The 57,671-nt window shown below is 53.3% G+C and carries 62 protein-coding genes, 1 riboswitch and 1 other annotated feature (2 of these 64 running past the window's edge); of the genes, 9 read left to right on the forward strand and 53 right to left on the reverse strand.

Features of this window, described 5'->3' with window-relative positions; genetic code table 11:
- The 44 genes from J2Z70_RS04865 to J2Z70_RS05080 form a co-directional block, all read right to left on the reverse strand.
- Nucleotides 1–529, reverse strand: the 5' portion of a protein-coding gene (locus J2Z70_RS04865) for a histidine phosphatase family protein (RefSeq protein ID WP_036727275.1). 59 nt of this gene lie to the left of the window's left edge; only the first 529 of its 588 coding nucleotides appear in the window; its start codon is at nt 527–529; its stop codon lies off the left edge, out of view.
- A gap of 150 nt (nt 530–679) precedes the next feature.
- A complete protein-coding gene (locus tag J2Z70_RS04870) occupies nt 680–1,123 on the reverse strand; it encodes an anti-sigma factor (protein ID WP_245367978.1) in 444 nt (147 codons plus the stop codon).
- A gap of 152 nt (nt 1,124–1,275) precedes the next feature.
- Entirely contained in the window at nt 1,276–1,863 is a 588-nt protein-coding gene (locus J2Z70_RS04875; RefSeq protein ID WP_036727278.1) for an RNA polymerase sigma factor, read from the reverse strand.
- Between the two features lie 851 nt (nt 1,864–2,714).
- Entirely contained in the window at nt 2,715–3,809 is a 1,095-nt protein-coding gene (locus J2Z70_RS04880) for a prephenate dehydrogenase (protein ID WP_209869972.1), read from the reverse strand.
- A gap of 58 nt (nt 3,810–3,867) precedes the next feature.
- Nucleotides 3,868–4,965, reverse strand: a complete 1,098-nt coding sequence (gene hisC / locus J2Z70_RS04885) for a histidinol-phosphate transaminase (RefSeq protein ID WP_209869975.1) — start codon at nt 4,963–4,965, stop codon at nt 3,868–3,870.
- A 23-nt stretch (nt 4,966–4,988) separates the two neighbouring features.
- Nucleotides 4,989–5,813 (reverse strand): tryptophan synthase subunit alpha, encoded by an 825-nt coding sequence (gene trpA, locus J2Z70_RS04890; RefSeq protein ID WP_209869978.1) that lies wholly within the window; start codon nt 5,811–5,813, stop codon nt 4,989–4,991.
- Nucleotides 5,810–7,009, reverse strand: a complete 1,200-nt coding sequence (gene trpB, locus J2Z70_RS04895) for a tryptophan synthase subunit beta (protein ID WP_209869981.1) — start codon at nt 7,007–7,009, stop codon at nt 5,810–5,812. The genes trpA and trpB overlap by 4 nt, the downstream gene beginning before the upstream one ends.
- Nucleotides 7,006–7,686, reverse strand: a complete 681-nt coding sequence (locus tag J2Z70_RS04900; protein WP_209869984.1) for a phosphoribosylanthranilate isomerase — start codon at nt 7,684–7,686, stop codon at nt 7,006–7,008. The genes trpB and J2Z70_RS04900 overlap by 4 nt, the downstream gene beginning before the upstream one ends.
- Complete coding sequence (trpC, locus tag J2Z70_RS04905) at nt 7,679–8,509, reverse strand: indole-3-glycerol phosphate synthase TrpC (protein ID WP_209869987.1); 831 nt, start codon at nt 8,507–8,509, stop codon at nt 7,679–7,681. The genes J2Z70_RS04900 and trpC overlap by 8 nt, the downstream gene beginning before the upstream one ends.
- A complete protein-coding gene (gene trpD, locus J2Z70_RS04910; protein ID WP_209869990.1) occupies nt 8,499–9,539 on the reverse strand; it encodes an anthranilate phosphoribosyltransferase in 1,041 nt (346 codons plus the stop codon). The genes trpC and trpD overlap by 11 nt, the downstream gene beginning before the upstream one ends.
- Before the next feature lie 78 nt (nt 9,540–9,617).
- A complete protein-coding gene (trpE, locus tag J2Z70_RS04915) occupies nt 9,618–11,171 on the reverse strand; it encodes an anthranilate synthase component I (RefSeq protein ID WP_209869994.1) in 1,554 nt (517 codons plus the stop codon).
- Between the two features lie 354 nt (nt 11,172–11,525).
- On the reverse strand, nt 11,526–11,897 hold the full coding sequence (gene aroH, locus J2Z70_RS04920) for a chorismate mutase (RefSeq protein WP_076079179.1): 372 nt from the start codon (nt 11,895–11,897) through the stop codon (nt 11,526–11,528).
- On the reverse strand, nt 11,891–12,994 hold the full coding sequence (aroB, locus tag J2Z70_RS04925; protein ID WP_209869997.1) for a 3-dehydroquinate synthase: 1,104 nt from the start codon (nt 12,992–12,994) through the stop codon (nt 11,891–11,893). The genes aroH and aroB overlap by 7 nt, the downstream gene beginning before the upstream one ends.
- 1 nt (nt 12,995) lies before the next feature.
- On the reverse strand, nt 12,996–14,165 hold the full coding sequence (gene aroC, locus J2Z70_RS04930; RefSeq protein WP_036727299.1) for a chorismate synthase: 1,170 nt from the start codon (nt 14,163–14,165) through the stop codon (nt 12,996–12,998).
- 183 nt (nt 14,166–14,348) lie between these two features.
- Nucleotides 14,349–14,525, reverse strand: coding sequence for a hypothetical protein (locus J2Z70_RS04935; RefSeq protein WP_179090429.1), 177 nt, complete (start codon nt 14,523–14,525; stop codon nt 14,349–14,351).
- Between the two features lie 108 nt (nt 14,526–14,633).
- Nucleotides 14,634–15,437 carry a CheR family methyltransferase gene (locus J2Z70_RS04940; protein ID WP_036727302.1) on the reverse strand — a complete coding sequence of 268 codons (804 nt, stop codon included), beginning with the start codon at nt 15,435–15,437 and terminating at the stop codon, nt 14,634–14,636.
- Between the two features lie 28 nt (nt 15,438–15,465).
- A complete protein-coding gene (ndk, locus tag J2Z70_RS04945) occupies nt 15,466–15,909 on the reverse strand; it encodes a nucleoside-diphosphate kinase (protein ID WP_036727303.1) in 444 nt (147 codons plus the stop codon).
- A gap of 111 nt (nt 15,910–16,020) precedes the next feature.
- Nucleotides 16,021–16,989: a polyprenyl synthetase family protein gene (locus J2Z70_RS04950; protein ID WP_076079176.1), complete on the reverse strand. Its 969-nt coding sequence runs from the start codon at nt 16,987–16,989 to the stop codon at nt 16,021–16,023.
- Nucleotides 16,986–17,846, reverse strand: coding sequence for a menaquinone biosynthetic enzyme MqnA/MqnD family protein (locus tag J2Z70_RS04955; protein ID WP_209870000.1), 861 nt, complete (start codon nt 17,844–17,846; stop codon nt 16,986–16,988). The genes J2Z70_RS04950 and J2Z70_RS04955 overlap by 4 nt, the downstream gene beginning before the upstream one ends.
- The gene (locus J2Z70_RS04960) at nt 17,843–18,394 is read right to left on the reverse strand and encodes a UbiX family flavin prenyltransferase (RefSeq protein ID WP_425355098.1); all 552 of its coding nucleotides are present in this window, start codon (nt 18,392–18,394) and stop codon (nt 17,843–17,845) included. Before J2Z70_RS04960 ends, J2Z70_RS04955 begins: the two co-directional genes overlap by 4 nt.
- A 53-nt stretch (nt 18,395–18,447) precedes the next feature.
- The gene (locus J2Z70_RS04965) at nt 18,448–19,323 is read right to left on the reverse strand and encodes a UbiA-like polyprenyltransferase (RefSeq protein WP_036727311.1); all 876 of its coding nucleotides are present in this window, start codon (nt 19,321–19,323) and stop codon (nt 18,448–18,450) included.
- Nucleotides 19,316–20,068, reverse strand: coding sequence for a demethylmenaquinone methyltransferase (locus J2Z70_RS04970; protein ID WP_209870003.1), 753 nt, complete (start codon nt 20,066–20,068; stop codon nt 19,316–19,318). The genes J2Z70_RS04965 and J2Z70_RS04970 overlap by 8 nt, the downstream gene beginning before the upstream one ends.
- 3 nt (nt 20,069–20,071) lie before the next feature.
- Entirely contained in the window at nt 20,072–20,941 is an 870-nt protein-coding gene (locus J2Z70_RS04975; protein WP_209870006.1) for a heptaprenyl diphosphate synthase component 1, read from the reverse strand.
- Nucleotides 20,942–21,055: 114 nt separating this feature from the next.
- Complete coding sequence (locus tag J2Z70_RS04980; protein WP_209870010.1) at nt 21,056–21,595, reverse strand: hypothetical protein; 540 nt, start codon at nt 21,593–21,595, stop codon at nt 21,056–21,058.
- A 107-nt stretch (nt 21,596–21,702) separates the two neighbouring features.
- Complete coding sequence (mtrB, locus tag J2Z70_RS04985) at nt 21,703–21,951, reverse strand: trp RNA-binding attenuation protein MtrB (RefSeq protein WP_051478165.1); 249 nt, start codon at nt 21,949–21,951, stop codon at nt 21,703–21,705.
- A gap of 104 nt (nt 21,952–22,055) precedes the next feature.
- Nucleotides 22,056–22,328: an HU family DNA-binding protein gene (locus tag J2Z70_RS04990; RefSeq protein WP_019909963.1), complete on the reverse strand. Its 273-nt coding sequence runs from the start codon at nt 22,326–22,328 to the stop codon at nt 22,056–22,058.
- 354 nt (nt 22,329–22,682) lie between these two features.
- Complete coding sequence (gene spoIVA, locus J2Z70_RS04995; RefSeq protein ID WP_036727319.1) at nt 22,683–24,161, reverse strand: stage IV sporulation protein A; 1,479 nt, start codon at nt 24,159–24,161, stop codon at nt 22,683–22,685.
- A 442-nt stretch (nt 24,162–24,603) separates the two neighbouring features.
- On the reverse strand, nt 24,604–25,353 hold the full coding sequence (locus J2Z70_RS05000) for a DUF3939 domain-containing protein (RefSeq protein ID WP_209870227.1): 750 nt from the start codon (nt 25,351–25,353) through the stop codon (nt 24,604–24,606).
- Nucleotides 25,354–25,415: 62 nt separating this feature from the next.
- Entirely contained in the window at nt 25,416–25,784 is a 369-nt protein-coding gene (locus tag J2Z70_RS05005; RefSeq protein ID WP_036727321.1) for a 2Fe-2S iron-sulfur cluster-binding protein, read from the reverse strand.
- Between the two features lie 27 nt (nt 25,785–25,811).
- Nucleotides 25,812–26,432 (reverse strand): hypothetical protein, encoded by a 621-nt coding sequence (locus tag J2Z70_RS05010; protein ID WP_209870013.1) that lies wholly within the window; start codon nt 26,430–26,432, stop codon nt 25,812–25,814.
- 80 nt (nt 26,433–26,512) lie between these two features.
- A complete protein-coding gene (locus tag J2Z70_RS05015; protein WP_209870016.1) occupies nt 26,513–26,692 on the reverse strand; it encodes a DUF2768 family protein in 180 nt (59 codons plus the stop codon).
- A 199-nt stretch (nt 26,693–26,891) separates the two neighbouring features.
- Complete coding sequence (locus tag J2Z70_RS05020) at nt 26,892–27,167, reverse strand: stage VI sporulation protein F (RefSeq protein ID WP_036698146.1); 276 nt, start codon at nt 27,165–27,167, stop codon at nt 26,892–26,894.
- Between the two features lie 67 nt (nt 27,168–27,234).
- Nucleotides 27,235–28,275, reverse strand: a complete 1,041-nt coding sequence (locus J2Z70_RS05025; protein ID WP_036727323.1) for an NAD(P)H-dependent glycerol-3-phosphate dehydrogenase — start codon at nt 28,273–28,275, stop codon at nt 27,235–27,237.
- Nucleotides 28,268–28,885, reverse strand: a complete 618-nt coding sequence (gene plsY / locus J2Z70_RS05030; RefSeq protein ID WP_036727324.1) for a glycerol-3-phosphate 1-O-acyltransferase PlsY — start codon at nt 28,883–28,885, stop codon at nt 28,268–28,270. The genes J2Z70_RS05025 and plsY overlap by 8 nt, the downstream gene beginning before the upstream one ends.
- Nucleotides 28,886–28,897: 12 nt before the next feature.
- The gene (der, locus tag J2Z70_RS05035; protein WP_209870020.1) at nt 28,898–30,223 is read right to left on the reverse strand and encodes a ribosome biogenesis GTPase Der; all 1,326 of its coding nucleotides are present in this window, start codon (nt 30,221–30,223) and stop codon (nt 28,898–28,900) included.
- Between the two features lie 175 nt (nt 30,224–30,398).
- Nucleotides 30,399–31,727, reverse strand: a complete 1,329-nt coding sequence (rpsA, locus tag J2Z70_RS05040) for a 30S ribosomal protein S1 (protein WP_076079166.1) — start codon at nt 31,725–31,727, stop codon at nt 30,399–30,401.
- A gap of 174 nt (nt 31,728–31,901) precedes the next feature.
- Complete coding sequence (locus J2Z70_RS05045; protein ID WP_036727329.1) at nt 31,902–32,489, reverse strand: lysophospholipid acyltransferase family protein; 588 nt, start codon at nt 32,487–32,489, stop codon at nt 31,902–31,904.
- A complete protein-coding gene (gene cmk / locus J2Z70_RS05050) occupies nt 32,486–33,196 on the reverse strand; it encodes a (d)CMP kinase (protein ID WP_036727330.1) in 711 nt (236 codons plus the stop codon). Before cmk ends, J2Z70_RS05045 begins: the two co-directional genes overlap by 4 nt.
- Before the next feature lie 211 nt (nt 33,197–33,407).
- On the reverse strand, nt 33,408–34,061 hold the full coding sequence (locus tag J2Z70_RS05055; RefSeq protein ID WP_209870023.1) for a flagellar brake protein: 654 nt from the start codon (nt 34,059–34,061) through the stop codon (nt 33,408–33,410).
- 212 nt (nt 34,062–34,273) lie between these two features.
- Nucleotides 34,274–35,632, reverse strand: a complete 1,359-nt coding sequence (gene ypeB / locus J2Z70_RS05060) for a germination protein YpeB (protein WP_036727334.1) — start codon at nt 35,630–35,632, stop codon at nt 34,274–34,276.
- 87 nt (nt 35,633–35,719) lie between these two features.
- Nucleotides 35,720–35,866 (reverse strand): hypothetical protein, encoded by a 147-nt coding sequence (locus tag J2Z70_RS05065; RefSeq protein WP_179090427.1) that lies wholly within the window; start codon nt 35,864–35,866, stop codon nt 35,720–35,722.
- A gap of 78 nt (nt 35,867–35,944) precedes the next feature.
- Nucleotides 35,945–36,640, reverse strand: coding sequence for a glutamic-type intramembrane protease PrsW (prsW, locus tag J2Z70_RS05070; protein WP_036727336.1), 696 nt, complete (start codon nt 36,638–36,640; stop codon nt 35,945–35,947).
- A 75-nt stretch (nt 36,641–36,715) separates the two neighbouring features.
- Nucleotides 36,716–37,330, reverse strand: coding sequence for a genetic competence negative regulator (locus tag J2Z70_RS05075; protein WP_036698160.1), 615 nt, complete (start codon nt 37,328–37,330; stop codon nt 36,716–36,718).
- Nucleotides 37,331–37,561: 231 nt separating this feature from the next.
- On the reverse strand, nt 37,562–37,948 hold the full coding sequence (locus J2Z70_RS05080) for a hypothetical protein (RefSeq protein ID WP_209870244.1): 387 nt from the start codon (nt 37,946–37,948) through the stop codon (nt 37,562–37,564).
- Nucleotides 37,949–38,042: 94 nt separating this feature from the next.
- Between J2Z70_RS05080 and J2Z70_RS05085 the strand changes: the two genes are divergently transcribed.
- Nucleotides 38,043–38,915 carry a polysaccharide deacetylase family protein gene (locus J2Z70_RS05085; RefSeq protein WP_425355097.1) on the forward strand — a complete coding sequence of 291 codons (873 nt, stop codon included), beginning with the start codon at nt 38,043–38,045 and terminating at the stop codon, nt 38,913–38,915.
- Between the two features lie 62 nt (nt 38,916–38,977).
- Here J2Z70_RS05085 and J2Z70_RS05090 read toward each other — a convergent pair whose 3' ends face one another.
- The 3 genes from J2Z70_RS05090 to J2Z70_RS05100 are packed head-to-tail and all read right to left on the reverse strand — an operon-like array spanning nt 38,978 to nt 40,808.
- Nucleotides 38,978–39,790: a metallophosphoesterase gene (locus tag J2Z70_RS05090; RefSeq protein ID WP_209870028.1), complete on the reverse strand. Its 813-nt coding sequence runs from the start codon at nt 39,788–39,790 to the stop codon at nt 38,978–38,980.
- A 50-nt stretch (nt 39,791–39,840) separates the two neighbouring features.
- Nucleotides 39,841–40,218, reverse strand: coding sequence for a hypothetical protein (locus tag J2Z70_RS05095; RefSeq protein ID WP_209870031.1), 378 nt, complete (start codon nt 40,216–40,218; stop codon nt 39,841–39,843).
- Nucleotides 40,215–40,808 carry a CPBP family intramembrane glutamic endopeptidase gene (locus J2Z70_RS05100; RefSeq protein ID WP_036698166.1) on the reverse strand — a complete coding sequence of 198 codons (594 nt, stop codon included), beginning with the start codon at nt 40,806–40,808 and terminating at the stop codon, nt 40,215–40,217. The genes J2Z70_RS05095 and J2Z70_RS05100 overlap by 4 nt, the downstream gene beginning before the upstream one ends.
- A 67-nt stretch (nt 40,809–40,875) precedes the next feature.
- Between J2Z70_RS05100 and J2Z70_RS05105 the strand changes: the two genes are divergently transcribed.
- On the forward strand, nt 40,876–41,781 hold the full coding sequence (locus J2Z70_RS05105; protein WP_036727342.1) for a hypothetical protein: 906 nt from the start codon (nt 40,876–40,878) through the stop codon (nt 41,779–41,781).
- 113 nt (nt 41,782–41,894) lie between these two features.
- Nucleotides 41,895–42,122: a binding site (T-box leader), on the forward strand.
- 210 nt (nt 42,123–42,332) lie between these two features.
- Nucleotides 42,333–43,925 (forward strand): phosphoglycerate dehydrogenase, encoded by a 1,593-nt coding sequence (serA, locus tag J2Z70_RS05110; RefSeq protein WP_036727344.1) that lies wholly within the window; start codon nt 42,333–42,335, stop codon nt 43,923–43,925.
- 81 nt (nt 43,926–44,006) lie between these two features.
- Here the strand turns inward: serA and J2Z70_RS05115 are convergent, their stop codons facing one another.
- Nucleotides 44,007–44,849 (reverse strand): SDR family NAD(P)-dependent oxidoreductase, encoded by an 843-nt coding sequence (locus tag J2Z70_RS05115; protein ID WP_209870034.1) that lies wholly within the window; start codon nt 44,847–44,849, stop codon nt 44,007–44,009.
- Nucleotides 44,850–44,983: 134 nt separating this feature from the next.
- Here J2Z70_RS05115 and J2Z70_RS05120 point away from each other — a divergent pair, with 134 nt between their 5' ends.
- The 6 genes from J2Z70_RS05120 to J2Z70_RS05145 all read left to right on the forward strand — a co-directional run bounded on the left by J2Z70_RS05120 (nt 44,984) and on the right by J2Z70_RS05145 (nt 51,685).
- On the forward strand, nt 44,984–45,937 hold the full coding sequence (locus J2Z70_RS05120) for a helix-turn-helix transcriptional regulator (protein ID WP_209870038.1): 954 nt from the start codon (nt 44,984–44,986) through the stop codon (nt 45,935–45,937).
- A gap of 73 nt (nt 45,938–46,010) precedes the next feature.
- Complete coding sequence (locus tag J2Z70_RS05125; protein WP_209870041.1) at nt 46,011–47,261, forward strand: methyl-accepting chemotaxis protein; 1,251 nt, start codon at nt 46,011–46,013, stop codon at nt 47,259–47,261.
- A gap of 501 nt (nt 47,262–47,762) precedes the next feature.
- Nucleotides 47,763–47,859: riboswitch (cyclic di-GMP riboswitch) on the forward strand.
- Between the two features lie 146 nt (nt 47,860–48,005).
- A complete protein-coding gene (locus tag J2Z70_RS05130) occupies nt 48,006–49,619 on the forward strand; it encodes a thiamine pyrophosphate-binding protein (RefSeq protein WP_245367980.1) in 1,614 nt (537 codons plus the stop codon).
- Nucleotides 49,620–49,669: 50 nt separating this feature from the next.
- Complete coding sequence (locus J2Z70_RS05135) at nt 49,670–50,050, forward strand: carboxymuconolactone decarboxylase family protein (protein ID WP_051478169.1); 381 nt, start codon at nt 49,670–49,672, stop codon at nt 50,048–50,050.
- A 152-nt stretch (nt 50,051–50,202) separates the two neighbouring features.
- Entirely contained in the window at nt 50,203–50,553 is a 351-nt protein-coding gene (locus tag J2Z70_RS05140) for a hypothetical protein (RefSeq protein ID WP_036727352.1), read from the forward strand.
- Nucleotides 50,554–50,692: 139 nt separating this feature from the next.
- Entirely contained in the window at nt 50,693–51,685 is a 993-nt protein-coding gene (locus J2Z70_RS05145) for a 3-oxoacyl-[acyl-carrier-protein] synthase III C-terminal domain-containing protein (protein WP_209870047.1), read from the forward strand.
- 92 nt (nt 51,686–51,777) lie between these two features.
- On the opposite strand, the gene glpK is transcribed toward J2Z70_RS05145, so the two are convergent.
- From glpK to resB, 5 genes are all read right to left on the reverse strand, one after another.
- Nucleotides 51,778–53,283, reverse strand: a complete 1,506-nt coding sequence (glpK, locus tag J2Z70_RS05150) for a glycerol kinase GlpK (RefSeq protein ID WP_209870050.1) — start codon at nt 53,281–53,283, stop codon at nt 51,778–51,780.
- A gap of 121 nt (nt 53,284–53,404) precedes the next feature.
- On the reverse strand, nt 53,405–54,844 hold the full coding sequence (locus J2Z70_RS05155) for a HAMP domain-containing sensor histidine kinase (protein WP_036727358.1): 1,440 nt from the start codon (nt 54,842–54,844) through the stop codon (nt 53,405–53,407).
- On the reverse strand, nt 54,845–55,561 hold the full coding sequence (locus tag J2Z70_RS05160; RefSeq protein WP_036727360.1) for a response regulator transcription factor: 717 nt from the start codon (nt 55,559–55,561) through the stop codon (nt 54,845–54,847).
- A 78-nt stretch (nt 55,562–55,639) separates the two neighbouring features.
- Nucleotides 55,640–56,902, reverse strand: a complete 1,263-nt coding sequence (gene ccsA, locus J2Z70_RS05165; protein ID WP_209870053.1) for a cytochrome c biogenesis protein CcsA — start codon at nt 56,900–56,902, stop codon at nt 55,640–55,642.
- A protein-coding gene (resB, locus tag J2Z70_RS05170; protein WP_245367981.1) for a cytochrome c biogenesis protein ResB crosses the window boundary here: on the reverse strand, nt 56,899–57,671 show its 3' end. The gene runs 916 nt beyond the window's last position; the window shows 773 of its 1,689 coding nt (coding positions 917–1,689); the start codon falls outside the window, past its right edge; the stop codon is at nt 56,899–56,901. The genes ccsA and resB overlap by 4 nt, the downstream gene beginning before the upstream one ends.

Consider the following 57,671-nt stretch of genomic DNA (forward strand, 5'->3'; position numbering starts at 1 on the left):
GCTCGTTCTTCTCCAGAATCGTGAGTGAGAGATTGCCGAGCCGTTCCGAATATTTGTCTTTGTAGAGTGCGGTGTAGAGCTGTGCAAGGAATCCTCCATGGGAGATGACCAGGACATTCTTACCCGGGAACCGGGCCGTCATATCCTCCAGGAACGCAAGCCCCCGGACCTGAAGTGCCTCATCGCTCTCCTGTCCCAGAGACAGCAGCTTCCAATCCTTGCCCCACTTGGCTTCACGGGCTTCGGCTGTCATGCCCTCCACCTGGCCGTAGGCACGCTCACGGATACGGTCATCCGGCTCAAGTAAAGGAATGCCCAGCTTGGCCGCTACGATCTTGCCGGTCTCTGCTGCACGGGACAGACTGCTGGTAATACAATAGTCCCAGTGATAAGGCTCCTGCAGCAGCCGGTCACCCAGCATCTCAGCCTGCCGCCTGCCTTCATCATTCAGCGGAATATCACTTTGTCCCTGAATTTTACCTACTGCATTCCAATCCGTCAGCCCATGGCGTATTAAGCCGATCAGCATCGCCTATCACCGTTCCCTTCCCTATTTATGTTTGCTTAATAATGTAACACGAATGAAAACAAATGTCTTCTTTTTTAGAACAAGTAGGAAACACATACATTCTTGTATTCAAATCAAAAACCCTCTTCTCCATGCTCGGGAAGGGGGTTCTCATTGTCTGCGGTACCGGTTCAGACGGACCAGCAGGAATATGGATAATCCGACGCCCAGCGTCGACAATACCATCCAGTACTGCGGATGTGCAGGGCCCATATTGGCCACCAGCGGCTCAATAATCCCGCCCTCAGACTCCACCGGATATGAAGATGACCAGTCCAGGGTTAAGCCTGCCACACCTGTCTCGACGATCCCGCTCTGTGCCGCTGTCGTATTCGAGGGGGTCTTAAACACGGTGAAATATAAGAAGCTTGAGATAAACACGGCTAAAAAACAGGCAATCCAGAGGCTTAAGCGATGCCGGAATACTGCAGAACTCCCCGCAGACTTCCCGTCACCGGGCATAAGCCAGGGGCTCTCCAGATAGATCCGCTCCATAACCTTACTGTTAATCGCTTCTGCCCGCTCATCGCTGACATCGAATCTTGTATCCTGCATAAGCTCACTGGTCTCCTGCCACAGCGCCCATTCGGCACTGCAGTAGGAGCAGGTTGCGATATGTCTCTCAAGTCTAATCCGCCTGGGATCTGTGGGGGGAGCGTCCCACAAGTGTGGAATGGAATCCTGCGCTTCCCTGCAATTCATAGGCCTTACACCCTCTCAGCCTGCTCTTCAAATTCAGGCTCATAGAAATAGGATTCGAGCTGGAGCTTCACACTGCTCCTTGCCCGGAACAGCAGTGACTTCACTGAGCTGACGCTCTGATCCAGAATCACGGCAATTTCCTGATAATCCATCTGATCATATTCACGCAGAATCAGCGCGGAGCGCTGCTTCTCCGGGAGATTGTTAATCGCTTCGCGAACGAGCTCCATCCGTTCCTTGCGCAGTGCTGCCTGTTCCGGGGCAACATCAAGCGGTGCCACAGGTGTATAGCCGCTCTCTTCAAGCGACACATTCCCGGCACGGTTCTTGCGAAGCTCACTGAGCACTGTATTGCGGGCAATGGTGTACAGCCATGTGGAGAAAGAAGCATCCACTTCCCGGAAGGAATGAAGACTCCGGAAGGCTTTGTAGAAGGTCTCTGAACAGAGGTCTTCGGCAATCAGCTCCATATGGGAGTTCTTCAGCATGTGGTACACAAAAGCCAATATTTTGCGTTGATATCGTCGCATGAGTTCCGAATATAATTCTGTATCGCCTTGCTTGATTAGCTGGATCAACTGGGAATCCGTCATGGTGAGTCGGCCCTCCTCGCCCTTGCACGTGTAATCCCGTCCGGTCCGTATCTACTTATACCGGGCAGGTAACAAAAAGTTGCGGCATACCTTCATTTTTTGCAGCACAAAAATCCAATCTTCCTATGTATATTCAACTTACCGTTATTTAAGGCTTCCAACCTTCAATTCCTTTTGTAAGACAGAAGAATGGCAGCATTCTCCTTACAGGACAACACAGCCCGTCTCCACTTGTTCAGCAAGCGGTTACCTATACTTGGAAGGAATCTATAAACATACTTAACCCAGTATAGCATAGTTTCTAACGGGAGGAAATTAATAGACTTTGAGAGACGGGCAGACAGTCCGATGAAAGCGGTCTTTTTTTCTTTAAATAAAGTGTTGACAAAATGTAAACGGATACATATAATAAAAGTACAGTATGGTTTCTCTCCACTCCTATCCAAACACTACACGGTTCCAAGAAATTGTGAACTGTAACCGCTTATTATGTAAGCGGTCTTTTTTTTGTCCATTTTTACGAACATTTGGGTGTTTACTGGCCACTTGTTTACTGACGCAGCCGGAGCGCCACCTGATAGCAGCAATTGGATTTCCTACAGTTATTTAGGATGTGTTATTCTTTTCCGGCACAATAGTTGGACAAACAACACTTATTTCCTCGCCTCTCCCACAGCATGGCGGAAACTAGCAATATTAGTTGCTGTTTTTCCACTTGCTTCCTGATATCCGGCAACTATTGCTGAATTAAGTTACGTTTCTCCACTTACTTCCTGGAGGAAGCTGTTAATTTCAAAAAATAAGAGCCGGGGCATCCGTCCCCGGCTCTTATTTTGCTTTCTACATATATTTTACATATATACGGTATAATCATTCTCCTGCAGCAGAATTCTGGCCCGCTCCATATCGTTCTCCTGGCGGAAGGACAAGCGCATGATCCCGGGAACATCCTCGCGGCTCTCAATAATCTGCACGTTGCTAAGGTTGATGCCCTGGTCGCCCAGCTCCGTAGCAATCCGGCCGATAATGCCGGGGTGATCGGGAACATCAATATGCAGATCGAACAGCGGAGTGATCATTCCCTTGCGCCGCTCAGGAAGCTGGCTGCGGAATTGATTCGCCTCCTGGAAGGCCGACTCGATCCCTGCGCCATCCCCGCTCTCCAGCAGATGGATGAACGAGGACACCTCATCGTTCCAATCCTTCAGCAGCCGCAGCATCACAGAGCGGTTATTCAGCAGAATATCGCGCCAGATGATCGGATCGCTCGAAGCAATGCGGGTAATATCACGGAAGCCCCCCGCAGCCAGCGTGCTGTACAACGAGTCCGAATGATCGTATGCATGAATCTGATTCACCAGGGCTACCGCAATAATATGCGGCAGATGGCTGATCGCTCCAACAATCTCATCGTGGCGCTCCGGATCAAGCCGGACTATCTGCGCTCTCGTATGCAGCAGGAGCGACTCCAGAGCCTGGTAGGCAGCTTCCGGCACGCCAGGCGGAGGTGTAAGCACGTAATACGCATTCTCAAACAGTAAGGAGGAGGCTGCCTCTACGCCTGAACGCTCCGATCCGGCCATGGGATGGCCTCCGATGAAATGTACACCGGGAATATCCAGTGTAATGGCACACTCCGCGATGCTGGCCTTGGTGCTGCCGACATCCGTAATAATACAGCCCGGCTTCAGCGGCAGCCTGCTTAACCGCTGAAGATAGTCCTCAAGCATGCCTACCGGCACACACAAAAAAATATAATCCGCATCCAGTGCAGCTTCCTCAAGTGATAATGTAGCCTGATCAACCACACCTCTGCTCACATATTTAGCAGCAGATTCAGGGCGGTGGGCATGGCCTACAACGGTCAGACCCTCCTTGCCTTTGAAGCAAAGGGCCAGTGAGCCGCCGATCAGGCCGACACCGAAAATTGCTATTTTTGTCGTCATGTTCTTAGTACTACCTGCCTTCTGTGGTATCGTCAATCCAGCTGCTGAGCCCTCACGGTTATGCGCGAACTTCCTGCTCCTTCAGCGCCTGCTCCAGGGCAGCTACGAAGGCTGTGTTCTGCTCGGCGGAGCCGATGGTCACCCGCAGGTAGGTCGGATACCGGTGGAAGCCTGTTCTGACGATGATTCCCTGACGCAGCAGCGTATCGAAGACTTCAGCAGCCGGCTTGCGTACATCCACCATAATGAAGTTCCCGTGAGCCGGGAACGACGTAAGCCCGAGACGCGCGAATTCCGCCTCAAGCTGCACAATCCCTGCACTGTTAAGCGCACGGCACTGCTGCACATATTCCTGATCGGAGAGCGCCGCCACCGCTGCCACCTGAGCCAGGCGGGTCGTATTGAACGGCTCGCGCACCTGATTAATCAGGGAGATTACCTGGCTGCTGGCCACACCATAGCCGATACGGAGCGCCGCAAGACCATATATCTTGGAGAAGGTACGAAGGACTACCAGATTAGGGTATTTGTCGATCAGCTTAATGCCGTCGGTGTAGCTGAGATCCGTTACATATTCGTAATAGGCTTCATCCAGGACTACCATCACGCTGGCAGGTACTGCATCCAGGAACGAAATCAGGGCGTCCTCGGGCACAATGGTACCGGTTGGATTGTTGGGATTGCAGATCCAGATGATCTTGGTCCGGTCTGTAATCTTCGCCAGCATTGCATCCAGATCATGCGTTCCGTCTTTAAGCGGGACTTCTATAGTTATAGCCCCTTCGATATCCGCATTGCTCTTATATACGGAGAAGGTCTGATCGGCCATAATCGTCTCGTCACCGGGCAGGAAGAAGGCACGGGCAATCAGAGCAATAATCTCATCAGATCCGCATCCGAAAATAATACGCTCACCCGTAACGCCCAGATGCTTAGCCAGTGTCGCTGTCAGCTCAGCGGCAGAGCCGTCCGGGTATAAAAAGAGATTATCCAGCTCCGCTACAATAGCGGCCTTCGCACTTGGTGCAGCCCCGTAAGGGTTCTCGTTGGATGCCAGCTTAATGACTTCGCTTAAGCCCAGCTCCTTCTTGACTTCTTCAATCGGCTTCCCCGGCTTGTAGACAGGAAGGTCAACGATATTCGGTTTTGGATTCATGGGTGATCCTCGCTCTCCAAATATTAATTAGGTCTTAATTGTGCCACAAATTCACGAATTTGCAACAGTCCGGCGCTTCTCGTCTGCGGCTGGGACAGCAGAGGAATAACCTCCTCCACCTTGCGGACAATGGCGCTTCCGACTACTACACCATCACAGATCTTCGCAAAACGGGATACCTGTTCTCCAGTGGAGATCCCGAATCCTACAGCAACAGGCAGGTCCGTAGACCGGCGGACGGACGCAATGAACTCATCTACTCCGCTGTGGAAGCTTGAGCGCTCCCCGGTTACACCGAGCGAGGATACGCAATAGACGAAGCCGCTCGCGCCGGATACGATCCGGGCAATCCGTTCGCTGGAGGTCGGAGCCACGAGCGGAATAAGATTCACTCCGGCGGCACGGCTGCGTGCACGCAGGTCCTCCGATTCCTCCACCGGCACGTCAGGGATGATCAACCCGCTAATCTCATGGGCATTCAGCTCCGCAAAAAACGTATCCAGCCCCATCTGCATCACCGGATTGTAATACGTGAACAGGATGAACGGCAGTTCACTGCCTGCCTGCCGGGCCTTCAGCGCCGTCTCCATGCAGGTGCGCAGATGAACCTTGCTGCGCAGCGCTCTTGCAGACGCCCGCTGGATGACCGGACCGTCGGCCAGCGGATCGGAGTATGGAACGCCCAGCTCCAGAATATCCGCTCCAGCTGCCTCCAGCTCGGCAATAATATCCAGCGTCGTCTCAAGATCAGGATCGCCTACGGTTAAGAACGGAATAAGGGCAGTACGGCCTTCCGCCTTCAGCCGGTTAAACGTCAGGTCCATCCGGTTCGTCGTTTCGGTTGTCATTGCTGCTCCGCCCCTTCCGTATAAGCCATAATGGATTCCACATCTTTGTCGCCGCGTCCTGACAGGCAGATCACCACAATATCATCCTTGGTCAGCGTCTTGCCAAGCTTCACCACATGGGCAATGGCATGAGCTGATTCCAGAGCGGGAATAATCCCTTCCGTCACGCAGAGCAGCTTCAGCGCATCCAGCGCTTCCGCATCGGTCACCGGCACATACTGGGCACGGTGAATGTCCTTGAGATAGGAATGCTCAGGCCCCACGCCCGGATAATCGAGTCCGGCCGATATGGAATGGGCCTCGATGACCTGTCCATGCTCATCCTGCAGCAGATAGCTCAGCGAGCCCTGGAACACGCCATGGCTTCCCTTGCTCATGGTTGCTGCATGGAACGGAGTATCTACGCCTTTACCGGCGGCTTCAACACCAATCATCGCCACCTGCTCATCCTCCATGAACGGGTAGAACATGCCGATAGCATTGCTGCCTCCGCCTACTGCGGCAACCAGCAAATCCGGCAGACGCCCTTCCGCCTCCAGAATCTGGCGGCGGGTCTCATCCCCGATAATCCGCTGGAAGTTACGGACCATCATCGGATACGGATGGGGACCAACCGCAGAGCCAAGCACATAGAACGTATCTTCCACATTGCTCACCCAGTAGCGGAGTGCCTCATTCCCGGCATCCTTCAGCGTTCTGGAGCCGGAGGTCACCGGAATAACCTCTGCCCCGAGCAGCTTCATGCGGAAGACATTCAGCGCCTGGCGGCGGGTATCCTCTTCACCCATGAACACCTTGCATTCCATACCGAGCAAGGCGGCCACCGTAGCTGTCGCTACTCCGTGCTGGCCTGCGCCGGTTTCGGCAATCACCTTGGTTTTACCCATCATTTTGGCCAGAATACCTTGTCCGATAGCGTTGTTAATCTTGTGGGCGCCTGTATGATTGAGGTCCTCCCGCTTCAGATAGATCTTGGCCTCGCCAAGCTCCTTGCTTAGCCGCTCTGCATAATACAGCGGGGTCTCGCGGCCCGAATACTGCTTGAGCAGATAATCTATTTCCTCCTGAAAGGCCGGGTCTTCCGAGAATTTATTGTAAGCCTCTTCCAGCTCGATCAGTGCAGTCATCAAGGTCTCAGGAACGAAGCGACCTCCAAAAGAACCAAAACGTCCATTTTTGTCCGGTACTTGTATCATGATTGCTTCACCCTTTCTACGAAAGCTGTCATTTTGGCAATGTCCTTACTGCCGTTACTCTCAACTCCGCTGGAGACATCGACGCCATAAGGGGCGTATCCGTCCAGCAGCTCGTTCACATTGTCCGGATGCAAGCCTCCGGCTATAAATAAAGGCAGCGCATGCTTCGCCGCCGCTTGCTGGTATAAGGGAATCTGCTCCCAATCAAATGTACGGCCCGTACCGCCGCGCTCCTGCGGATCATAGGTATCCAGCAGCAGCGCATCAATGGTGCCCGCATAGCTGTCCAGCAGAGGTTGAACCTCATCCCCTGCATCAGGATTGCGCCCGGCAACCGAAAGGACCTTCCAGACCTTAACCTGGGGAAAAGCCGCCTTGACCTCTGCGCAGAACTGCGGACTCTCCTGTCCATGAAGCTGCACAACATCCAGCGGTACAGTTCTCAGCAGCTCTTCCAGCTCGGAAAGGCCGGGGTTAACGAATACGCCCACCGGGCGGGGCGCAGGCTCAGACTTCCAGTTGCCCAGCTCTGCAATCAGCTCCGCAGCCGTTTGCGCAGTAACCCTCCGGCGGCTGGGTGCAAACACCAGGCCCACATAATCGAGCGGCAAACTATTCATAGATTTTAGCACTTCAACGCCCTGAAGTCCACAGATTTTTACGAGAGGTTCAGTCATGCCGCGCACGGTCCTTCCCGGCAGGAAGCGGACCGAGCAGCTGATGGACCGCCTGCTCTACATCCGGCTGGCGCATCAGGTATTCTCCGACCAGCACACCGGTTGCCCGTGTCTTGCGGAGATATGCAATATCCTCCGGCCCGGTAATCCCGCTCTCGCTGATTACCGGAAGACCGGCGGGCAGCAAGGCTGCCAGCTCCTCCGTAGCGGAGAGTGAGGTTTCGAACGTCTTGAGATTCCGGTTATTGATGCCCAGCAGAACGCCGGGATGTTCAGCCTTACCAGTAGACAGTACCGTCTCCAATTCAGTGCGGTCATGGACCTCAATCAGGATATCGAGTCCAAGCGCGGCAGCGGAGTCGGTGAACCCGGCGAGCTGCTGCGGGGTCAGAATGGCCGCAATCAGCAGAATCGCATCCGCGCCAAGCAGGCGGGCCTCGTAGATCTGCTTCTCATCAATGATGAAGTCCTTGCGCAGCAGCGGAAGCTTCACCGCCTCTCTTACCTGCTGCAGATACACGCCGCTGCCCTGAAAATAATCCTTGTCCGTCAGCACGGACAGGCAATCGGCTCCTGCCGCTTCATAGCCCCGGGCAATCGTCACCGGATCAAAATCGGCCCGGATCAGCCCCTTGGACGGTGAGGCCTTCTTCACCTCGGCGATCAGCCCCATCTCCCGGTTCCGGCGTTCAGTCAGAGCGCTGCGGAAGCCTCTGGTAGCAGGCAATGCGGCAATGGAGCGCTCCGCCGCGGCGAGCGAGAATTGCTGGCTTAACGCTTCTACCTCTTTCACTTTCGTGGCAACAATCCGGTCAAGATACATAATCAAGCTCCTTTGTCATCGCTTTTAACTGTTCCAGCTTGCGCAGGGCCGCCCCTGAATCCACAACCTCTCTGGCACGGTCCACGCCTTCCTTAAGTGTATCCGCCAGACCGGCGACATAGATGCAGGCCCCGGCATTCGCCAGTACGATATCACGGTACGGATTGATATTACCCTCCAGCACTGTAGTGATAATCGCCGCATTCTCAGCAGCAGCGCCGCCCATGACGTCCTCCAGCGGATGCTGGCTGAGGCCAAGCTCCTGCGGTGTAATTTCGTAGGTGGTGACTACGCCCTGCTTCAGCTCGGAGACCTGCGTCGGTGCCGAGATGCTGATCTCATCCAGGCCGTCCAGGCTGCTCACAATCATCGCCCGCTTGGAGCCGAGCTCACCCAGGACCTTGGCAACCGTCTCTGTCTTATTGCGGTCATAAATACCCATCAGCTGCCGGTCTGCTCCGGCCGGATTGGTCAGCGGGCCCAGCATATTGAAGACCGTCCGCACACCCAGCTCACGGCGGGGAGCAGCGGCATGCTTCATGGACGGATGATAGATTTGAGCGAACAGGAAGCAGATGCCGATACTGTCCAGACATTGCCGCGCCTGCTCTGCATTCAGATGAATATTGACGCCGAGCGCTTCCAGCACATCTGCACTGCCCGCTCTCCCGGACGCAGAACGGTTGCCATGCTTCGCCACTCTTACAGAAGCAGCGGAAGAGATGATCGCCGAAGCTGTGGAGATATTGAATTTATGAATACCGGAGCCGCCCGTGCCGCAGGTGTCCAGCAGCTGGCTCCGCTCGGTAAGCACCTGTGTGCCGAAACCGCGCATCGCCTCTGCGAAGCCGGTGATTTCTTCAACGGTCTCGCCTTTGATCCGCAGCGCGGTCAACAGCGATCCGATCTGTGCGGGTGAAGCTGCACCTTCCATAATCGTGCCCATAATCTCGCGGGCCTGTGTACGGGTAAGATCCTTTCCCTCGATTAAACCGGCAATTCCTGATTGTAGTAACTGGCTTGCGTCCATAGTTCATGTCCTCCTAAAATTTTTAAGTTTTATGGAGCATTCTCTGCTCTTCTGATCTCGTCTCTGCTAATTCCCGGTTCACGGGGTATATTCATACATATAATCCTGGTTAATGACCTGCTTCTCCTTCGTTTCAGCGGGGAACATCGCTTCCGCCATTCGGATTGCTTTCAGCATTCCCTTGGCCTTGTTCACTGTCTCCTCATATTCCTTCTCAGGCACAGAATCCCAGACGATTCCTGCTCCAGCCTGCACATAAGCGCGGCCTTTGCGGAAGATAATTGTACGGATCGTGATGCAGGAATCCATATTCCCGGAGAAGCCGAGATATCCGATCGCTCCGGCATAAGCCCCGCGGGCTTCCCGCTCCAGCTCGGCAATAATCTCCATCGCCCGCAACTTCGGCGCTCCTGATACCGTACCTGCCGGAAGGCAGGAGAGGAAGGCATCGAAGAAATCCTTATCCTCTGCCAGCGTTCCGGTCACATTCGAGACCAGATGCATGACATGCGAGTACTTCTCGATCTCCATAAATGTATTGCATTTCACGCTGCCGAATTTCGAGACCCGGCCGAGATCATTGCGGCCCAGGTCGACCAGCATCAGATGCTCCGCACGTTCCTTCTCGTCCTCCATCAGCTCAGTGGCGAGCTGATGATCCTCTGCCGCGCTCGCTCCGCGCGGCCGGGTTCCGGCAATCGGCCGGGTCTCCACCCGTCCGCCGTCCACCTTGACCAGCGCTTCCGGCGAGGTGCCGACGATGATCTCCTCATCCATTTTGAGATAATACATATAAGGGGATGGGTTCAGAATGCGCAGCATCCGGTACACATGCAGCGGAGAGACCTCGGTCTCGATATGCATCCGCTGTGACAGCACCACCTGGAAGATATCTCCGGCACGGATGTATTCTTTGGCCTGCTCTACGTTACTTATATACTGCTCCTTGGTGAGATTCGAGTGAATATCTCCCAGCTCGATATCCTGCGGAATGCTGCGGCGGTTGACGTTCTCCTTCGGGCCTTCCTTTTGCAGCTCCTCTGCCAGATTCACTAAGCGATTGCTCAGTTCCTCATAGTTAGCCCGGATATCCGAATCCGTATCGCCATCCTTGATATGAAGATTGCCCACGAGCAGGATCTGCTGCTTCACATGATCGAAGACGATAATGCGGTCACAGAACATGAAGCGGATGTCATCCATATTCAGGTCATCTACCGCATGCGCGGATAGCTTCTCATAATACTGCAGCAGATCGTAGCCGAAGAATCCGATCGCTCCGCCCGTGAAGGGGGGCATGCCGTCCAGCTTGGGACTGCGGTAGGAACGGAGCAGCGCTTTCAGCTCCTCGACAGGTTTGCCGGACAGCTGTTTTTTCTCGCCGCCGACCTCCACCTGGATCTTCCCCTTTTTGCCGGAGATCATCAGGAACGGATCACTGCCGATAAAAGAATAACGCGCCCATTGAATGCCGCCCTCTACACTCTCCAGCAAAAATGCGCGATCCTGCTCTGCAAACCGCTGGAACAGCCGGATCGGCGTTTCCATATCAGCCAGCAATCTTGTTACAACCGGGATCAGATTGTATTCTTGCGACAGCGACACCACTTCTTCAATGCTCGGATTCGTCACTTGGGTAACCTCCTAGGGGATAACGGATATTGTCCGAAATACAGAAAAACCTCTACCGGAGTAGAGGTTTGTTGATAGTCAGTATGTGAATTAGCGCCTCGGACCGGCATGAACCCAATCGAATGCTAGAGATTCCTCCATGGATACAGGGATAGCGCAGATGCAACTCATCCTAAGTTACGGCTATACAGGTATACCAAAAAAGAACACTGACAATCAAGGGTCTGCTCTGCAATAGGTCCTACACTCAGCTCAACTATACTCTACTCAACTCATTCTAAACTCTGCTTTACTCGGCTAACTTCACTATACATGATGACGGTAGTCATTGACAACCCCGCGGGCTATAATTTATTACTTGCTCTGTGAGAGATCCGGGCGAAGCCGCTGGGCTTCATTCAGATACACATGACGGATATCGCGCTGGGATTTGTCGGTGTTCACCTGCACCATCAGGCGGATGCAATTCGGCAGGCTGCCCTTCACAGGGATCTCCACGGAACACATCAGCGGAACCATCTCCCAGCCTTCAATCTCACGGATCGCCCGTGCCGGGAAGGTTGCATCCAGATCAGCAGTCATCGTAATCCACACACTGCAGATATCCTCTGCGATCACATCATTGCGCTCCACAATTTCCCTCAGCAGGATCACCGTTTCACGTAAAATTTCCGTCTCTTCATTCTGGGTTACGGTCGTTGCACCGCGTATGCCCCGGTTCACCATGGGCTCCCCTCCTTCTTAAGCTGGGCTATGACTTCTGAGACATCGCTTGCCTGCACATCACTGATGATACTTACTTCACCAATGGCCTCCGGCACGATAAAAGTCATTCGGCCTTCCTTGAATTTCTTGTCATGCATCATCGCTTCCATCAGTTCTTCCCCGCTGTATTGCGAAGGAAGCCGGGTGGGCAGCGACAAAGCGGTGAGCATCGACACTGTGTCCTCGTAGATCTGTCTGTCCCGGCCCAGCTTCGCTGCGAGCAGAGCAGATCCGGCCATCCCGATCGCAATCGCCTCTCCATGCAGGAAGGTGCCATAGCCGCCGACAGCTTCAATGGCATGTCCGATGGTATGCCCCAGATTCAGAATCGCACGCTGTCCGTGCTCGCGTTCATCACCGCCGATGACCTCCGCCTTGATGGCACAGCCGCGTTCCAGCGCATATCCCAGCGCCTCGGGGTCCAGTGCCAGCAGCTCCTCCGCATGCCCCTGGCACCAGTAAGCGAACTCACGGTCCAGAATCAGCCCGTGCTTGACCACCTCAGCCAGGCCTGAAGCGACCTGCCGGGGTGGAAGCGTAGCTAAGGTGTCCAGATCATATAACACCATAGATGGCTGATAAAAGGCACCCAGCATATTCTTGGCCAGCGGATGGTTAACGGCCACCTTGCCGCCTACACTGCTGTCATGGGCGAGTATGGTCGTTGGAATCTGCATGAACCCGATTCCCCGCATATAAGATGCAGCAACGAAGCCAGCCAGATCGCCAACGACTCCCCCGCCAAGCGCCAGCACGGCTGAGCTGCGGTCCAGACCTCCTTGAATCGCTGTGGTAATGACTTCTTCATAGACGGCTAGTGACTTCGAAGCTTCACCCGCCTGAATGACATGGCTGACCACCGTATATCCGCTGCTGCGGAGGGAAGTCTCCACCTGCTCCAGATAACGCGGCGCTACTTCGGTATCACTGACCACCAGCAGCGGGCTGCGCTGCGCGAATCCGGCTTCGGTGCAGCGTTCGCCGATACTCTGCAGCAGACCGCTGCCGATATAAATCGGATAAGAACGTTCCCCTAAGTCAACAGTAATGCTGCGCATCTTAGTAGCTCTCCAGCTGAGCCAGGTAATTATTGTAGTTCGCGCGGATCTCTTCCAGAGAGTCACCGCCGAATTTATCCAGGAACGCCTTGGCAATCTCCCAGGCTACTACACTCTCCAGTACGACACAAGCTGCCGGAACGGCACAGGCGTCTGAGCGCTCCACCTGGGCTGTGAACGGCTCCTTCGTGTCGATATCCACACTCTGCAGCGGTTTGTACAGCGTCGGGATCGGCTTCATTACCCCTCTGACGACCACCGGCATTCCATTGGTCATTCCGCCTTCGAACCCGCCCAGCCGGTTGCTCGCCCGGTAGTAGCCCTGCGAGGCTTCATACATAATCTCGTCATGGACCTGTGAGCCGCGCAGCTTCCCGGCTTCGAAGCCGATCCCGATCTCCACGCCCTTGAAGGCATTGATCGACATCACGGCTCCGGCGATGGCACCATCCAGCTTGCGGTCGGACTGTACATAACTGCCAAGGCCAATAGGCAGACCTTCGACAATACATTCCACAATCCCGCCGATGGAGTCGCCTTCTTCCTTGATCTTGTCTATGTAAGCCTCCATCTTCTGCTCCGTCTCCTTGTCCACTACCCGCACAGAGGATTCTTCAGTCCGGGCAATCAGCTCATCGATAGGCAGATCGTTAGCCGGTGCTTCAATCTCTCCGATCCGGATGACTTGTCCGGCAATCTTCACTCCGAAGGCTGCAAGCAGCTGACGGGCTACTCCGCCTACGGCTACTCTTGCTGCCGTCTCACGGGCGCTGGAGCGCTCCAGCACGTTGCGCAGATCGGTATGGTTATACTTAAGTCCGCCGTTCAGGTCCGCATGACCGGGACGCGGACGGTTCACCCGGCGCTTCTCTTCATCACTGCCCGGAATCGGCTCAATGTTCATAATGTTCTTCCAGTGTGTCCAGTCCTTGTTCTCGACTATCAGCGCTACAGGAGCTCCGGTAGTATAGCCGTGGCGTACACCGCCGGCAATCTGGGCAGTATCCTTCTCAATCTGCATCCGGCGTCCGCGGCCGTAGCCCTTCTGTCTCCGGTGCAGCTGGAAATTAAGCTCTTCAAAGTCAAGTGTCAAATTACTGGGCAATCCCTCAATAATGGCTGTAAGCTGGGGGCCGTGCGTCTCCCCCGCTGTTAAATAGCGTAAACTCATGCTGCGTTCCCCCTTCACACTTTTGGACTGTAAACCGCTAAAATGTTAAATGTCTTTGCTTATTATAGTATAGGCTCTCCGCTTTGACAAGAAAGCAATAGCCCGGCCCGCTGCTTATATTTGAACAAAACAAGCGCCGCTTCTGCTCTTTCGAGTAGAAGCGGCGCTGCTGTGCTCCCCCGTTCAGGAGCCTGTCTCCAGACTGTCGCTGCCTGGTGCCGGAAGGCGGCCGCCGGTTCTGCCCTCTTCCGCAGTAAGCAGGCTCTGGAGCTGCAGCTCCTCGATGCCGAGAATCTGCCCGCATTCGCGGACGGTGAGGAATCCCCGCCGGTAGGCGGTGATGACCTTGCTTTTGTCCATCTGGGTTAACGACCTTTCACTTGGCGTTAGGTTTCTTCCTACTTCCCAGTATCACTGAAAAGCGCGTAAAGTATACCCTGCACCAAGGGAGACTCCAACAGACTACGGCTATTTCTTGCGGTAAAAGAAGGTTTCGGTCGACTCGAAGCCATACTGCGCCGGTGTGAAGATCTGCTCCGTGCTGCCCACGAACAGATAGCCCCCGGGCCGCAGACTGGCCGAGAATTTGTGATACAGCTTATTCTTGGCTTCTTCCGTGAAGTAGATCATGACATTACGGCAGATAATCAGATCGAAGCCTTCGTCGAATTTATCCAGCAGCAGATTCTGCTTGCGGAAATCGATATTCTTCTTCAGTCCTTCACTGACCTTGAAGACCGGGCCTTCCGGTGTAAAATACCGGTCTGCCACATCTTTGGGCACATCCTTCAAGGAGCGCTCCAGATAGATCCCCTGCTTCGCTTTGGCCAGTGCCCCATCATCAATATCTGTAGCCAGAATGCCGGTCTGGGCCAGAATATTCTTGTCCGAGAGAATCATCGCCAGCGTATAAGGCTCTTCTCCCGTTGAACAGGCGGCACTCCATAGCTTCAGTCTGCGGCCGGAGCGCTGAAGATCCGGCAGAATCACATCCCTCAGCACTTCCCAGCGGTTCGGATTCCGCCAGAATTCGGAGACATTGATGGTCATGCGGTCCAGGAACTCATAGAACAGAGCCTTGTCCTTCATCATTGCCGCATAGAACTCGTTAAAGGTATTGTAGCCGTTCTTCATACGGAGCGTCGTCAGCCGCCGCTTCATCTGTGCTTCCTTATACTGCGCAAGGTCAATGCCTGTGCTTTGTTTGATATTATGAATAAATCCGGTGTAATCAGGGTCCGGGGTTAATGAGGATTCTTCACGTTCAGCCATAATAATCTCCTGTCTCCTGCCTGGATGCTTACATCCAGGCCGCGATGTCTTTATGATACTGTGCCAGCTCATCCGGAGCGAAGAAATTGGCGATCTCACGTGCTGCACTGTCCGGTGAGTCCGATCCGTGGATCAGATTAAGCGGAGTATGGCTGGCATAATCCCCGCGGATGGTGCCTGGCAGGGCCTCACCGACTTTGGTTTTGCCGATCAGGAGACGGGATAATGCGATGACATCATCGCCTTCCCACACCATGGCGAACACAGGGCCGGAGGTAATGAAGCTTACCAGCTCCGGGAAAAAATCCTTGCCGTCATGCTCCGCATAATGCTTCTTAGCCTGCTCCTCAGTAACGGTAATCAGCTTGGCAGCGACCAGCTTGAATCCCTTGTCTTCCAGGCGGGCGACGATGCGTCCGATTAGTCCGCGCTGTACACCATCCGGTTTGATCATCAGATACGTTTGTTCCATAGAGTCACTCTCCAATTTCCCTTATTCTAAATGAATGGGCTGTTTATGGTCTGATATTATCAGAAACCCCGGCATCTGTGAACGTAAATTTGCAGATAATTTCTTATATCTTCAATAAGCCCGGCCTGTTACGAAAAAGGCGATATCGCGCAAATTGCGCTTGGTCCGGTTGCTTGGCAGCTGCTCCAGCGCATCCAGCGCCTTGGCGATATAGCGGGAAGCCAGCTCCTCCGCACGGGAAATCCCGTCGCCGGAGAGAATCAGATCAATAGCGCGTCCGACCCCTCTGTTCCCTTCACGAATCGCTTCAAGCTCTTCCAGCAGGCGGCCGCGGAGCCGCTCATCCTGCAGACTGTAGATGACAGGCAGAGTGATATTCCCCTGCCGCATATCGCTTCCGGGCGGCTTGCCAATTTGCTTCTCCGTTCCGGAGAGATCGAGCAGATCATCACGGATTTGAAACGCCATCCCAACGTTATATCCGTAATTATAGAGGAGCCTGGCCGTTCCCGGCTCCGCATCTGCAGCCAGAGCGCCAAGCTGACAGCTGACGGCAATCAGCAGCGCTGTCTTACGGCGGATTCTCCGCAGATAATGGCGCACGCTCTGTCCGCTGTTGAAGAAGTCGCGGATCTGCTCCATCTCTCCGATGGACATCTCTACCATGGCTTTGGAGAGAATCTGATGAATCAGGGGATTTTTCAGCCCTGAAGTCATCACGAGTGCCTTGGCATAAATATAGTCGCCGGTGTACATGGCGATCTTGTCGCCCCATTTCGCCTTGACGGTAGGCTCTCCCCGCCGGAGCTCCGCATCGTCAATGACATCATCGTGGACCAGTGAGGCGCTGTGAATCAGCTCCAGCGGAATCGCGACGCGCTTCAGCTTATCGAGATCATAGGTCCCGAATTTGCCGCCCATCAGAACGAATACCGGCCGGAGCCGCTTGCCCCCAGCTCTCAGCAGATGCAGCGAGGTCTCGCTCAGCAGGTCATCATCCCCCTGGACACTGCGGTACAGCTCTTTCTCAATCTGATCCATATCTTTGTTCAGCAAGCCGAATATTTGCAGTCGCTTCATTCTTTCACCCGTGTCAGCAGATTGTGGCTCCAAAGCTCCATCTTCACTTCCTGCGGCAGCAGGCCCATTTCATAGGCATAGCGGAAATAGAGGTTCAGACCTTCCTGCTGCCTTTCCCCAAAGTCATAACATAAATTACGGAAGTAATCTCTCCAATAGGAGGCCGTGCCCCCGATCGTGCAGCAGGCTTCGTGAATTACCGGTCCCAGCTCATTCAGGCCGCGTCTCTTGCTCCGCTCGAAGGCTTCAGCAATCTCGGCAATGGCCTCAGGATTCAGGGCTGCAGCCCTGCGGTTGACCGCCCACACAGCAAAGGTCATACTGTGGCCCGTCCATTCCTTCCACAGCTCGCCCAGATCCGTCACTTCATAGCCCTGATCCTGCCAGGAGGCGCGGATGGCATGGTCTCCGATCAGGAGCCCGGCATCCGCCTGCTGCATCATAGTGTTCAGATCGGGATCGCTGCTAATGTACTCCGGACTAGTGCCTAAGGCCTTGTGCATCAGGATCTTCAGCAGATTGACCGAGGTAGCCGAAGTATTCGTCACGGCTATCGTTCCGCTGCCAAGCTGCTGTAACGGCTTTTTGGAGAAAAGAAATATTGACCGCACCGGACCGTCCGCGCTGACGGACAGACCGGGCAGCAGCAGCAGCCGGTCGCTGGCCGCTGCATAAGCAAAGGAGGATAAAGCCCCAACATGAATATCTCCTGCTGCCATGCCCCGGTTAAGCACAGCAGGCACCTCACTCACCATTTCAGCAGGAAAGCTTAAAGAAGAGGGATCGAAATAATGATAGACCGGCCATGAATTGGTATAGCTGATTTTGCCGATGACGGTGTGTTCCAGGTCTGTCACCCTTCATCCCCCCATCTGCGAAATAAAGTATGCTCAATCCCGAAGCTGTCGAGCACCTTGCCCACCATGAAATTGACCAGATCATCCATGGTGGCAGGACCGTAATAGAACGCCGGCATTGCCGGAATCAGCTTGACGCCCATCCGCGACAGCTTCAGCATATTCTCCAGGTGAATCGCATGCAGCGGTGTCTCCCGGGGCACCAGAACGAGCGGACGGCCCTCCTTCAGCATGACATCCGCTGCCCGCGTCATCAGATTGTCCGAGCTGCCATGTGCTACAGCAGACAGTGTTCCCATCGAGCAGGGCATAATAATCATCCCCTCTGTCCGGAAGGATCCACTGGCAATTGAAGCGCCTATATCCTGTACCGGGTGATACAGAAGAGAACCGGGATAGCTGCCGAACTGCTCATTCAGCAGTCCTTCCCGGTCAGTTACAGCATAACCCAGCTCCTCCTTGAAGACACGCCAGCCTGCATTACTGACAACCAGATGTACTGTATAACCGAGGGACAGCAGGGTCTCTGTCAGCCGGATGCCGTAGATCGCCCCGCTCGCACCGGTAATGCCAACCACGAAGTTCTTAGGCTTAAGTTCGGTCATTTGTAGAACTGCACCACCAGGTCAATCAGAGTAAAGGAAAAGACCACAATGCTAAGTACACCGTTCATGGTGAAGAAGGCGGTCTGCAGCTTGCTTAGATCACCCGGAGACACAATGTAGTGCTCATAGAACAGAATAATATAAGCAATCACCATGCCGGCCACATACCACCAGCTCAGTTCCGTGATGAACAAGAGAGAGATGAAGCCCAGGGCTGTCAGCAGATGAAAGACCTTGGCAATCCCCAGCGCACGGGCCACCCCGAAGCGCACCGGAATCGAATACAGTCCTTCCTTGCGGTCGAAGTCCACATCCTGGCAGGAGTAGATGATATCAAAGCCTGCTGTCCAGAATACGATCGTGAAATAGAAGATCATAGCAGTCAAGTCCACTGTTCCTGTAACTGCAACCCAGCCGCCGAGAGGCGCAAGGGCAATGGTAAGCCCGAGAATCAGGTGACAGGCCCAGGTGAAGCGTTTGGTGAAGGAATAGAGGACCAGCAGAAAAACAGCAATCGGCAGCAGCTTCGCTGACAGCGGATTGAGCTTGAAGGCTGCCCAGAACAGCAAAAAGAACGAGAACGCGATGAACAGCGTTACCTCTCCAACCTTCAGTAATCCTGCCGGAATGGCTCTGCCCGCTGTCCGCGGATTCTTCGCATCACTGATCCGGTCGATCAGCCGGTTAAGCCCCATAGCCGCGCTGCGTGCGCCGAACATAGCAACAACCACCCATCCGATCTGGCTCCAGGAGGGCAGTTCCCCAAACATAACTACTGAACCCAGCAAGGCCCCCATAAAGGCAAAAGGTAAAGCAAAAACCGTGTGTTCGAATTTAATCATTTGTAGAAAAATACCGATTTTCTTAAACATTACAGTTCTCCTTGAGTCCAAGATGTAACGCCGCGATGCCACCGTTCAAGGGGAACGATTCCACTTTTGTAAGTCCGGTATCCCGGAAGATCTCCTCTAATTGCTTCCTGTCCGGGAAGAGTGCCAGTGATTCAGGAAGCCATTTATATTGCTCATACCGCTTGGCGAACAGCCTGCCGAGCAGCGGAAGCACACGCTGGAAATAAAAATAATAAATACCTTTGAACGGCTGCTTCATCGGCTTCGACAGCTCCAGGCAGACCACCATACCGCCGGGCTTCACCACGCGCTTCATCTCACTCAGCACCTGTACGGGATCAGGCACATTACGAAGTCCAAAGCCAATCGTGGCGTAATCGAAGGAATTATCACCGAACGGCAGCTCCATCGCATTCCCCTGAATCAGGGAGATGCGGTCCTGCAATCCGCGCGCTTCCACCTTACGCCGTCCCACCTCCAGCATGCCTGCGCTGAAGTCCAGTCCCATGACATTCCCGGTCTCGCTCGCATCAGCGAGGGCAATGCTCCAATCACAGGTACCGCAGCACAGGTCTACTGCCGAGTCCCCGCGCTTCATGCCCATCTTGCGCATGGTGAACTTCCGCCAGGCCTTATGACGCCGAAAGCTCAGAATATCATTCATCAGATCATACTTGCCGGCAATGCTCTCAAATACCGAATGGACAAACTGCTCCTTCGGCTTGTCGCCTTGCCCACCTGTTAGGGTAACTTTATCTACTGTCATTCTCTAACCCTCCACGGCAGCTTGTCCGGAAATTTTCATTTGCAGAAGCAGGCGGTCCAGTGCAGCTCTAAGCTGACCCGCCAGATCCTCGTCCCTGATCCCCTGCAATAACGACTGAATGGACGCGAGCGAGCTATGCAGCTTGTCCGTCAGCAGCGTATCGCATTTGCATCTCAGCTTCAGCTTCTGCCAATCCTTGGGGTCCAGAGTCTGCCCCTTAAGCTGCTGGCGTTCCTCTTCAGTCGCCGACTCCATCACCTTCCAGTAAGCATAGCCCTCCAGCGCACTTGCCGGAGCTGTCCCCCGGCGCAATTCCAGGGCTGCTGTCTCACACTGGCTGAATTCGGCGAGCAGCTTCTGCCAGATATCTCTAAGGGACTCTTCAATCATCGGTGTAAAAGAAAGAAACAGCCGCATATTGAGCTGTACCGTGTGCTTCAAGTATTGTTCGGCCGGGACAAGCGTTCCGCTCATCTTGCCGTAAAGATTGGCCTTCATGACATTGAAATCAGCGATAGCCGCGCTCAATATGCCAACCATTTCAACCTGACCGTGTCTCGCGAGCAGATGGTAGAACCAGCTGCTGAAATAATCACCGGCCAGAACCTTCAGCTGGCGGGTGCGCATCATATCGCCGCCGGGCTCTTCATGATTCCGGTCAATGCTCTCATGGGTATCCAGTCCAAGCTGGACGAGTCCGGTCACCAGGGTGAACAGCTCTGCCTGCTGGAAGTCTGCCCCCCGGCCCCTGCCGAGAAAAATATATAACAAATGACCCCGCCCGTCTGAGAACGGCGGCAGTTCCGTATGCCGCTGAATCATATCGTAGTCGGTGTAGGGTTTAGCCAGTTGCGGTATGCGGTACGGTTTCATTTTAGCCTCCGAAGCCATTGACGTTTGTCAAACTCATTGTTCACAATCTTGTCTATTATATCACATGTTTTTTTGTCACGCACGGGTGAAGCCTTCTAGTTTCAATTACCCGGTTCAGGGATAAATGAACTGCTTTTTCCACAGCTCGCTTTCGCTAATACGGAAGCCGTTCTTCAGCGAATCGGGAAGAGGCGAATTGCCTGCGTTCTCCAGCGCCTCCTGCAGCAGGGGGCTCCACTCGCTGCGGCGGATATCACCGGCAAGGAGCAGGCGGCGGGTATCCAGCCACCTATCCTCTGCCACCACACGCAGCAGCAGCTGGTCTACGTTCGAAGTCTCCTGAATCGCGAACCCGATAGCCAGAGCCATGTTACGGTACAGCTCCTGCGGTTCGTGGGCATCACCGTTCACCTTGAGATCCATAGACAATACCCCGTTCTCCCAGCCTGCCTTGTCAATCATCAGACTGAAGGGAATCTCACTGAGCGCATCTACCAGATTGTCATTCTCCAGTACCAGGCCATCCGGGCCTATCGTCTGTACTGCGCTATAGTTACTCTGGGCAGTTATAACGTTGCCGGCCAGTTGCGGCAGCAGCAGGGTAGTAGCTGCACTAAGCAGCAACGCCGTTCCGATCAGCCAGCTCCGGTTCATAACATGCCTCCCTACTCATAGTTTCCGCTGCTATGCAGGATTATACGGCACCGCAGAGCGCCCCATATCTAGTTATATTTTGAAAAAAAGCAGGCTATGCCTGCTTTTCAGCTTTCACTCTCTAATTGTCCGTGTTTGCTCCAGATTTCAGCCTTGCCGCGGATTTTCATTGCTGAGGTGTGATCGGTGAATTGGGCAATGAGCACCTCGCCTTTGTCCAGCTTCTCCGTATGGTGAAACCGTGTGTCCAGCCCTCTGGTCAGCCCGATGACCTGAACACCGTTCTCCTTGGCCTTGACTACGATATAGTCGCTGCCGGACGGTGCAGGATTCACTTCATTCTTCTTCTCAGTCATTGTAATCCTCCTCAAAGTTTATGAGCCTCTCTCAAAAACAAATGCCGCCCTGGAAGGCGGCATCGTTGGTATTCAAGGACTATGGGGCAGATATGTAGAAATCTTTATTTGATTCCGTCTTTCAGCGCTTTACCGGGTTTGAAAGCCGGTACTTTGCTTGAAGGAATTTCGATTTCTTCACCAGTCTGCGGGTTGCGGCCTTTACGTGCGGAACGTTCGCGCACTTCAAAGTTTCCGAAGCCAACCAGCTGAACCTTATCGCCGCTTTGCAGTGCACCTGTGATAGCTTCAAAAACAGCATCTACCGCTTTCGTAGCGTCTTTTTTGGGAAGTTCAGTTGCTTCTGTAACTACGTTGATCAAATCTGATTTATTCATGTCTTCTCACCTCCCTGGTTAAAAGTTCCGGTATCATACACTCTTTCCGTTTCAACGTAAAATATACGTGATAATCCCGTTTAATGCTAGTAACTGGCGCCTCTCTTCTAGAAGCGCAACAAACTTATAGTAATACAGCCCAACCATAATATCAAGGCGTTCCTCAAAAAAGGAGCAGAAAGTAGCAGGTTTCCCTTCATTCCGCTGCAATTGCGCAGTCTATTACTACCAGTTATGCCGTAAAAGCGGAAGCTTTCCAGGGAGAATTCCCCTTTTCCACTCTAGCAGTGAAAGGGCCCGGAAAGAGCAAAAGAGCGGGAAAAGCTCCCGCTCCAAAGGACAAGCCTATTTCATTTAGAGGATGATGGCGATCAGGCCGCCTGAACCTTCGTTGATAATCCGGCCCAGCGTTTCCTGCAGCTTGTAGCGGGCATTGTCCGGCATCATCGCGATCTTGCCCTGAATGCCCTCTCGGACTATGGAATGCAGGGACCGGCCGAAGATATCGGATTCCCAGATTTTGATCGGGTCATTCTCAAAGTCCTGCATCAGGTAGCGCACCAGCTCTTCACTCTGCTTCTCTGTACCGATAATCGGCGAGAATTCCGACTCGACATCCACCCGGATCATATGAATCGACGGCGCCGTAGCCTTCAACCGGACTCCGAAGCGGGAGCCTTGGCGGATCAGCTCAGGCTCATCCAGCGCCATCTCGGCCAGAGAAGGTGCGGCGATGCCATACCCCGTGGTCTTAACCATTTCCAGCGCTTCCGAGAAGCGGTCATATTCGCGCTTGGCGTGGGAGAAGTCCTGCATCAGCTGGAGCAGGTGATCCTTGCCGCGAATCTCGACCCCGACTACCTCCATCAGCACCTGATCATACAGCTCTTCGGGAGCGTAGAGGTCAATCTCGGCTACCCCCTGGCCCATGTTCATGCCGCTGAGGCCTGCCCGGTCGATGAAATCATATTCGGTAAACTGGGAGACCAGGCGGTCCACATCGCGCAGACGACGGATATCCTTCACGGTATCACGGACGGAATTCTCATAGCTGCTGCGCAGCCAGTGATTCTCGCCCAGCACCATCACCCAGCTCGGCAGGTTAACATTAACTTCATGTACAGGGAATTCATACAGTACTTCGCGCAGGACACCAGTCACATCGTCCTCGGTCATATTCGCAGCGCTGAGCGTCATCACCGGAATATCATATTTGAGGGCAAGCTCACTGCGAAGCTGCTGGACTTCCTCACTGCGCGGCCGGGTGGAGTTGATGACCAGCACGAACGGCTTGCCGACCTCCTTCAGCTCTGCGATCACGCGCTCTTCGGAATCGACATACGAGCTCCGTGGAATCTCGGCAATCGTACCGTCGGTAGTCACTACCACACCCAGAGTCGAGTGCTCCTGAATGACCTTGCGTGTCCCGATTTCAGCCGCTTCCTGGAAAGGAATCGGTTCCTCGAACCATGGGGTCGAGATCATCCGCGGACCATTCTCATCCTCATACCCTTTTGCGCCTTCCACTGCATAGCCTACACAATCGACCAGCCGGACGTTAACCTCCAGGCCTTCGGCCACCTTAATCTGCACCGCATTGTTGGGTACGAATTTAGGCTCGGTAGTCATAATAGTTTTGCCTGCCGCACTTTGCGGCAGCTCATCGACCGCTCTTACCCGGTCTGCTTCACTCGTGATGTTCGGCAGAACAATCGTTTCCATGAAGCGCTTGATGAATGTCGATTTCCCCGTGCGAACCGCGCCGACGACGCCAAGATAAATGTCTCCGCCGGTACGCTCGGCAATGTCCTTGAAAATATCCACTTTTTCCAAAAGAGATCCCCTCCTCATATTACTCCGAAGAAAAAATGCCTGAAGAGCATCGACTTCGCGTTCCGCCGGCAAACTGACCCTTGCAGGACAACCACCGGACTAAGCTTTGCCCGCCCGAAGCCTAGCTTACTTGCCTGAGGCGAAGCAAGGTTGCCCCGCGCTAAACTCCGAATGCTCGGACATGCATTTGGACTAGTATCATCATATGTATCCGTAACGGATTTATGACCAGCGTCCGCGCATTTTTGCATCTGAAATTTCGTATACCCGCTCTAGCTCGCCACTAGCTCGCCACTGCGTCAAGACACCCGGAAGTCTTCTCATCAAGTCTATGAGGGCGGCTTGCGGCCTAGAACTACTATCCATTCTGAGACTCCCCATACAAAAAGGCAGCAACCCCCGCTCTCGGAGAACTGCTGCCTTAATTTATAATAGTATATTGCTATTCCTGCGGAGCCTGCGGGACGGGACGGCCATCCACCCACAGATAAGGGAGAGACTTGACAGGGACATAATAGGAGGCCTGCGTAAGCTCCAGACGCAGGTCACGGTCTGCCGCCGGGCTGCTGCCGTTCTTATCAATAGCAGAGGAGATATCCGCACCGTAATCAACATAGACTGCCCCGCTGCGATCCATCAGGAGCCCGAGCGGCTGGCCCGAATATACGCTGCTTAGCTTGATTGTCCCTGTCCCTGCCCGTTTGGCATCGATAGATACAAGGCCCGGATACTGCTCCTCCCCTGCCGGAAGCTTCCCGCCGTGCGCAGACTTATAGAGGTTCACCTTGCGCTGGATATCATTAACCTTCTGCACGGTCACCAGGTCCATTAATTTGACCTGTGGGTCCGTCTCCTCATCCAGCACCAGAAAATGGGCGCTCCCGCCCTTCTCGAACGCTGCTGCCGGGATCTCGTCCAGGTACCCTTCCTGCTGCAGCTTATTCAGGTCAATCACGAATTTCTCGTATCTGGGCGTGTCCTGATCGCTGGTCAAGATCGGCAGCAGCCCCTTCTGCTCCTGATAATCATCGACCGCCGCCTGCACCCGCTTCACACTCTCGCGGTAACTGCTGCCGGGCTGCTGCTGCTCCCGGGGATACATGCAGCCGGTTAGAGACAAGATCAGCAGGAGAAGCAGCGGCAGCAGCATCGCAGACCTGTGCCGGCTCTGCCGGAGCTTCACCAGATGCATGGAGTCCACTCGCAGGGCTCCTCTCTGTTCGTTTAGGGTTGCATTTGCGCCGGGTGTAACCATCACCATAAGTCCTCCGATTCGCCACGTCGCGCCGCTTCCAGTCTGCGGCGTACAGCCGCCTTCAGCGGGTCCTCGGGAATATGCACTTGGACGTCGCCCCATACAGCGGCCTGACAGGCCAGGCGGACGCCTTCATCCAGCAGGCTGCCAAGCTTGCGCTTCTCCGCCTCCGCAGGAGGTCTGAGTCCCGCGGCATCCGTACGCTCTACGGACACTTTGCACATCATGCATCCCGCCTTGCCCCCGCAGCGGGTAGGCAGGACGATTCCGGCTTTGCGCACAGCCTCCAGCAGCGTAACCCCATGCTTGACAGAAGCTGTGCGTTGTTCCGGAAGGAAAGTGACCGTTATTTGCGATTTCGCATTCATCTTACAGCCTCCTTCCTTGAAATCAGGTTATATACGTATAGATTCGGATATCCCCAGCAGCTCGTCCAGCCTAGACTGCAGGCCGTCGGCTTCCAGATGATTCTCCTCAATGAGCTGCTCCAGAAGCGGCAGATGACCGGCTACATCCTGCTTCATTAGCTCCGCAATCGCCCGGCAGCGTTCTTCCCTGCCGCGCAGCAGATTGAAGATCAGCTCATGGACAAGCGGCATCAGGGCCAGGCGGCCGCTCCCTTCGAACGTACATTCCGGGGCATAGGGCTGCAGCTTGCTGATATCCACTGAATATTGCCCGGAGCCGCTGCCGATCCTGAATCCGCCCACCAGCTCAACCTTCACCTCTCCGATGAAGTAGAGCCCGCGCAGAGAGTAACAGCCTCCGCTATAATCCTCCTCCGGTGCGCAGACAGTGTATCTCAGCAGTGCCCGATGAAGCTGCGCGGTATCCTCCAAATCACAATAGAGGTCAATATCGCGCGGAGCAGCACTCAGCTGAACCCCGTGCAGCAGCAGACCGCAGCTTCCCCCCAGCAGCCACACCGGCGGCTTACCCGGCCCGATCACATCCAGCTCCCGCGCTATGCTGCCCAGTGCCGTCTCCAGCACATAAGGAATTCCTGAACCGGCCATCAAACTACACACGCCCCATTCCTGTAAAATCAACTAACGATTCTGTCAGAAATACGTCTGCCTGAGTATAATGTAAATGCTTACATAATTGAAGCGGCCCCGCCCAGAACTCCGATCAGCAGGATGACAAAAGCAATGACCGATAAAACAGCTCTAAGCAGTCCATTCGTCTTGCTGCGTGCAAAAGTAATCAAAAAAACGGATACGCCCATAATCAGTACCGCAATCAGAGACAGCCACATTTTTGTCATCGGGTCCATAGGTCATGCGCCTCCATTTCACTTTTCCCGGATTGCGACTATTATAGCGTGAAATCCGTCATTTTTTAAGTATTAATTTACAGATTAGCCCCTGGCGATGGAAAAAAGGGCATCAACCACGGAATCAGCTTACCTTCCGGAGTTATGCCCAGTCTGAAAAGGAGCCATCCCGGCAGGAATGGCTTACTTCACGGATATGCTATTTTTTCAGCATCATTTTCATTAAAGACTCCATCGTACCGGAACCGGCGCCGCCTTTTTTAACAGCATTGACGATCTCCTGCACTGTAGCCTCGCTGACCGGCACTTTAGCCATAGCTGATACCTGTTTAATTAACTGGCGGAGCTGGGCTTCATTCTGTGTGGTGCCCGGCTTAACCGTACCGGCCAGCTTTTTGATGGCACCTTCCGAAATGTTTTTGCCCGTCTTCTTGTTGATGGCGTTCAAAGCATCCTTGGAAAAATCTCTGCTCACTGTTCATCCCTCCTCCGTCAATCCCCATTAACAACATATGAGATATTCCGGCAAAAGGTGAACGTGATCAGGAATGCCACTGCTCCCAGGTCTCCTGGGAAATGGCCTCCATCTCCGTCTTACGGTCACGGCCCATCAGGGCTTCCACCGCATTACGCGGTGTTCTGCCCTTGAACAGCACATGATAAATCTGGTCGGTGATGGGCATCTGTACGCCCAGCTTCAGCGAGATCGCATAAGCCACCTCCGTCGTCCGGATGCCTTCGACAACCATCCCCATCGAGTCCAGCACTTCATTCAGCGGCTGGCCCTGGCCCAGCATGGAGCCGGCGCGCCAGTTGCGGCTGTGCTGGCTTGTTGCCGTTACGACCAGGTCACCAAGTCCGGCAAGGCCGGAGAAGGTTAAGGGATTCGCACCCATCTCTACCCCGACCCGGGAGATCTCGGCCAGCCCGCGGGTAAGCAGTGCCGCCTTCGCATTATCCCCGAACCCCAGCCCGTCGGACAGCCCCGCACCCAGCGCGATAATATTCTTCAGTGCACCAGCCAGCTCTACCCCTAGCTGATCCCTGTTGGTATACACACGGAAGTCGTTGTTAATGAACAGCCCCTGCGCCGCCTTGGCACGGCTCTCATCCGGCGAAGCCACGACGACCGTGGTCGGACAGAGCCGTACCACTTCTTCAGCATGGCTCGGCCCGGAGAGCACCACAATATCGCCTTCGCTGCAGCCCAGCTCTTCCGAGATCACTGTGGACATCCGCTTCATGGTCTCGGTCTCGAAGCCCTTCGTGGCGTGAATGCAGAGCATATCTTCCTTCCAGAACGGCTTAAGGCTATGCGCCACCTGACGCACTCCGGAAGAAGGCGCCACAATGACTACCGCCTTCGAACCGGAGACGGCAGTCTCCATGTCCGTGGTGGCAATAATATTTCCAGGGAGCTTAACCCCCGGCAGGAAATGATGATTCGTATGTGCTTCGTTAATCTCGGCAGCCTGCTCAGGCTTTCGCGTCCACAGATAAACCTCCGAGTGGTTAGCCGCCAGCACAGTAGCCAGCGCAGTTCCCCAACTGCCCGCGACCAGCACGGTTACTTTATCAGACAACGCGATTCCCCTCCTTGGCTTTGGAGCCGATTTTGTTCTCACGGCCCTGCGAGATCTTCACGATGTTGCTGCGGTGACGCCAGAAGGCGAACACTACGATGACCAGGCTTCCCCATAGCTCCGGGGTCGTATGCTCCGTGAACAGCAGACACACTGGAGTCAGAGCCACAAAGATCAGCGAGCCCAGCGAGACATACCGTGTAAGTATAATAGCGAGAATGGCAATCGCCCCGGCAATCAGTGCAGGCCAGAATACCAGTGTAGCCATCACTCCAATCGTCGTTGCAATCCCTTTCCCCCCGCGAAAATGAAAATAGACCGGCCAGTTATGCCCGATGATGGCAGCCAGTCCGCAGACCACTGCGACCCAGCTTCCCCATCCCCCGGCCCATGTGCCAAGCCAGACTGCGGCAATTCCCTTCAGTACGTCCAGAAACAGCACCAGTATGGCCGGTCCCTTCCCCATCACACGCAGTGTATTGGTCGCTCCCGCATTGCCGCTTCCATATTGGCGGATATCAATTCCCTTAAGCAGCCGGGCGAGCAGTACACTGAAGCTGATGGAGCCAAGCAGATAGCTTATAACGATAACCAGAAGTTCAAACGCCACTACTCTTCTCCCCTAACCTTCGTTCTCGGATTTGCGCCGTGTAAAGAGGCGGATCGGTGTACCCTCGAAATTGAACGCTGCACGCAGCTTGTTCTCCAGGTAACGTTCGTAGGAGAAGTGCATCAGCGAAGGATCATTGACGAATACCACAATGGTCGGCGGCTTCGTTGCCACCTGGGTGACATAGTTAATGCGCAGACGGCGGCCTTTGTCCGTAGGCGGAGGATTAATCGCCACGGCATCCGATACCACATCATTCACCAGATGGGTGGTAATCCGCAGGGCGTGCTGTTGGGCGACATGCTGCACGACAGGCAGCAGCTTCTGCAGACGCTGTTTCGTAAGCGCAGACAGAAATACCACTGGAGCATAGCTCATGAACAGGAAGTGATCGCGGATGTTGCGTTCGAAGTTCTGCATCGTCTTGTCGTCTTTCTCAATGGCATCCCATTTGTTGACAACAAAGACCGAAGCCTTGCCCGCATCATGGGCATACCCGGCAATATGCTTGTCCTGGTCGATAATGCCTTCTTCGCCGTTGATTACAACGAGTACAACATCAGCACGCTCAATCGCCTTCATGGCTCTCATTACACTGTATTTTTCCGTGTTCTCATAGACCTTGCCGCGTTTGCGCATGCCCGCTGTATCGATCAGCACATAACGCTGGCCATCCCGTTCGAACGGCGTATCAATCGCATCGCGTGTAGTCCCCGCAACATCACTGACAATAACGCGTTCTTCGCCCAGAATGGCATTAACCAGTGAGGATTTACCCACATTCGGACGTCCGATCAAGGCTACACGGATGACATCTTCATCATATTCCTCATCCACTTTATCCGGAAGGCGCTCAACAACCGCGTCCAGCAGATCGCCGATTCCGGTTCCGTGACTTCCTGAAATGCCGATCGGATCACCGATTCCAAGGGTATAAAATTCATAAATATCTTCGGTGCGCTTCATGTTATCCACTTTGTTGATAGCCAGAACGATCGGCTTGCCGGAACGGAACAGAATCTGCGCCACTTCCTCATCCGAACTCGTGAGTCCGCTCTTCGCCTCGCACATGAAGATGATCACATCCGCTTCCTCAATCGCCAGCTCCGCCTGAACGCGGATGGATTTCAGAATCGCGTCTTCTCCGTCAATCTCAATCCCGCCAGTATCAATGACACTGAAGGATTTGCCGTTCCAGTCGGAGACTCCATATATCCGGTCACGTGTAATCCCCGGTTTATCTTCTACGATGGCCAGTCTATCGCCAATCAGCCGGTTAAAGATCGTCGACTTTCCGACGTTAGGCCTGCCGACAATGGCCACTACGGGTCTTGCCATATTCATTCCTCCTGTCTTCCTTACGTTACTCATCATAGCAAAAAACATTCCAATTGGCTAACCGTCTTACCCATGTATTGCCACTATCCTGTATGCCCTGGAACAGACAATCGGCGAACCCTCTGATCGAGGGCTCGCCGATTACTTTACCCGTTATGATGAGATAACAAAGGGATTAGTTGTTACCCTTGAATTTGTCCAGCTTGTCGCCGAAACGTTCAGCCAGTGTGAAGCTGAGGCCTTCGTTGCTGAGCGATACGTTAGGATTGTTCAGCACTTCCTTAGGCGCTCTGTCTCTGCTGTTGCTGCGTTCTGGTCTGGCCGAAGGAGCCGGAGCTTCTTCAGTTTCCTTGATGCTCAGGCTGACGCGCTTCTCGGATGGGTTGAAGTCAAGCACTTTCACTTGTACTTCCTGTCCTTCCTTGAGCACTTCATGCGGAGTGCCAATGTGCTTGTGGGAGATCTGGGAGATATGCACAAGGCCTTCAACGCCTGGCAGCAGTTCAACGAATGCGCCGAAGTTCACAAGGCGCTTAACTTCGCCTGTAACTACATCGCCGATGTTGATCTTGCCTGCTGCGGAATCCCAAGGACCCGGAGCAGCTGCTTTGATGCTGAGGCTGATTTTGCCCTTTTCAGGATCAACCTTAAGTACTTTCACGCGAACCTTGTCGCCTTCGGATACAACATCGGATGGCTTCTCTACGTGGTTCCAAGCAATCTCGGATACGTGAACCAGTCCGTCTACGCCGCCAACATCAACGAATGCGCCGAATTGAGTCAGGCGTTGAACTGTACCTTCGATGATTTGGCCTTCAGACAGCTCAGCCATAATCTTCTGCTTGTTAGCTTCGAATTCTTCCTCCAGAACTTCTTTGGCGGAGAGAATTACCTTGCTGTTCTCACGGTCAAGCTCTTTCACTTTGACACGCAGTGTGCGGCCCTTGTAGTCGCTGAAATCTTCAACGAAGTGACGCTCAACCATGGAAGCCGGGATGAAGCCGCGTGCGCCAACGTCAGCCACAAGGCCGCCTTTGACAACATCAGCTACAGTAACTTCGAAGGATTCCTGGGAAGCGAAATACTTCTCCAGATCTTCCCATGATTTCTCGCTGTCGATGGCACGCTTGGAAAGCACCAGGCTCTCCTTGTTGTCGTTGATGCTGACAACCTTGCATTCCACTTCCTGGCCGACTTCCACCGCTGCTGCGGCATTGTCCAGCTGAACGGAAGACAATTCGCGAATAGGAATAACGCCGTCGTATTTATATCCAATGCTTACATAAGCTTGGTTATCTTCAATTTTGACGATTGTTCCTTTCACGGTATCGCCTTTTTTCAGAGAAATGATTTCCAGACCTTCCTGGCTTGTCACTTCTTCTTCATTGCTGGCAACAACTTCTGCAGATTCGGTAACAGCGGATTCTACAGTTTCTGCCTTATCTACGGTCTCGTTATTCTCAACGTTATCCGCAGCTTCTTGATTCTTGATTTCTTCAGACATGTGATTACCCTCCTCGATTCAAAACCCCATTTATTTAAACCCGCGTAGAGCAGGGTTCAAAACAATCATTGCTTCGTTAAACCATTTCACTTTGCTGATTAGTATGTTCCAAAAAATAGCGGTTATGCTGTAATTTATAAGCTATTCACAGAAACAGAAGATTGACTCCCGGACTTACCGCGAACTGGGCTTGCCGGTACTGATCATTTCATGGATGCGTCCCATAATAACATCGGTTACAGCGTCCAGAGAATCACTTCCCGCACCTTCAAATGCGCTGAGGTCTATGGGTGCCCCATATACAACAGTCATCCGGCGGAACGGCTTGTAGGATCCGATAATGGCTGCCGGTACAACGGCTGCGCCGCTGCGGAGCGCGAAGCTTGCCGCACCCTTCTTGGCTGAACCTGAATCGGAGTTCCGCGTTCCTTCCGGGAAGATGCCCATCACATGTCCGCTGCGAAGCGTATTGAGGGACGTCTTAATGGATTCTTTGCTTACGCCGCCACGCTTGACAGGAAATGCGCCCAATTGCTTAATGAGCCAGCCCAGCACCGGAACATTGAACAATTCCGCCTTAGCCATATATCTTACCTGTCGCTTCAGCTTAATGCCGATCGTCATGGGATCAAGCAGGCTGATGTGATTCGCGCAGAGCAGGACTCCACCCTCCTTCGGCACATTCTCTCTTCCCACAATCTTGAGCGGGAACAGTATGGCATAAATCATACGAAGCAAGGCCACGCAAAATGCATAAATCATAGATGATTTCTCTCCCCGTTAACATAGGTTCTGCAGTGGGAGACGATGGCTTCCACGGCCTGAAGGATATCCATATGCGTCGTATCCAGAAGAATAGCATCCTCGGCACGGCACAGCGGTGAAATCTCCCGGCCTTCATCAAGCCGGTCCCGCGCTGCAATATCATGTTCAAGCTGCTGGAGAGTCACTGTTTCCGTATCCTTCAGTTCCTTGTAACGACGGAGAGCACGCTCCTCCACACTTGCCGTCATGAAAATCTTCACTTCGGCATCCGGCAGTACGGTTGTACCGATATCCCGGCCATCCATCACAACTCCCTTGCGGAGCGCCATCTGACGCTGCAAGTGACTCAGTCTGGATCTAACACCCTCAATCTTCGAATACTGCGACACCTGGCCGCTGACCTGAAGACTGCGGATATGCGGGGTCATGTCTTCCCCATTAATCAGCACTTTCTGCACATCTTTCTCAGGCAGAAGCTCAATCGCCATATTCTGGACCTTCCGGTCCACCAGCTCATGATTCTCTGCAGCTATGCCTTCACGAAGCATATACCAGGTGATTGCCCGGTACATGGCACCCGTGTCTACATAAATGTAAGACAGCTCCCGTGCTACCAATCGGGCTACAGTGCTCTTGCCTGCCCCGGCAGGTCCGTCGATGGCGACGTTAATTCGGTCGTTAGTATGTGTATCCTGCCTGTCCAACGGGGCATTCCTCCTCAAACACTCTTCCGCAGAAATACGCATATCGACATATCTCTCTAGGAACTTGCTGATATTCTCAAGAAAAAAGCAGGCATTGCCTGCGACTTATAAAATTATACCACAGTTTGAACCCCAGTGCAAAATGACATTGAGGTTTTTTAGGGAGAAAAAAGCTGATTCAGGGCCCTCTTGAAGATTCCTGCGCAGGGAATCAGCGGTTGCGGAAATCGAATTGGCGTTCAAAGCAGTACCGGATAATTTTTTGCCGCTCCGAATCGGAAATGGCCGAGAATTTAACCATGACCAGATTCCGTCCGGTCTCCAGCGGTTTGATCCGTACAATCTCGCCTTCGAAATTAACATGCTCCGTGCTTCCGTTGCGGTAGGAGACGAGCAGCCAGCAGGCCAGCTTGTCGGCCACCTCTAATGTAATTTTGGCATCGCTTAAGAATGATGTCCCGCCGCCGCCGATATCCTCGGTGCGCACCAGAAACCGGCTGCCAAGGGCATCCTTCACGGCCAGCTCCAGCTCGGCATTGACGCGGAAGAAGCTGCGGCGCTGAATTTTGAAGATGGACTCCGCCGCAGGCTTGCGCAGCCGGACCATCCGGATGACATCTTCCTTGAAGCCGAGCACATGAGTATTGAAATAATTCTTAATGCCGCCCTCTGTGAGAAAATAGACCGACAGCTCGTCACCGATAAACAGCTTCTTAAGCCGGCCGTTACTCTCCTGCATGGGGATTTCTATCAGGATGCTCTCGTCCTCCATATCAGCAATCCTCGCCCGGTACTGGATCTCAGACTCTGCCGCATCGCTGGATGCGACCTGGAGGTATAGATATTCATTAATTTTGGGATACAAACCTGTCACCGCCGCTTGAGTTAGTAATAAATGCTAAACCGATTATAGCATGCCCTCTTGAGGCAGGTCAGAAATATTATTAGGCGTTGAACGCCAACAGCCGCAACCGGCGTGCAGCCTATAGTTTCAGCATCAAAAAAAAGACGCCCTCCGTTTCCGGAAACGCGTCTTCTTTATAGAGCCGGTTTTAGCTGTCCCCATGGAAAGTCCGGCTATTTATCCTGTGCTCCCGAGGAGGTGCGGATCTGTTCCACCGCTTCCTCATTACCGTCTGCGGCATTCAGATAAATCCTGAACTGTGAGCCGTTGATTTTGCCCCCGAATTCATAGGTCAGCAGCTCCACCGCATCTTCATTCTCGATCCAGGCCAGCCGGTTATAGAGCTCCTTGAACTCCGGGTTAAGCATCGCTCTGGCTTCAGCCAGGGACAGCTTCGGCTTCGGCAGCACACGCTTCTCCTTATGCTCATTCACATAGTCGCTTGCCTGAAACCCTATAGCTTCCCCCGTATCCAGCCCGACACGAACCGTCATTTTCTCGGGATAGATAAGCACGCCGTCCTGGCTGCTGACAAAGGTCAGATTGCCCAGATTATCGTACCGGTCCGCACTGACTGCGGTCATGCCGGGATAGCCCTTCTTCTCCAGGAACTTACCCGCCTTCTCCACAGCCTGCTTCATGGATACTTTGGCCGGCCCTACCTCGCGGTTGTCGTTGTAAGAGATCAGCAGTCCGCCTTCCGCCGTGAAGTCCATCGAGACCGGCTCCTTATGGTCACTGGAAGTCACAGTGGCTGTATAAGAAGCCCACTCCGTTCCCTTCCCATTCTCCTGAATCTTCACCTGTGCCTTCCCGCCCAGCTCGGCGAACTTCATCGCCTTGCCCTTGATCTGGTCAGCGGTAACCGGCTTGCCGCCCAGCTTTTTCACCGACCGCTTATCATAGATACTTGCAACCGAAGGGCCGTAGTCCAGCTCCGGGTATGCCGCCACGCGTTTATCCACGGTTTTGAATCCGTCGATGATCGTGTTGTCTTCGGCCTTCTGCTCTGTAGCCAGTGCAGTCTCTACATCCATCCAGCGCAGCTTTTTGCCGATGACCTTGTCCTGAACCTTCTGCAGGTCCTTGGAGATTTCAGCCGAATTCTGGTAGAGCGTCTTCAGATTCGCCATCTCCCCCTCTGTCAGCGGCTTCTTCGTGAAGTCACGCACCGCAGCCTTGTAGGAGAAATTAGAGATCTTAGAGAGGAACTCCTCCGTCTCACTGAACGGCAGCAGCGTCAGCGGCAGCTGATTGATCTCGTTCTGCGCCTCGCTGGTAATCCGCCATACATTGACCAGTCCTTTGCGGTGCATTCCGTTAGAGGTAGTGTTCACCGCAAGCGTATTGCCAAGCTCACCGTGAAGCCGCTCCACATGGAAGGAGAGATCATGGAATGCGCGCTGATACTGATTCTCCGCTTTGATCAGAATCGAATTCTTCTCCTGATTCTCCTGATACCCCCAGACGAGCGCTCCAAGCAGCAAGAGTGCGGTAAGCGGGAACATTATGGCACTTAATCTTTTGTACATAGGTCCGCATAGCTCCTTTCAGTAGCTTATTGCCGTTAGTTTGACAATAACTGAGAAGACTTATGCACTTTTTCAAGAATCCGGTCTTTAGGCCCGTTCCTCAATCTCGAAGCCGCTTACACAGCTGCACAGACATTGCTTGAAGCCGGTCTGGACAACCCCCTGCTCCTTGTTCCCTCTTAATATGTAGGTTTCGCCGCACTGCTTGCAGACAATCCGAACTTTTACTCGCAAAAAAAGACACCTCTCTCTCCTTTCTGGAATTCCTTGCCTTAAGGAACTGCCCTGTAGGATTAAGTGTGTCCATCTCGATTATAGGTTAACCTCTTCCTCACGCTTCAAAAAGCGAAACGGGGAACGGCTGTTGGCCCGCGCTACCTTCCCCATGCCTCTATACCATAGGACCGCCATCAGGGGCACGATAAACCAGATCCAGTAGTTAGCTGTCGTCGCGAGCAGAAAATCATAGATTCCATGCCACAGCCAGGGCAGAAGCAATGAAATCAGCAGAATCTTACGGGTCTTGACCCCGCCGGAGAACTTGGCTCTGCCCATATGGTAGCCCATAATTACCCCGAACATGGCATGTCCGGAGACTGGAAGCAGCGCCCTTAGAATCATGGTGCCGATTGAAGCATTGCTGTACCATGCATACATTACATTCTCTATTGTTGCGAAGCCGAGCGAAATCGCTACGGCATATAGTATTCCATCATAGGGCTCGTCAAATTCGGTATGATTGTAAATCATATGGTACAGCACAAACCACTTCAGGGCCTCTTCCACCCCGGCTGAGATCAGAAAGGAATCCACATAAGGACCGCCGTCCAGCCCCAGCACCAGTCCCCTCTGGATAATCATCACAGGCAGCACGATCATCAGGCCGAGCAGGAACACCTTAAGCACCATATGGAGCGGTTCCTGATCATACTTGTCTTTCAGATAGAAAAAAGTCAGCAGCGCAAGTCCCGGTGCAACTGCTGACGAAATGACCGATAACAAAAGCACCGAATAGCCTCCCTTGCGCTAATACCTAATCTCTGCTGAAGCCGTTATGGCCGGACTGGTACCTTCCGCTATCTCTTATTCCTGGCGTTTGAAATGATTGCACAGCGTCTGAATCGCATTCTCCGCCATAACCGTCTTGCCGTATTCGGCCAGAACAGCCTGAGTTACCGGAGAGGAATCTCCGAATTCAGCGAGCACGCCTACCAGCCCTGACAGTGCAGCCTCTTCAAATTCCTTCGGATCGAAGTAGAGGTACCATTTATCATTATAAGAATACAGTTGTCCTTGAGAAGTAATATTGCCGATGAGCACATGAGCCGCTTCCACCAGAACCTCGAAATCGCGGAATGCATATACAATGGAGTCGCTTTGTTCAAGAGTAACTTCCATTTCGTAAATCTCTTCAGGCAATTCATCTTCCCCGGCCCCACCGTACTGATGGTGATCATATTTCCCCCGGGTCACAATAACGACCATGCCTTGCGCGGGCAATGCGAACACTTCCACGGCAAGCGGACCCGTAGCGTCAAAACCAAGCTCGCTGTACGCCTGATCCATCATTTCCGTAAAGAGGTCATGCACCTTGGGAACCTCCTGCCACATGTCTTCCTTCTGGATGCCCCGCTCGCTCAGGTCGTCAAAAGTGAGGAAAATCCGTATCTTATCTTGACTTAATCGCTCTATTCTCATGACAGGATCCTCCTTTTGCAAGCTCATTTAATATTAATGTATGATGAGTCCCGAGTAATGAGCCAAAAATGGTTACTATGTATGTATGTTATCATTTTGAAGCTACAAATGCACGCAAATAAATATAGATTCAGCCCAATTTGCTGCCCATTATATGTAAAGCCATATTAAAAAAGAATCACTTCAGCGATGCCGGCATCGCCAAAATGATTCTGCAGCGGTTAAATCCGGTTACAAACCCGGTATGGCGGTATGAGTATCTTTGAGAATCTGCTCGACTTCATGCTTCACATCAGGGTTGCTGCGGATGAAATCCTTCAGCATGTTCAGATTTGATTCTTTGGACTTTAACGGGGAACCCTCTTTATGATCGCCACCGCTATGCTCGCCACCGCCGGATACATGAGAGCCTGAGTGTTCATGACTGCTGCCCGCTGCCGTGCTGCCGAAGCCAGTCATGGCCATCCCCATAATTTTGTCCTTGGCCTTGTCACCCGCATTATAGGAAGAACCGTTCGAGTGCAGTAAGGCAGACATCATGGCGCTGCGTTTTTTGGACATAATCATACTGGCGGCTGCACCAATCAGCACCCCGCACAGAAATGACGAAGTATTCATATCTCCAACCTCCTTGTATGGTAAAATCATGCTTAGTGTTCGCGGAAAGGTAGCCGCTCATACAGCCAAACAACAAGAAAGCGAGATGAAAAAAGTGGGTAAAGCAACAATAACGCTGCTTTTGGCGGCTTGTCTGCTGTCAGCTTGCAGCAACAGTGGAAATACAGGCAGCCAGGCGGCGGAGAAGACGCCACAGCCTGCGGCAGCAACAGAGGCGGCGGAGACAGCCGCATCTCCTGCACCTGAGGTAACAGCATCAGCTGCACCTGAGGCAACTGCATCACCGGAGGCCACGCCTGCGGCAGCCAGCGATGCGCAGGTGCCGCTGCTGTATCATATGAACAAGAATTATGACATTGTCCCGAATGATCCGATCACGAATAAGAAGGTAGTCCTGCTGACCTTCGACGACGGGCCGAAGGAAGCGGAATTAATCAATCCGCTGATGGATACACTGGACAAGCACAAGGCCAAAGCGATCTTCTTCGTCAACGGGTACCGGGTGAAGGAGCATCCCGAGCTGCTGGAGCTGATCCACAAGCGGGGCGGCGTACTCGGCAACCATAGCTGGGATCACATCGTGCTGAAGGATAAGCCGGAAGCCGAAGTGAAGAAGCAGATTGAGGATGTTCAAAGAATCGTCAAGGAAATCACCGGTGAGACCCCTCACTTCTTCCGTCCGCCGCACGGTGCCGGCGGTGATGTAGGCAAAAAAATCGCTGCTGCAAACGGCATGCTCTATATGACCTGGTCCAATGGCTCCCTTGACTGGGAGATGAAGGCCAAGGATGCAGGCAAAACGGAGAAGCTGATCAAGAATGTAACCGATCAGCTGCATTCCGGCAGCAATATCCTGATGCATGAGCTGCCTTGGACGGTAGAGGCACTTGACACTCTGCTGACTACGCTTGAGGGCAAGGGCTACAGCTTTGTAGATCCGCGCAGCATTGAGCTGAAGATGCGCTAAGCTCTGAATGAACAAGCAAAACCGGCTGCCCCGTTAGGAGGGCAGCCGGTTTTTTGTCATGCTTATGGGTTCATCACATTGAATCTCTGCGATCCGGAATGCTGCTGTCCGCAGCGCAGGGTCAGCACATGCATCTCGGCCGGACTGCGCCAGCGCAGCGGCAGATGCGCCGTACCGAACCCCCGGCTGATCAGCATCTTCAGCGGCGGGAGACCCGCATTATAGCTCCGTGGGATCTCATACATCCCCGCATTATATTGGCGGTAGAACTCATCGGTATGCCGGTTCCCGATCAGGGGCAGTACAACCTGGCCTCCATGGGTATGCCCGGCCAGAATCAGGTCAGCCGGAATCTCCTGCTGCCGGGACAGCCAAAGCGGATCATGCACGAGGATGATCCGGAAGGCTTCCGCATCCGCCACAGCTGGCAGAGGCCCGTAGGCCTTCTTGCCGCCTTGCCGCGGGAAATCCACCCCGGTCAGAATAAACTGCGCGCCGTCCCGCTCAATGACGCAGTTCTCATCCACCAGCAGCCTGGCTCCGCTTCCCCGGATGATGTTATCCACCAGATTGATATTCGCCCTGTAATCATGATTCCCATGTACGGCATATACAGGCGCAACCGAAGCGGCCAGAGTCATATTGTTCAACAGGCGTTCTATGGAAGCGCCCTTCTCCGTCATATCACCGCCCAGGAAGACAGCGTCCACCTTCCCCCACAGCGGGGTCAGCATCTCCTCCGGCAGACGGCGGCGGTGAATATCCGTAATGAGCAGTATCCGGTAGCCGTCGAACGCGGCAGGAAGCCGGTCCAGTACAATATCCAGATGATTCAACCGTTTTTTGAAGGCAGCAGCAACCATAAGGAGACCCATAACCCCTGCCCCCCCAAGACTCACACCTAATAGAATCAGGAGCACCGCAGTCAACTCCATAGGCTGCCCAGATCCGGCGCCCCGTTAATTCCCCACCACAGGAGGAAGCCCAGCAGCATCAGAAATACAACAATCAGCGAATTGATGAACATTTTGCTGAACCGGATTCTCTCTGACGGATAGCTCTCCGCACGCGAAGGAGTCTGCTCCCCTTCCTGCTGTGCCGCCTCACGCTCCGGCCTCCCGGAGGCCCTGCGCCCGGATAAGCGCTCCTTTCTGGACAGGGTCCCTGCCACCGGTACCGGACTTCCCGCACGCTCTTCTGCTGCCCCGGAAGCCGGCTGACGCTTGCCCGCTCTGGCCGGAGGCTGTTGTTCTCTCTTCTGCTGTTTCTGGCGGGACCTTACCCGGCTTAATTGTTCTGTCATGATACCCTCCTGTAACGAATAACCATACCGGAGAACAAATCTATAAGGAAATGGCACAATATAGGTGCCCACAGACTGCCCGAATGGATGTAGATAAGTCCAAGACCATAGCTGCTGAGGAAGACCCAGCCCGTTGGAATCCAGTGCCGCAGATAACGGACATGAATAACAGCAAACAGTATACTCGTCCAGTACGGCCCAAGAGAATGCTGGATCGCTCCGCGGAAGAGCAGCTCCTCACACACCGCAACCACCGCCGAAATGACCACAATATGCCACAGCGGCCTTTTGCCGAACAGCAGTTCATTAATCCCCCCGTCATCCATGCTGTCTTCAGGAACAATATGGGTCAGCAGGAAGTCAACAGCAAGCATAATAACTGCAAGGCCAAGGCCCCAGTACACGAAATGTACACTATCCGGAAAATTTAATATGTGAATAGGATTTCTTTTCTGTAATAATATCCATATCAAACCGATAAATAAGGTAAGGCCCTGAGTAATGTACAGATTAATGAGTAACAGCTTGTCTGTTAACTGCTGTGGATCGGCCTTTTTAATTTTGATGTCACCCAATTTGAATTTTTTCATTATAACCTGCCTGTTCTATAAATGTTTTTACATAAGTTAATTTACCTATACGAAGGAGCACTTAATCATGAACAGCCGTACCTCCCGCACTCAAATGATGTACACACTAGGTTTTTTGTTTTTTCTAATATCCGCATTCGCTTCATTTTTCACGGGAGTCAAGGTTGGAGCTGACAAGACAGAGGCCAAGTATTCACAGCTGAAGGACCACCCGAGCGCCCAGGAATTCTCCGGCTCCTACCAGCAGCAGGATCTTGTCACCTTTTATCATAACGTATTTTTGCCTTACCGGGAATTCAAGCGCAATTGGAACGAACAGGTGGGCGTTCTTGCCCGCAGCACGGATGCACGCCAGAATGCGGCAACACTGAAGAATCTGAGTATTCTCGCGGACAAGCAGTATGATAAGGTAACCCAGGATTCGCTCTTCACCAATTCGCCGATGCTCTATGAATCCCAGCTCAATATTCTTAAGAGTCTCACACTCTTCTCCCAAGCCTCCAGTAAGGTGACTGCGGGAGCTTCCGGCGCCGAAGCCGCCAAAGTGCTGAGAAGCGACAACTTCACAACCAGTGCCGTGAGATTCGGGCTGCTCGCCCAGAAGAACTTCTATGATTCCATGCTGAAATGGGGGTCGAAGACCCACCCGTCCATTCCGCAGCAGTCCGGTGAGCTGAAGACACTCTCTTTCATTCAGTGGAAAAAAATGCCGCTCTTGCTCAAGAATGCTTCCATCGCCAATATCATGCTCAACCGCGGCATCTACGCCGGATATGATCCGCAGGATATCACTGCCAAGATTGATGACATGATCTATTCCGGGACCGCCAGCTCGCTGAAGCTGAATGATATCCAGTCCTCCGTCACCCTGCTCATCTCCACCGGTGCGGTGCAGGAGCAGGACTTCATCAAGTGGCGGGAACAATATTACGGTAAAGAGATCATGCCGCAGCTCCCTTTCTTCTACGAGTAGGACCAGTTATTGCATCATAACGAAATTTACGGTCCACTTCAAGGCGGACCCGCGCAGAAGAATCCTATTGACACACTTGGCATCACCATGTTACATTATGACAAATTAATCAAGCAAAACCGATGATGGAACAAAGATTACTTGCAGTCTTCAGAGAGCCGGTGGGTGGTGAGAACCGGTGGCGGACATTAATCTTTAGCGCTCCTGAGATATTGTATTGAACACAAGAGTAGATACAATCGGATCACTCCGTTACCAGTGTGGCCTTTGCAGGCCAATGAGGCTGCTTCTTAACCGTCGCAGTGAATTAGGGTGGTACCACGAGAACTCTCGTCCCTTACTACGGCAGTAGTATGGGGGTTGGGAGTTTTTTTATTGCCATCTACCCGTGAATCCGGTACTTCTGCATGCTGTTTCTTTTGTGCGACAGCGCGTTACCCCGTTGTCAAGCTGCTTATTACGCTCTTGTAAGTTCTGGTACTGCGGATTGCCTTACCCGGTGATCCTTGGCATATACAATAGCTTTCCCATTTGAAGGAGGACAAGAGACCATGTTTAAAGTATTAGTATCGGATCCGATCAGCGATTTGGGCATTCAGCAATTGATGGACGCAAGCGATGTGACTGTAGACAAGAAAACAGGACTAAGTGAAGATGAGCTAGTTGCAATCATTGGCGAATATGACGGCTTACTCGTTCGCAGCCAGACTACCGTGACGGACAAAATTATCGCCGCCGGTACTAATCTCAAGGTTATCGGCCGGGCCGGAGTCGGCGTGGACAACATCAAGCTGGAGTCCGCCACGCAGCGCGGTGTAGTAGTTATCAATGCTCCGGACGGCAATACCATTACGACCTGTGAACATGCTTTTGCCATGATGATGGCCTTGGCCCGTCATATTCCTCAAGCCTACGCGAAGACGATTTCCGGCGTATGGGACAGAAAAACCTTCCTCGGCGTAGAGCTGCGCGGCAAGACACTGGGCGTACTCGGCATGGGCCGGATCGGCAGCGAGGTGGCCAAGCGCGCCAAAGCCTTCGGCATGAGCATCCTGGCCTATGACCCGTTCCTGACAGCTGACCGTGCAGAGAAAATGGAAGTGAAGCTGGCTTCGGTAGACGACATTGTGCGCGGTGCAGACTTCATCACCGTTCACACACCGCTCACCCCGGAGACCCGCCACATGATCTCCCGTCCGCAATTCGAAGTGATGAAAAAAGGCATGCGCATCATCAACTGTGCCCGCGGCGGTGTCATCGATGAAATGGCGCTGGTAGAAGCGATTGACAGCGGTATTGTAGCCGGTGCTGCGTTCGACGTCTTCGAGAAGGAGCCGCCTGAAGCAGACCACCCGTTCCTTACACATCCGAAGATTATCGTGACTCCGCATCTGGGTGCTTCGACGATTGAAGCCCAGGAGAACGTAGCCATCGATGTATCCGAGCAGGTCCTTCATATCCTGCGCAACGAACCGTTCATCAACGCGGTGAACATTCCGCCGGTTGCACCTAGCGTGATGAACAAGCTGCAGCCGTACTTCACCCTCGGCGAGAAGCTGGGCAGCTTCGCTACGCAGATTACGGACGGAGCGATCCGCGAGATCCATGTGGAATATGCCGGTGATCTCTCGGATGTGGATACCCAGCCGCTTACCCGCTATGTCGTCAAAGGTGTGCTCACCCGCCACTTTGCCGGAGATGTGAACATCGTCAACTCGATGCATCTGGCGAAGACCCGTGATGTGAATGTAGTGGTGACCAAGGCTTCCAAAACCAAAGGCTTCACCAACCTCATCACGGTAACACTCAAGGCTGAGCATGATGAAGAGCGTCTGGTCGCCGGTACCCTGCTGCAGGGCTATGGCGAACGGATTGTTAAGGTCAACAAGTTCCCGGTCGATATTGCTCCGGAAGGCCATCAGGTTGTGATCTCGCATAATGACAAACCGGGTATCATCGGACTCGTCGGCACCCTGCTTGGCGAGAACGGCGTCAATATCGCATCCATGCAGGTTGGCCGTACGATCATCGGCGGAGCTGCCATTATGCTACTGACCGTTGATAAGGGTGTGCCGAAGGAGGTCCTGGTGAAGCTGGCCGGACTGCCGGAGATCAACACCGCTGAGGAGATCATTCTGCTCTAATTCTTATTTCTTCACAATAAAACACTCTTCGGGAGTGCAGGCCCCAGGCCGCGCACTTCCAAAGAGTGTTTTTGCGTTATACTATGAAATCCGGTAGGCTGGCACCTGCCGGCCATCGGTGTCCGTAAAGCCATATTTCCGTGCCAGGTCCCCTACCTTCTGGGGAGTACCAGTCATGGATATCACTTCAGGATCAGCAGCAAGCGCTGCAACTGCCCGTCCGATATAAGCGGTTGATTCAGTGGTCTGAAGACCCTCCTCCTCCTGCCAGTGCTCCTCATCTGTGCCGAAGCTGTCCAGGACCAGCTCGGTCCGCATCCAGCCGGGAGAGACGGGAATCACCGCGATGCCATCCGCAGCCACCTCTAGGGATAATCCGTAGGCCATGCGCACCAGCGCATTTTTGGACAGATCATAATAGAAGTTCCCCGTGTACTTGTACTCGTCCCAGAAGGTCGTATGGATGATTAATTTGCCCGCCCCCGCTCCTTCCCTGCGCATCAGGGGTACAGCATAATAATTAGTCATTAGCTGCGCCCTCACACCCGCAGTGAACATATGATCCCAATGCTGCACCGGCTGCTCCCAGAACGGTTCATTCCCGATAGGGAGAGTATTGCCGCCCCAGACGTTATTGACCAGAATATCCAATCTGCCCTGCTCTGCGCTAATCTGCCGGATTACAGCCTCTGTCTCGCTGTCATTGGTATGATCACAGCGGATCACGGCTCCGTCCCCGCCTGAGCGGCGGATCTCAGCCAGCACCCCTTCAAGCGTTCTTGCCTGTCCCTCCTGCGGCATACCGGCATTCCTGCCCGTAATGTATACATAGGCACCAGCCTTCGCCAGCTCCAGTGCAATGCCTCTGCCCGCTCCCCTGCTCCCGCCTGTTACCAATGCCACTTTCCCTTGCAGATTTGTCATTTGATCCGCTCCCTTTCATCTATCATGCCCGGATTAGATGATCATTTGCGCTAATCCGTACTCTTGTCTAATATATACCTTATACATGACAACCATTGACATATATAAATAATACATTCAAGGGAGGTTGCAGAATGAGAGCGGACCGCCTGATCACTATCGTTCAACTTTTACAGAGCCGGGGGAAAATCAGCTCCAAAGAGCTGGCGCAAACGCTGGAGGTATCGGAACGTACGATTTTCCGGGATATGGAGGCACTCAGCTTCTCCGGCATCCCTGTGCTGGCGGAGCGCGGCCGGGAGGGCGGCTGGAAGCTGGCGGAAGGCTACCGGAATTCCCTGACCGGAATGAACACCAAGGAGATTGCCGCGCTGCTGGTGCCCGCTGATCCGGCGATTCTGCACGCTCTGGGCATTCAGGAGGAGTTCTCCTCGGCCACCCGCAAGCTGCAAGCCGCTGCTACCAGGCAGCCTCTCACGCCCTTCAGCTTCCTCAGCCAGCGGATTCACATCGACGGAGCCGGGTGGCATCCCTCCGGGGAGACCTATCCCTGCCTATCCGCTTTGCAGGGAGCCTTATGGGAGAACCACAAGGTGAGCATCACCTATCTGCGCGGGGAGGACGCCGCCGAGCGGCTGGTTGCACCGCTGGGGCTGGTAGTCAAGCGCGGCGTCTGGTACTTGGTCGCGGGGCATGACAGCGAGCTGCGGACCTACAGGGTCTCCAGAATCACTGAGGCCAAAGTCACAGATGAGTCTTTTGAGCAGCCGGAGGATTTCCACCTGTCTGAGTACTGGGAGACCTCCACCGCCGCATTCAAGTCTGCCTTGCCCAGGTACCCCTCCAGCCTTCTTGTAAGAGAGCAAACGATGAAGGAGCTGCAGAAGGAGCGATACGTCGCCCTGTTGCACCAGGAGCCTGCTGAGGCCCCGGGCTGGATCAGGGCCGAGGCCGAGTTCAACACGCCGGAGTCTGCGTGCCGGATCATCCTGTCCCTGGGTCAGGGTATCAAGGTGACGGCACCGCCTGAGCTTGCGGATACGGTTGCTGCGGCTCTGCGTGAAGCGGCAGCATTATACGATTTTTAATAATAGACCAAATGCACTAGTATCCCCTATAATATTACAATACACATTATTATTTATAGGGGGACTTTACATTATGGACTGGATGAACAAGCTGCCGTTGAAACAAAAAATCGTCACCGGATGTTACCTGGTTGCCGCTTTATTCGCTGTCCCTGTCTTAATCACGCTAATCCTCATGGACAGGCTGCTCATCGGCATTATTCTTGTCGCCGTCCTGGCAGCGCTGACTTACCCGCTTGCGCGCTTCATTGAGAGAACGCTTACATCTTCATTTGAGGATATCTCCAATGTGACGCACACGATTGCCAAAGGCGACTTCACCAGCCGTGCCGATGAGAATGGCTCCATGGGCGACATCAGCCGCTCCTTCAACACCATGATTGACAAGCTCAAAAAAATCCTCACCGATGCCTCACAGATTACCCGTCAGGTTATGGACGCCAGCCGCGGGATTGAAGACAAGAATCAGAACCTGAAGTTTGTCATGGCGCAGGTGGCCTCCTCCTCCAACGAACTGGCCCTCGGTGCTAACGAAATCTCGGTGGATATCGCTGATATGACCGAATCGATCAAGGATATCGAAATCAAAGTCTCCAATTATACGAATTCCACCAAGGAAATGAATAGAAGGTCTGTACATACGCTGGAATTGGTAGAACAGGGACGGCAATCGGTGGATACCCAAGCCGAAGGCATGCGCAAGAACATCCAGGCTACCCAGAAGGTGGCGGATACTATCGAAGCCCTATCGCATAACGCACGTGGCATTACGATGATTACCAAGACAATTACCGAAATTGCTGAACAGACCAATCTGCTGTCGCTCAATGCTTCTATTGAAGCCGCCCGTGCAGGCGAGCATGGCCGCGGGTTCGCCGTTGTTGCCCAGGAGGTCCGCAAGCTGGCCGAGGAATCCACCGCTTCAACCAAAGAGGTGTTCGGTCTGGTACGCAGCATCGAAGCGGATATCAAGCAGGCTATCGATAACATCGCCATCAATGAAGAGGTAGTCCAGGTGCAGAATGAGATGATTACGGAGACAGCCAACATTTTTGCTCAAATTGTGCATAGTGTCCAATACATAACCGAGCAGATTGCCTCCTTCTCTGCAGAGAGTGACCTTATGCTGGAGAGCGCGCTCAAGATCTCCGGGGCGATCGAGAATATCTCAGCCATCACCCAGGAGACCGCCGCAGGGACGGAAGAGGTATCCGCAGCGATGAACGAACAGATTCATGCTCTTCAATCCGTAGCTGAGGAGACAGAGAAGATGACCTCCGCGGTCTTCAACCTGCAAAAAACGATTCATATTTTCAAATTTTAACCTCAGCACAAAGAGACACGCCTGCGGAATTTTCTGCGGGACGTGTCTCTTTTTTTGGGCAAAACAAAGATTGTTATGTAATATTCACAAATTGTTGAAATTGTGCATAAGGGTAAAAACCGTGCTTTGCACTTCTTTACTATAGTCGTTCTATTGTCATAGCTTGTCTATAAGCTAACATCTCACATCACTATTACTTAAGTCCTATCACCGAAATTTGTAATGCTGTATATCTAGTGAATTCTTAATGTTTTGCAGTAAATCAGGAATGTAATGAGGCTTTGTGCTCACTTCCCACATTAATCAAGCTAAACGGCCATTTGCATTTTAAGACTTTAGTCTTCCAGGGACAACCATTTTCAAAAGTTTGAAAATCCAAATATTTAGCCATTTCCACTCCTGAATATTCGTCAAATTCCGAGTTTCTTCTCACAGGGGTTATTGACAAAAGCGGAGCAAGGAATATATTGTAAAGGAAAATTCTCCACAAATTCATTTATAACCGCATACCGGCAAAATTCACCGAAAGGGAATGACGCAAAGCCATGGATCTACAGTCTCATTTCTGAAGTGGGATCATGACAGCCAGGTTGCTGAAAAACTGTGAACGCCTTAGGTTTCGCGTTTGATTATGGTGATTCGTGCAACAGACCTGTGCTCCAATGGTGAGTACAGGTTTTCTATTGCTGACGTATACAAATAACAACTTGCGGGGTGGATGTTCTGAAGACAGTTGCAGATTATATGGCGGAAGCATTACACAATCTGGGAGTCACTCATTCTTTTGGAATCATAGGCAAGTCTATTTGCCCCATCGCTTTGAAAATGGTTGACTACGGTATAGAGTTCATCCCCGGCCGGCACGAATCCAGCTCCGGCTTCGCCGCCGGCGGTTATGCTCTGAAGACCGGCAGTCTCGGGGTAGCCTTCGGCACCTCCGGTCCTGGCGGAACGAATCTGCTCACCGCAGCAGCGCATGCCAAGGCCAATAATCTTCCCGTCCTCTTCATCACCGGACATCAGTCCATCAAGGAGCTGGGCATTCCCCAATGTCAGGATTCCACTTCCTACCTGGCTGATTTGGCGGATATGTTCCGGCCGGCCACCCTCTTCAGCAAGCTCGTTGAACGCGGCGATCACTTCAGCACGATTTTCAACCATGCCCTATCCATCGCCCTCGGTGACCAAAAAGGCCCAGTCCATCTCTGCATTCCGTTTGATGTGCAGACAGAGCGGCTCGCGGAATGCCGGATTGTTCTGCCGGAACGCGAGGGACTAGTCAGTTATCAGAACTATGACCGGGTCATCTCGGCGATTAATCAATCCGCTAGGCCGCTGATCATTGCCGGTAAAGGCGTCAACCGCTCAGGTGCCCATCAGGAACTGGTTCAGCTGGCTGAGACCTTCAACATTCCTGTAGTCACCTCTCCAGGCGGCAAAGGAGCAATAGCTTATGATCACCCGCTCTACCACGGTCCTGTCGGCGTTGGCGGCTCCTCGCACGGCGATGAATTGCTGAACAACAGCGACCTGTTCATTGTTCTGGGCTCCCGCCTGAGCGACATGACCATCTGCAACCTGAAGCCGGAGAATCATCCGCCGCAGCTGATACAGTTCGATGTAGATCCAACCTTTGTCGGCAAAATACTGTCCTCATCCACCATCGCTGTCGGCGGGGACTTAAGGGACAACCTGGCACTGTATCTTCAGAAGCTGGACCCCTCTACGGTCACCAAGCATGAAATCACAATCTCCAATGCTTACAATGACGAGTTGCCCGTGCTGGCGGGGCTTTCTCTGGCTTCGGTAATGAGCACGATGAGCGACTTGATTCCTTACAACAGCAGCGTGTTTGTAGATGACGGCAGCCACGGGTTCAATGCTGTGAAATGGTTCAATGTCCGCAGGCCCGGCAGCTTCATATTCGATGCCTACTTTGCTTGCATGGGCAATTCAATTGGCATGGCGATCGGCGCCAAGACAGCTTCTCCCGGAGAGACTGTCTTCTGCATTACCGGTGACGGCTGTTTTATGATGCTCGGAACTGAAATAAACACAGCCGTTTGCAAGGACATTCCGGTGATTTTCATTGTGGTGAACAATAAGCAGCTGGATATGGCGCTTAAGGGTATGGAGAAAACGACCGGCCGGATTGACGGTACGATCTTCGAGGTTCCCATGGATGCCGTGAAATTCGCCGAATCGCTGGGTGCAGCCGGCTTCCGCTGTGAGACGCAGGAGGAGTTCGCTGCCGCAATCCGCGAAGCTGTGGCACTTAACAAGGCAGCTGTCATTGAGCTGCTGACTGACCGTGATGAAATGCCTCCTACGGCCCACCGCACGCTGGATCTTACGTAAGGAGGCCCTATCCGCACACCTTTTCTAACCTACTATCAGGAGGACATATCGTGAACAAGAACATGAACAGCGGACTCGATCATTTCACTGATCTCTCAGGAGATTATGGGGCCAAGGCCCTGGCTCCGATCAAAGAGCATTTTCCGGAATTAGCCGAATATATCATGGGCAATGCCTATGGCGATATTTTTCAGCGGACCACGATTGGCTCTGACTGGAAGGAGATCGCGGTGATCTCGTCGCTGATTACGATGGGACAATATGAACAGCTGGGGGTTCATTATGTAATGGCGCTCCGCGTTGGCATGACCGTCGAGCAGATCAAGGGCGTGCTGCTGCATCTGACCCCTTGCGTCGGTGCCCCCCGGGTGATTTCGGCCTTTAATGTGCTGCTGGATACCCTGGAGGAGATCAAAGAAAAATCTTCATAATTCTACAAATTTCGACTTTTATGTTGCGTATTTCAGGATGATCTGGTTATAATGAAGGCAAAATATCCCAAATCAAATTGCGGTTTTGTCGAATATAGTCGCAGGAATGATGTTTTGGAGGTATTGGAAATTTCACTTAGGGAGAGATCAACATGGGACAATTTATTTTGAAGACAGATACTGCGAAGAAAGTAATCAATATTGAGCTGGAGGGAACCTTCTCTAACGAGGACGGGCTCAAATCTATACAGGCTTACCAGCAGACTATTAACCCGATCAGCCCTGCTGAATATGCACTAGAGATCGACTGCCGCAAGCTGAATGTAACCGCTCCTGATGTTGTACCGCTGCTTGAAGGCTGCTTCATCATGTTCAAGGCTGACGGCTTCCAGAAAGTGAGTCTTACCCTGGAAAATAACCCGATCCTCAAAATGCAGCTGGCACGCCTGGGCCGCAAAGCAGGACTTGAGAATCTGGAGATCACTTCAACCGTACAAGCTTAATAAATACAATTTAAACCTAAATCAGCCGCTTGAAACGCACATGTTCATTCATTAAACCGGCTGCTAATGCTGGAAGAGAGTTTTGTAAGAAGCAGATTCGTGAGAAGTATAGCTAACAAAACTTTAGGAGGTCTGTACTATGGCGGGGATTCGCATTAAGGACATTGATATCTACCATCCAGACAAAAGAATCGGCAATGACTTTTTCATTCAGCATTTTGATGACAAAGGTATTGATATCCGTGGACTACTGGCTACTCTGGGCCGTGAAAACCGCTACAGCATCGACAGCCCGGATGAGAATTCCCTGACAATGGCTTTTGAAGCCGCAAGTAATGTTCTGGAGAAGACCGGTCTTACCGGCCCTGACATTGACCTGATCGCTTATGCAAGCCAGACCCCTGAATATATATTTCCTACGAACTCATTGATGATTCACCGCCTGATTAACGGGGCTTCGCATACCATCTGTATTGACAGCAATGCCAACTGTGCCGGAATGACCGCCTCGGTTGAGCAGGTCAGCCGCCAGATGATGGCGAACCCGAGAATCCGCCACGCCCTGGTCATCGGCTCCGATTACGTGGCACCGCATGCGGACAAGAATGATCCGGTATATTACGCGAACTTCGGTGATGCCGCTGCCGCTGTTATTCTGGAGCGCGATGAGCATTCGGTCGGCTTCATTGACTCTATCTACCAGACAGACACCTGTGTGTACGGCAACTCTCTGTTCCCGGCAGAAGGCCTGGCTAAGCTCGGACGCACCGGTGTTGCCGCAGGAGAGTTCAATGTGAAGTTCATTCCATTCGATGATTCCATCTGTGTGGATGCCGCTTCCGAATCAATCAACACTCTGCTGAGCAACAACGGGATTGCCCCTGAATCGGTCAAGGCTGCCTGCTTCTCACAGCTGTCTCTTCCGAACATCCAGGCCGTCTCCGGCAAAACCGGTATTAACCCTGAGGCCGCAGTCTACATAGGCGATGAGTTCGGCTATACCTCGACCAGCAGCCCGTTCATTGCCCTTCACAGAGCCGTCACTACCGGGCAGCTTGAACGCGGAGACAAGGTCCTGTTCTGGACCGTGGGCGCCGGATGGCAGAATGTCGCATTTGTAATGGAGTACTAATCTTACTGTTCATTCTGTTCCAGAGTAAAAAACGGCCCGCAGCAGAGTTTCTGCCTGCGGGCCGTTTCTGTTCTTAATGCCTCTACTCCGCTCTAAAGTCTGCCTTCGTGCTTGCCCTCATGCTTCTCCCAGCCCATCGTGCGCGACACAGCATCCTGCCAGGCACCGTATCTGCGTTCCCGCTCCTCCGGCTCCATCTGCGGCGAGAAGACCTTCTCGGCCGTATTGAAGCTCTCCAGCTGCTCACGGGTCCATACCCCGGAGGTAAGTCCGGCTAGCAGCGCAGCGCCAAGTGCTGTAGTCTCCGCGTAGGTTGTACGTGTCACTTCGCTGCCCAGAATATCGGCCTGGAACTGCATCAGCAGATTGTTGCGCACCGCACCGCCGTCTACCCTCAGGTCGGTGAGCGGCATGCCGGCATCCTTCTGCATTGCGTCGATGACATCACGGGACTGGAAGGCCAGTGATTCCAGTGTGGCCCGTACCAGATGTGCGGAGGTGGTACCCCGCGTCAATCCGAATATGGCGCCCCGCGCATACATATCCCAGTAAGGCGCACCCAGGCCGGTAAAGGCTGGCACCACCACAACCCCCTCACTCTCGTCCACCTCGCTGGCCTTCTCTTCCGAGTCGGCGGGCGTGACAATTAGCCCCAGCCCCTCCTGCAGCCACTGCACAGCCGCTCCTGCCACGAAGACACTGCCTTCCAGTGCATAGTAGAGCTCATCGCCCATGCCCCAGGCTACCGTGGTCAATAGGCCATGACGGGATGCCACAGCTTCAGTGCCTGTATTCATGAGAATGAAGCAGCCTGTCCCATAGGTGTTCTTGGCACTGCCTGCCTCCAGGCAGGTATGACCAAAGAGCGCTGCCTGCTGGTCCCCCAGCACCGACCGAATAGGAATCTCCAGACCGAACCACTGCTGGTCACAGACACCGAAATCTCCGCCCGACATCCTCACCTCCGGCAGAATGGACGGCGGAATACGCAGCGTGTCCATCAGCTCTTCATCCCACTGGCGCTCATGCAGGTTATACATCATCGTTCTTGAAGCATTAGTAACGTCTGTAGCGTGTACCGCACCCCCGGTCAGCTTCCAGATCAGCCAGGTGTCTATCGTTCCCGCCAGGAGCTCTCCCTTGCCCGCACGCTCTCTTGCTCCCGGTACATGATCCAGAATCCATGCCAGCTTGGTCGCCGAGAAATACGCGTCGATGACAAGCCCCGTCTTGTCCGCAATAACTCCGGCCATCCCGCGTGACTTCAGCTCCTCACATTGGTCTGCTGTCCGCCGGTCCTGCCAGACAATTGCCGGATAGATCGGTTCGCCTGTAATTTTATCCCAGATAAGTGCAGTCTCCCGCTGGTTGGTAATCCCGATTGCCGTGATGTGATTAGCCGGTACGGAGCTTGCTGCAATGGCATCTCTGGCTGCGGCAAGCTGGCTCTCCCAGATCTGCTCCGGGTCATGCTCCACCCAGCCCGGGCGGGGAAAGGATTGCCGGATCTCATATTGCCCCTGCGAGATCACTTCTGCCTCTGCATCAAAGAGAATTGCCCGTGAGCTGGTAGTACCTTGGTCCAAGGATAAGATCATAATGCCCAGCCTCCTGCAAGCCTTAGCTTGAAATATATGTTTCACGATGAACAATATTAATGTGGTGATTTCAACAAAAAGCACCTCTGCTCTCAGAGGCGCTGTCATGCATGGTCTTGGTTTACTGTTTTTCGACAGGAAGCCGCAGGGTAAATGTGGTGCCTTCTCCCAGCTTGCTGGAGGCATAAATGCTGCCGTGATGCGATTCGACGATATTCTTCACAATAGCAAGACCAAGCCCGGTACCGCCCGTCTCCCCGCGCAGGCGCGCTTTATCCGCTTTGTAGAAGCGTTCGAAGATAAACGGCAGATCCTCGGGGTTAATGCCGGCCCCCTGGTCTCTGATCGCGATCTCTACCAGACTCCTGCCCTCCAGCACTACTGTGCCTGCCAGAATAGAGATTCTCCGGTCCGCCGGAGTGTGCCGGAAGGCATTATCCAGCAGATTGGTCAGCACCTGCTCCAGCTTGTCTTCATCGGCTGCGGCCAGCAGCAGTTCCTGTTCAGGCTTCTTAAGCTCCAGCATGATATCCCGCTCCTTGGCTCTGACGGAGAACTTGCGGTATACCCGCTCCAGCAATTCTCCCACATCCACCCTGGCCTTCAGCATATCCGTATGTCCTGCTTCCATGCGCGCCAGGTCCAGCAGATCCTTCACCAGACGGCCCATACGCAAGGATTCATCATGAATGACCTGAACCAGCTCACTGCTCTCCTCCGGAGAGGAAGCCATTCCGTCTAGCAGTGCTTCACTGTACCCCTGCATCATGGATAGCGGGGTGCGGATCTCATGGGATACATTGGCCACGAAATCACGCCGCATCTTCTCCAGACGTACCTCTTCGGTTACATCCCGCAGAACGGCAACAGCTCCGCGCAGATGATCTTCGGAATAGAGCGGTGCCATGTGCACCGACCATACCCCCTGCCGGACATGGACATTGGAGCGTTGATCGCCCCCGCCCTCAAGGGTGCTGAAGAACAGCGGACGCAGCGGCGGCGGCACCTCACTGGAAGCGGAGGCCTTCGGAAGTAAGCCGTTATCCTCTTCTTCCTCCCAGGCAAGATCACTCCAGGTTTCGAGGAGGGTCTGGCCATGCGGATTGGTGAGGATGATCCGGCCTTCGATATCGAAGGTGATTACCGCATCGCTCATGCTGCGCAGAACACTGGATAAATGCCCTTTTTCATTATTCAGACTGCGTATATTCTCTTCCAGCTCTTCCGCCATGTGGTTAAACGAGGTGGCGAGCTGGCCGATCTCATCGCTTGTGACCAGGGTCAGTCTTGTTCCATACTCGCCGCGGCGGATGTCATTCGCTGCCTCAATAACCTGCTGCATCGGCTGGGTGATCTTCGTGAACAGGAACAGTGCAAAGAAGGTGGTCAGAGAGAACCCGATCATGCATGTATACATGAACAAGCGCTTGATTGCCCCGGAATTGGTGAAATTACTGTCGATGTAAGGCAGCAGGAACAGCCCGAGTGTAATGAGCACGACAGCAACCAGAAAGATGATCGTGATCCACAGCTTACCGACAAGGCTTCTCCAGAAGTTCACTTATTTAGGCACCTCTAGCTTATAGCCTACTCCCCATACCGTTGTAATCATCGCTGCCGATTCCGGGGATACCTTATTCAGTTTTTCACGCAGACGCTTGACATGGGTATCCACGGTGCGCAGATCTCCGAAGAACTCATAATTCCATACATCCTTCAGCAGCTCCTCACGCGAGAACACCTTGTCCGGTGAGATGGCCAGATAATGCAGCAGCTCGTATTCCTTGGGCGTCAGACTTACCTCTTGGCCCCCTGCGCTTACGCGGTGTGCATCATGCTCAATAATCAGGAACGGGAACACGATATTGTTGCTTGAATTACTCTCTTTGGACAAAAATGCCGTTGCTGAAGAACGGCGCATGATCGCCTTGACCCGGTAGATCACCTCGCGCGGACTGAATGGCTTGACGACATAATCGTCTGCCCCCATCTCAAAGCCCTGCACCCGGTTAATCTCCTCACCCTTAGCGGTAAGCATCAGGACCGGTGTGGACTTCACCCCTCTTAGCCGGGTCAGCACTTCAATCCCGTCAATACCCGGCAGCATCACATCCAGCAGAATCAGACCGTAGTCATTGGCGGTTGCTTTGCGCAGGGCGATTTCCCCGTCCTCCGCCTCATCAATCTCGTAGCCTTCTTTTTCAAGATACATTTTGAGCAGGCGGCGGATACGTTCTTCGTCATCCACCACCAGAATTCTATTCAAGTGCTCAGCCATTTACACAACAACCCCTTCATCAATTACAGTAGAACGTCACCCTGGATCATACGCATGCCCGAAAGAAGCCTGAGCTTATCAGTCCGTTCCCGCATATGAATGAAGTCCGGCGATAACCAGGTTAACGCCGACCAGGGTAAACATTACGATTAGAAAGCCGAGTACAGCGAGCCAAGCGGATTTGCGTCCCTGCCAGCCGCGGGCCAGCCGCAAATGGAGATACGCACTGTAGAACAGCCAGGTGACGAGAGCCCAGACTTCCTTGGGGTCCCACCCCCAAAATCTGCCCCAAGCCACCTCGGCCCATATCATTGCAAAAATCAAAGCCCCCAGTGTGAAAATCGGAAACCCGATGGCGATTGCCCTGTAGGTAATCTCATCCAGGTCATTCTCGTCAATTCCATCAAGTACCGGATGAAGAGCCTTCCCTAGCGGCTTACGCACGGCCAGCCGAAGAAGCCCGTACAGGAGCAGTCCGGACAGCAGTGACCAGATCACAGTGTTGAACTTGCGCCCTGCATTGACGCCATTCATCCAGGATGGTGCTTGAAACAAAGGCTTCTGAAGCCCAAGAAACGGCTGGAAGCTCTCAATTTCGCTATGGTACGGTGCCACAATCGGCGGCATTTTATAACTCACTTTCTCTATTGTACTATCTTCCTGCCCGGGGCTGTCAATCGTAACGTTCGAACGGACAAAAACAGATTCATAGCCCGCACCGCGGAAGGCAAATACAGATCCAAGAAACCCAATTATAACAATGATCGAGAACAGAGTAAATTCGACCAGCCGCTGCTGCTTGCGGTCACTGCGTTCCTTGCTGTCAAACTTCACTGTCCGCAGCAGATACATAAGTCCGGCAGCAAAGCCTACCGCGAAGAAGGACTCGCCGAGCGCAGCAAGCGTGACATGAATATTCAGATAGATCGATTTGAGCGAAGGAATGAGCGGCTGCACTTCCTGCGGAAATACCGCTGCATAGGCCATCACCACAATGGAGATTGGCACCGCGAATACCCCAAGAATCATCTTGCGGTAAATGGCGAAGATCACCGTAAAAGCCACCATCACCATCATGGATAGGAAAGTCATGAACTCATACATGTTACTTACCGGAATATGACCGGCCCCCATCCAGCGGGTAATGAAGTAAGCCAGATGGCAGAGCAGCCCGAGTGAGGAGGTGATAAAAGCGATCCGGCCCCACCGTGCCGTATGCTCCTCCGGCTTCCTGCCTGACCACTTGCGGCCCATAATGGCAATGGTGAACAACATGAAGGCACCGCTGTACAAGAAAAATGCGGCTATAAAGACGTCACTGCTGAAATCGAGCAAGCTCATGCCATGCCTCCTCCGTTGTCCAATGATTTGTCATCGACTGTCATGTCTACCTGCTCCAGAATAGAAACGAGCTCACGGCGGAAGCCGAACCAGTTCTTGTTCGTATGGCCTCCAAGCACCAGCTGTCCGCCCTCAACGATCAGCCAGATGCGTCTGTGCTGCCAATAGAAGCCGAGAATCAGCCCCAGCATGACAATAGCCGCCCCAATCCAGACGAACGGCATCGCCCGGTCCACACGTATATTGAGATAGGTGGTGGATTCCGAGAAATCCACATCCGTCATACTGCCCACCTCAAGCTCCAGAAACCGGGTGCCGCCTCCAAGCTTGTCGTTGATGGCCTCCTGCTGGAAGCGCTCCTTGTCCACCTGCTTCGGGAAATAGAAATATTGCTGCCCCTCTGCCGGCAGATCCGGACCACGGATCAGGAAGAGAAACGCCGGAGCGTTCGGATAAGGGGAGGTGGAGACCGGACGGCCTTCCTCATTCAATCCGAAATCCATATACTTCTCCTTCAGTTCAAGCGTGTAAGGTCCGGCCTTGAAGCTGCGCTGCGGATTCTTCATATCCAGTCTGAACTTGCCGTAGCTCTCGCCGGTTGAAGCATTGACCAGATCAGGCTGCACGGAACGCAGCACAGGCGTAAGGTCATAGTCGAACTGATACGCTTTCATTCCTTGGTAGCTTAGCGGAGAATTCACCTGAATGTCGTGCCTGGCCACTTCCGCAAGCTGAGGCTCCTTGGAGGGATCGCTGCAGTCTGCCGTAC

It is taken from the genome of Paenibacillus silagei (genome assembly GCF_017874735.1).
Taxonomy (GTDB): domain Bacteria; phylum Bacillota; class Bacilli; order Paenibacillales; family Paenibacillaceae; genus Paenibacillus_AQ; species Paenibacillus_AQ silagei.

Coding starts and splice junctions, on each gene's coding strand:
- ypeB (WP_036727334.1), bottom strand. CDS start 35,632: ATGTACAAAAGATTAAGTGCCATAATGTTCCCGCTTACCGCACTCTTG.
- J2Z70_RS04975 (WP_209870006.1), bottom strand. CDS start 20,941: ATGAAACCGTACCGCATACCGCAACTGGCTAAACCCTACACCGACTAC.
- J2Z70_RS04880 (WP_209869972.1), bottom strand. CDS start 3,809: ATGACGACAAAAATAGCAATTTTCGGTGTCGGCCTGATCGGCGGCTCA.
- J2Z70_RS04990 (WP_019909963.1), bottom strand. CDS start 22,328: ATGAATAAATCAGATTTGATCAACGTAGTTACAGAAGCAACTGAACTT.
- trpA (WP_209869978.1), bottom strand. CDS start 5,813: ATGACAACCGAAACGACGAACCGGATGGACCTGACGTTTAACCGGCTG.
- aroH (WP_076079179.1), bottom strand. CDS start 11,897: ATGGTGAACCGGGGCATACGCGGTGCAACGACCGTAACCCAGAATGAA.
- trpD (WP_209869990.1), bottom strand. CDS start 9,539: ATGGACGCAAGCCAGTTACTACAATCAGGAATTGCCGGTTTAATCGAG.
- J2Z70_RS05130 (WP_245367980.1), top strand. CDS start 48,006: ATGGCGGAAGCATTACACAATCTGGGAGTCACTCATTCTTTTGGAATC.
- trpB (WP_209869981.1), bottom strand. CDS start 7,009: ATGATACAAGTACCGGACAAAAATGGACGTTTTGGTTCTTTTGGAGGT.
- J2Z70_RS04950 (WP_076079176.1), bottom strand. CDS start 16,989: ATGAAGCGACTGCAAATATTCGGCTTGCTGAACAAAGATATGGATCAG.
- J2Z70_RS05090 (WP_209870028.1), bottom strand. CDS start 39,790: ATGGGTCTCCTTATGGTTGCTGCTGCCTTCAAAAAACGGTTGAATCAT.
- J2Z70_RS04980 (WP_209870010.1), bottom strand. CDS start 21,595: ATGAACCGGAGCTGGCTGATCGGAACGGCGTTGCTGCTTAGTGCAGCT.
- ccsA (WP_209870053.1), bottom strand. CDS start 56,902: ATGAGCTTGCTCGATTTCAGCAGTGACGTCTTTATAGCCGCATTTTTC.
- aroC (WP_036727299.1), bottom strand. CDS start 14,165: ATGAGTTTACGCTATTTAACAGCGGGGGAGACGCACGGCCCCCAGCTT.
- J2Z70_RS04875 (WP_036727278.1), bottom strand. CDS start 1,863: ATGACGGATTCCCAGTTGATCCAGCTAATCAAGCAAGGCGATACAGAA.
- aroB (WP_209869997.1), bottom strand. CDS start 12,994: ATGCGCAGCATTACTGTTGACTTAGGGGAACGTTCTTATCCGATTTAT.
- J2Z70_RS05115 (WP_209870034.1), bottom strand. CDS start 44,849: ATGACAAATCTGCAAGGGAAAGTGGCATTGGTAACAGGCGGGAGCAGG.
- J2Z70_RS04935 (WP_179090429.1), bottom strand. CDS start 14,525: ATGGACAAAAGCAAGGTCATCACCGCCTACCGGCGGGGATTCCTCACC.
- J2Z70_RS05075 (WP_036698160.1), bottom strand. CDS start 37,330: ATGAGAATAGAGCGATTAAGTCAAGATAAGATACGGATTTTCCTCACT.
- hisC (WP_209869975.1), bottom strand. CDS start 4,965: ATGAATCCAAAACCGAATATCGTTGACCTTCCTGTCTACAAGCCGGGG.
- mtrB (WP_051478165.1), bottom strand. CDS start 21,951: ATGACTGAGAAGAAGAATGAAGTGAATCCTGCACCGTCCGGCAGCGAC.
- J2Z70_RS05105 (WP_036727342.1), top strand. CDS start 40,876: ATGAACAGCCGTACCTCCCGCACTCAAATGATGTACACACTAGGTTTT.
- trpC (WP_209869987.1), bottom strand. CDS start 8,509: ATGTATCTTGACCGGATTGTTGCCACGAAAGTGAAAGAGGTAGAAGCG.
- J2Z70_RS05015 (WP_209870016.1), bottom strand. CDS start 26,692: ATGGACCCGATGACAAAAATGTGGCTGTCTCTGATTGCGGTACTGATT.
- der (WP_209870020.1), bottom strand. CDS start 30,223: ATGGCAAGACCCGTAGTGGCCATTGTCGGCAGGCCTAACGTCGGAAAG.
- J2Z70_RS05140 (WP_036727352.1), top strand. CDS start 50,203: ATGGGACAATTTATTTTGAAGACAGATACTGCGAAGAAAGTAATCAAT.
- J2Z70_RS05160 (WP_036727360.1), bottom strand. CDS start 55,561: ATGGCTGAGCACTTGAATAGAATTCTGGTGGTGGATGACGAAGAACGT.
- serA (WP_036727344.1), top strand. CDS start 42,333: ATGTTTAAAGTATTAGTATCGGATCCGATCAGCGATTTGGGCATTCAG.
- J2Z70_RS05095 (WP_209870031.1), bottom strand. CDS start 40,218: ATGACAGAACAATTAAGCCGGGTAAGGTCCCGCCAGAAACAGCAGAAG.
- J2Z70_RS05125 (WP_209870041.1), top strand. CDS start 46,011: ATGGACTGGATGAACAAGCTGCCGTTGAAACAAAAAATCGTCACCGGA.
- ndk (WP_036727303.1), bottom strand. CDS start 15,909: ATGGAACAAACGTATCTGATGATCAAACCGGATGGTGTACAGCGCGGA.
- J2Z70_RS05100 (WP_036698166.1), bottom strand. CDS start 40,808: ATGAAAAAATTCAAATTGGGTGACATCAAAATTAAAAAGGCCGATCCA.
- rpsA (WP_076079166.1), bottom strand. CDS start 31,727: ATGTCTGAAGAAATCAAGAATCAAGAAGCTGCGGATAACGTTGAGAAT.
- J2Z70_RS04900 (WP_209869984.1), bottom strand. CDS start 7,686: ATGACTGAACCTCTCGTAAAAATCTGTGGACTTCAGGGCGTTGAAGTG.
- J2Z70_RS05000 (WP_209870227.1), bottom strand. CDS start 25,353: ATGCATCTGGTGAAGCTCCGGCAGAGCCGGCACAGGTCTGCGATGCTG.
- J2Z70_RS05045 (WP_036727329.1), bottom strand. CDS start 32,489: ATGATTTATGCATTTTGCGTGGCCTTGCTTCGTATGATTTATGCCATA.
- J2Z70_RS05010 (WP_209870013.1), bottom strand. CDS start 26,432: ATGGCCGGTTCAGGAATTCCTTATGTGCTGGAGACGGCACTGGGCAGC.
- glpK (WP_209870050.1), bottom strand. CDS start 53,283: ATGATCTTATCCTTGGACCAAGGTACTACCAGCTCACGGGCAATTCTC.
- J2Z70_RS05145 (WP_209870047.1), top strand. CDS start 50,693: ATGGCGGGGATTCGCATTAAGGACATTGATATCTACCATCCAGACAAA.
- J2Z70_RS04970 (WP_209870003.1), bottom strand. CDS start 20,068: ATGACAGTAGATAAAGTTACCCTAACAGGTGGGCAAGGCGACAAGCCG.
- J2Z70_RS05120 (WP_209870038.1), top strand. CDS start 44,984: ATGAGAGCGGACCGCCTGATCACTATCGTTCAACTTTTACAGAGCCGG.
- J2Z70_RS05005 (WP_036727321.1), bottom strand. CDS start 25,784: ATGAATGCGAAATCGCAAATAACGGTCACTTTCCTTCCGGAACAACGC.
- J2Z70_RS04940 (WP_036727302.1), bottom strand. CDS start 15,437: ATGGCTGAACGTGAAGAATCCTCATTAACCCCGGACCCTGATTACACC.
- J2Z70_RS05080 (WP_209870244.1), bottom strand. CDS start 37,948: ATGAATACTTCGTCATTTCTGTGCGGGGTGCTGATTGGTGCAGCCGCC.
- J2Z70_RS04870 (WP_245367978.1), bottom strand. CDS start 1,123: ATGCAGGATACAAGATTCGATGTCAGCGATGAGCGGGCAGAAGCGATT.
- J2Z70_RS04965 (WP_036727311.1), bottom strand. CDS start 19,323: ATGTTTAAGAAAATCGGTATTTTTCTACAAATGATTAAATTCGAACAC.